This is a genomic window from Deltaproteobacteria bacterium (assembly GCA_016178705.1).
Taxonomy (GTDB): domain Bacteria; phylum Desulfobacterota; class Binatia; order HRBIN30; family JACQVA1; genus JACOST01.
Genome location: JACOST010000028.1, coordinates 1 through 57,671 on the forward strand (window position 1 = coordinate 1; position 57,671 = coordinate 57,671).

At 64.6% G+C, this 57,671-nt stretch carries 50 protein-coding genes (1 of these 50 running past the window's edge); 25 read left to right on the forward strand and 25 right to left on the reverse strand.

Annotated features, from left to right (window positions below):
• Positions 1–25 precede the first annotated feature (25 nt).
• The gene (locus HYR72_17050) at positions 26–1,732 is read left to right on the forward strand and encodes a hypothetical protein (protein ID MBI1816688.1); all 1,707 of its coding nucleotides are present in this window, start codon (positions 26–28) and stop codon (positions 1,730–1,732) included.
• A 492-nt stretch (positions 1,733–2,224) separates the two neighbouring features.
• Here the strand turns inward: HYR72_17050 and HYR72_17055 are convergent, their stop codons facing one another.
• The 13 genes from HYR72_17055 to HYR72_17115 all read right to left on the reverse strand — a co-directional run bounded on the left by HYR72_17055 (position 2,225) and on the right by HYR72_17115 (position 15,385).
• Positions 2,225–2,602, reverse strand: a complete 378-nt coding sequence (locus HYR72_17055) for a DUF559 domain-containing protein (protein MBI1816689.1) — start codon at positions 2,600–2,602, stop codon at positions 2,225–2,227.
• A 196-nt stretch (positions 2,603–2,798) separates the two neighbouring features.
• The gene (locus tag HYR72_17060; GenBank protein ID MBI1816690.1) at positions 2,799–3,098 is read right to left on the reverse strand and encodes a cytochrome C oxidase subunit IV family protein; all 300 of its coding nucleotides are present in this window, start codon (positions 3,096–3,098) and stop codon (positions 2,799–2,801) included.
• 7 nt (positions 3,099–3,105) lie between these two features.
• The gene (locus HYR72_17065) at positions 3,106–3,684 is read right to left on the reverse strand and encodes a cytochrome c oxidase subunit 3 family protein (protein MBI1816691.1); all 579 of its coding nucleotides are present in this window, start codon (positions 3,682–3,684) and stop codon (positions 3,106–3,108) included.
• 73 nt (positions 3,685–3,757) lie between these two features.
• A complete protein-coding gene (ctaD, locus tag HYR72_17070; protein MBI1816692.1) occupies positions 3,758–5,377 on the reverse strand; it encodes a cytochrome c oxidase subunit I in 1,620 nt (539 codons plus the stop codon).
• Positions 5,378–5,507: 130 nt separating this feature from the next.
• Positions 5,508–6,470, reverse strand: a complete 963-nt coding sequence (coxB, locus tag HYR72_17075; GenBank protein ID MBI1816693.1) for a cytochrome c oxidase subunit II — start codon at positions 6,468–6,470, stop codon at positions 5,508–5,510.
• A gap of 5 nt (positions 6,471–6,475) precedes the next feature.
• Complete coding sequence (locus HYR72_17080) at positions 6,476–7,396, reverse strand: SCO family protein (GenBank protein ID MBI1816694.1); 921 nt, start codon at positions 7,394–7,396, stop codon at positions 6,476–6,478.
• Positions 7,397–7,506: 110 nt separating this feature from the next.
• Positions 7,507–7,899, reverse strand: coding sequence for a hypothetical protein (locus tag HYR72_17085; protein ID MBI1816695.1), 393 nt, complete (start codon positions 7,897–7,899; stop codon positions 7,507–7,509).
• Between the two features lie 11 nt (positions 7,900–7,910).
• Complete coding sequence (locus HYR72_17090) at positions 7,911–9,101, reverse strand: hypothetical protein (GenBank protein ID MBI1816696.1); 1,191 nt, start codon at positions 9,099–9,101, stop codon at positions 7,911–7,913.
• Positions 9,094–9,702 (reverse strand): cytochrome c, encoded by a 609-nt coding sequence (locus HYR72_17095; protein ID MBI1816697.1) that lies wholly within the window; start codon positions 9,700–9,702, stop codon positions 9,094–9,096. The genes HYR72_17090 and HYR72_17095 overlap by 8 nt, the downstream gene beginning before the upstream one ends.
• A 62-nt stretch (positions 9,703–9,764) precedes the next feature.
• Positions 9,765–10,274 (reverse strand): DUF3341 domain-containing protein, encoded by a 510-nt coding sequence (locus HYR72_17100; protein ID MBI1816698.1) that lies wholly within the window; start codon positions 10,272–10,274, stop codon positions 9,765–9,767.
• Positions 10,275–10,297: 23 nt separating this feature from the next.
• Positions 10,298–11,674, reverse strand: a complete 1,377-nt coding sequence (gene nrfD / locus HYR72_17105; protein ID MBI1816699.1) for a polysulfide reductase NrfD — start codon at positions 11,672–11,674, stop codon at positions 10,298–10,300.
• Entirely contained in the window at positions 11,671–14,667 is a 2,997-nt protein-coding gene (locus HYR72_17110) for a TAT-variant-translocated molybdopterin oxidoreductase (GenBank protein MBI1816700.1), read from the reverse strand. Before HYR72_17110 ends, nrfD begins: the two co-directional genes overlap by 4 nt.
• A 61-nt stretch (positions 14,668–14,728) precedes the next feature.
• Complete coding sequence (locus HYR72_17115) at positions 14,729–15,385, reverse strand: cytochrome c3 family protein (GenBank protein ID MBI1816701.1); 657 nt, start codon at positions 15,383–15,385, stop codon at positions 14,729–14,731.
• A 348-nt stretch (positions 15,386–15,733) separates the two neighbouring features.
• Between HYR72_17115 and HYR72_17120 the strand changes: the two genes are divergently transcribed.
• Positions 15,734–16,993 (forward strand): patatin-like phospholipase family protein, encoded by a 1,260-nt coding sequence (locus tag HYR72_17120; protein MBI1816702.1) that lies wholly within the window; start codon positions 15,734–15,736, stop codon positions 16,991–16,993.
• Between the two features lie 18 nt (positions 16,994–17,011).
• On the opposite strand, the gene HYR72_17125 is transcribed toward HYR72_17120, so the two are convergent.
• Complete coding sequence (locus HYR72_17125) at positions 17,012–17,368, reverse strand: VOC family protein (protein ID MBI1816703.1); 357 nt, start codon at positions 17,366–17,368, stop codon at positions 17,012–17,014.
• A gap of 116 nt (positions 17,369–17,484) precedes the next feature.
• Here HYR72_17125 and HYR72_17130 point away from each other — a divergent pair, with 116 nt between their 5' ends.
• From HYR72_17130 to HYR72_17155, 6 genes are all read left to right on the forward strand, one after another.
• On the forward strand, positions 17,485–18,633 hold the full coding sequence (locus tag HYR72_17130) for an acyl-CoA dehydrogenase family protein (protein ID MBI1816704.1): 1,149 nt from the start codon (positions 17,485–17,487) through the stop codon (positions 18,631–18,633).
• A 103-nt stretch (positions 18,634–18,736) separates the two neighbouring features.
• Entirely contained in the window at positions 18,737–19,504 is a 768-nt protein-coding gene (xth, locus tag HYR72_17135) for an exodeoxyribonuclease III (protein ID MBI1816705.1), read from the forward strand.
• 116 nt (positions 19,505–19,620) lie between these two features.
• On the forward strand, positions 19,621–20,058 hold the full coding sequence (locus tag HYR72_17140; GenBank protein ID MBI1816706.1) for a nitroreductase family deazaflavin-dependent oxidoreductase: 438 nt from the start codon (positions 19,621–19,623) through the stop codon (positions 20,056–20,058).
• Positions 20,055–20,633 carry a DNA-3-methyladenine glycosylase I gene (locus HYR72_17145; GenBank protein MBI1816707.1) on the forward strand — a complete coding sequence of 193 codons (579 nt, stop codon included), beginning with the start codon at positions 20,055–20,057 and terminating at the stop codon, positions 20,631–20,633. Before HYR72_17140 ends, HYR72_17145 begins: the two co-directional genes overlap by 4 nt.
• Positions 20,634–20,925: 292 nt before the next feature.
• Positions 20,926–22,176, forward strand: coding sequence for a CoA transferase (locus HYR72_17150; protein MBI1816708.1), 1,251 nt, complete (start codon positions 20,926–20,928; stop codon positions 22,174–22,176).
• A gap of 23 nt (positions 22,177–22,199) precedes the next feature.
• The gene (locus tag HYR72_17155) at positions 22,200–22,673 is read left to right on the forward strand and encodes a GNAT family N-acetyltransferase (GenBank protein ID MBI1816709.1); all 474 of its coding nucleotides are present in this window, start codon (positions 22,200–22,202) and stop codon (positions 22,671–22,673) included.
• Positions 22,674–22,694: 21 nt separating this feature from the next.
• Here HYR72_17155 and HYR72_17160 read toward each other — a convergent pair whose 3' ends face one another.
• From HYR72_17160 to HYR72_17175, 4 genes are all read right to left on the reverse strand, one after another.
• Positions 22,695–24,254, reverse strand: coding sequence for a PD40 domain-containing protein (locus HYR72_17160; GenBank protein MBI1816710.1), 1,560 nt, complete (start codon positions 24,252–24,254; stop codon positions 22,695–22,697).
• A 109-nt stretch (positions 24,255–24,363) separates the two neighbouring features.
• Positions 24,364–27,807, reverse strand: coding sequence for an AAA family ATPase (locus tag HYR72_17165; protein MBI1816711.1), 3,444 nt, complete (start codon positions 27,805–27,807; stop codon positions 24,364–24,366).
• A gap of 199 nt (positions 27,808–28,006) precedes the next feature.
• Positions 28,007–29,110 (reverse strand): hypothetical protein, encoded by a 1,104-nt coding sequence (locus HYR72_17170; GenBank protein MBI1816712.1) that lies wholly within the window; start codon positions 29,108–29,110, stop codon positions 28,007–28,009.
• 274 nt (positions 29,111–29,384) lie between these two features.
• Complete coding sequence (locus tag HYR72_17175; GenBank protein MBI1816713.1) at positions 29,385–32,984, reverse strand: AAA family ATPase; 3,600 nt, start codon at positions 32,982–32,984, stop codon at positions 29,385–29,387.
• Positions 32,985–33,109: 125 nt separating this feature from the next.
• Here HYR72_17175 and HYR72_17180 point away from each other — a divergent pair, with 125 nt between their 5' ends.
• The 3 genes from HYR72_17180 to HYR72_17190 all read left to right on the forward strand — a co-directional run bounded on the left by HYR72_17180 (position 33,110) and on the right by HYR72_17190 (position 36,134).
• Positions 33,110–34,114, forward strand: a complete 1,005-nt coding sequence (locus HYR72_17180) for a glycosyltransferase (GenBank protein MBI1816714.1) — start codon at positions 33,110–33,112, stop codon at positions 34,112–34,114.
• A 63-nt stretch (positions 34,115–34,177) separates the two neighbouring features.
• The gene (locus HYR72_17185) at positions 34,178–35,401 is read left to right on the forward strand and encodes an aspartate aminotransferase family protein (protein ID MBI1816715.1); all 1,224 of its coding nucleotides are present in this window, start codon (positions 34,178–34,180) and stop codon (positions 35,399–35,401) included.
• A 196-nt stretch (positions 35,402–35,597) separates the two neighbouring features.
• Positions 35,598–36,134: a nuclear transport factor 2 family protein gene (locus HYR72_17190; GenBank protein MBI1816716.1), complete on the forward strand. Its 537-nt coding sequence runs from the start codon at positions 35,598–35,600 to the stop codon at positions 36,132–36,134.
• 47 nt (positions 36,135–36,181) lie between these two features.
• Here HYR72_17190 and HYR72_17195 read toward each other — a convergent pair whose 3' ends face one another.
• Complete coding sequence (locus HYR72_17195; protein ID MBI1816717.1) at positions 36,182–37,519, reverse strand: MFS transporter; 1,338 nt, start codon at positions 37,517–37,519, stop codon at positions 36,182–36,184.
• A gap of 166 nt (positions 37,520–37,685) precedes the next feature.
• Here HYR72_17195 and HYR72_17200 point away from each other — a divergent pair, with 166 nt between their 5' ends.
• The 8 genes from HYR72_17200 (at position 37,686) to HYR72_17235 (ending at position 42,054) form a co-directional block, all read left to right on the forward strand.
• Entirely contained in the window at positions 37,686–38,336 is a 651-nt protein-coding gene (locus HYR72_17200) for a nitroreductase family protein (GenBank protein ID MBI1816718.1), read from the forward strand.
• 22 nt (positions 38,337–38,358) lie between these two features.
• Positions 38,359–39,078, forward strand: coding sequence for a cyclase family protein (locus HYR72_17205; GenBank protein MBI1816719.1), 720 nt, complete (start codon positions 38,359–38,361; stop codon positions 39,076–39,078).
• A gap of 77 nt (positions 39,079–39,155) precedes the next feature.
• Positions 39,156–39,665 carry a periplasmic heavy metal sensor gene (locus HYR72_17210; GenBank protein ID MBI1816720.1) on the forward strand — a complete coding sequence of 170 codons (510 nt, stop codon included), beginning with the start codon at positions 39,156–39,158 and terminating at the stop codon, positions 39,663–39,665.
• Between the two features lie 71 nt (positions 39,666–39,736).
• A complete protein-coding gene (locus tag HYR72_17215) occupies positions 39,737–40,285 on the forward strand; it encodes a sigma-70 family RNA polymerase sigma factor (protein ID MBI1816721.1) in 549 nt (182 codons plus the stop codon).
• Positions 40,282–40,782 carry a hypothetical protein gene (locus HYR72_17220; GenBank protein ID MBI1816722.1) on the forward strand — a complete coding sequence of 167 codons (501 nt, stop codon included), beginning with the start codon at positions 40,282–40,284 and terminating at the stop codon, positions 40,780–40,782. The genes HYR72_17215 and HYR72_17220 overlap by 4 nt, the downstream gene beginning before the upstream one ends.
• A gap of 28 nt (positions 40,783–40,810) precedes the next feature.
• Positions 40,811–41,308: a periplasmic heavy metal sensor gene (locus HYR72_17225; GenBank protein MBI1816723.1), complete on the forward strand. Its 498-nt coding sequence runs from the start codon at positions 40,811–40,813 to the stop codon at positions 41,306–41,308.
• Positions 41,309–41,353: 45 nt separating this feature from the next.
• Positions 41,354–41,506 (forward strand): hypothetical protein, encoded by a 153-nt coding sequence (locus tag HYR72_17230; GenBank protein MBI1816724.1) that lies wholly within the window; start codon positions 41,354–41,356, stop codon positions 41,504–41,506.
• Between the two features lie 167 nt (positions 41,507–41,673).
• On the forward strand, positions 41,674–42,054 hold the full coding sequence (locus HYR72_17235; protein ID MBI1816725.1) for a nuclear transport factor 2 family protein: 381 nt from the start codon (positions 41,674–41,676) through the stop codon (positions 42,052–42,054).
• Positions 42,055–42,083: 29 nt separating this feature from the next.
• Here the strand turns inward: HYR72_17235 and HYR72_17240 are convergent, their stop codons facing one another.
• Positions 42,084–42,872: an enoyl-CoA hydratase gene (locus HYR72_17240; protein MBI1816726.1), complete on the reverse strand. Its 789-nt coding sequence runs from the start codon at positions 42,870–42,872 to the stop codon at positions 42,084–42,086.
• 725 nt (positions 42,873–43,597) lie between these two features.
• On the opposite strand from HYR72_17240, the gene HYR72_17245 reads away from it, so the two are divergent.
• The 6 genes from HYR72_17245 (at position 43,598) to HYR72_17270 (ending at position 49,588) form a co-directional block, all read left to right on the forward strand.
• Positions 43,598–44,875, forward strand: a complete 1,278-nt coding sequence (locus HYR72_17245; GenBank protein MBI1816727.1) for a Rieske 2Fe-2S domain-containing protein — start codon at positions 43,598–43,600, stop codon at positions 44,873–44,875.
• A 33-nt stretch (positions 44,876–44,908) separates the two neighbouring features.
• Entirely contained in the window at positions 44,909–45,382 is a 474-nt protein-coding gene (locus tag HYR72_17250) for an aromatic-ring-hydroxylating dioxygenase subunit beta (protein ID MBI1816728.1), read from the forward strand.
• A 131-nt stretch (positions 45,383–45,513) separates the two neighbouring features.
• Complete coding sequence (locus HYR72_17255; GenBank protein ID MBI1816729.1) at positions 45,514–46,794, forward strand: LLM class flavin-dependent oxidoreductase; 1,281 nt, start codon at positions 45,514–45,516, stop codon at positions 46,792–46,794.
• A complete protein-coding gene (locus tag HYR72_17260) occupies positions 46,791–47,618 on the forward strand; it encodes an alpha/beta fold hydrolase (protein MBI1816730.1) in 828 nt (275 codons plus the stop codon). Before HYR72_17255 ends, HYR72_17260 begins: the two co-directional genes overlap by 4 nt.
• A 123-nt stretch (positions 47,619–47,741) precedes the next feature.
• A complete protein-coding gene (locus tag HYR72_17265) occupies positions 47,742–48,902 on the forward strand; it encodes a beta-lactamase family protein (protein ID MBI1816731.1) in 1,161 nt (386 codons plus the stop codon).
• Between the two features lie 212 nt (positions 48,903–49,114).
• Positions 49,115–49,588, forward strand: coding sequence for an SgcJ/EcaC family oxidoreductase (locus tag HYR72_17270; GenBank protein MBI1816732.1), 474 nt, complete (start codon positions 49,115–49,117; stop codon positions 49,586–49,588).
• 27 nt (positions 49,589–49,615) lie between these two features.
• Here HYR72_17270 and HYR72_17275 read toward each other — a convergent pair whose 3' ends face one another.
• The 5 genes from HYR72_17275 to HYR72_17295 form a co-directional block, all read right to left on the reverse strand.
• Positions 49,616–54,097, reverse strand: coding sequence for a protein kinase (locus tag HYR72_17275; protein MBI1816733.1), 4,482 nt, complete (start codon positions 54,095–54,097; stop codon positions 49,616–49,618).
• 86 nt (positions 54,098–54,183) lie between these two features.
• On the reverse strand, positions 54,184–54,573 hold the full coding sequence (locus tag HYR72_17280; GenBank protein MBI1816734.1) for a PIN domain nuclease: 390 nt from the start codon (positions 54,571–54,573) through the stop codon (positions 54,184–54,186).
• A complete protein-coding gene (locus HYR72_17285) occupies positions 54,570–54,770 on the reverse strand; it encodes a type II toxin-antitoxin system VapB family antitoxin (protein ID MBI1816735.1) in 201 nt (66 codons plus the stop codon). The genes HYR72_17280 and HYR72_17285 overlap by 4 nt, the downstream gene beginning before the upstream one ends.
• 195 nt (positions 54,771–54,965) lie before the next feature.
• Positions 54,966–55,988: an OmpA family protein gene (locus HYR72_17290; GenBank protein ID MBI1816736.1), complete on the reverse strand. Its 1,023-nt coding sequence runs from the start codon at positions 55,986–55,988 to the stop codon at positions 54,966–54,968.
• Positions 55,989–56,202: 214 nt separating this feature from the next.
• Positions 56,203–57,671, reverse strand: partial view of a DUF748 domain-containing protein gene (locus tag HYR72_17295; protein ID MBI1816737.1) — the 3' portion only. 1,804 nt of this gene lie beyond the right edge of the window; 1,469 of the gene's 3,273 nt are visible here — the last part of the coding sequence; its start codon lies off the right edge, out of view; its stop codon occupies positions 56,203–56,205.

The window sequence follows — 57,671 nt, forward strand, 5'->3', positions numbered from 1 at the left end:
CGGGGTGCCGCTGTTCGTAGAAGAATTGACCCGCGCGGTGCTGGAGGCGGAAGGCGCCGCCCTGATGACGCGGGAGATTCCCGTGACCTTGCAGGACACGCTCATGGCGCGGCTCGACCGGCTCGGACCGGCGAAGGAGACTGCGCAGATCGCGTCGGTGATCGGACGCGAGTTTTCGTATGCGCTGCTGCGCGCAGTCAGCGGGCTCGCCGACGAGCCGTTGCAGGCGGCGCTCGCGCAGCTCGCCGACGCCGAGCTGGTGTATGTGCGCGGACTGCCGCCCGAGGCGACGTACACCTTCAAGCACGCGCTGATCCAGGACACGGCGTACGAATCGCTGCTCAAGAGTCGGCGGCGGGAGCTGCACCGCGCGGCGGCGGAGGCGTTGACGGGGCGCTTCGCCGCCCTGGCCGAGGCGCAGCCGGAGATCGTGGCGCAGCACTGGGAGGCGGCGGGCGAAGCGGAGCGTGCGATGAGCGCGTGGCAGGAGGCGGGTGACCGTGCCAAGGAGCGCAGCGCCATGGTCGAAGCCGAGCGGCAGTACCGCCGTGCGCTGGCGGTGCTGGCGACGCAGCCGGACACGCCCGCGCGTGCTTCGCAGGAGTTGACGCTGCAAATCGCGCTTGATGGCGTCGTGGGCGTCTCCCGCGGTCTTGGGTCGGCGGAAAGAGAGCCGATGAGGGAGCGGGTGCGCGAGCTGAGCGCGCAAACCGGCGATACCCGACAATTCGTATTCTCCCTGATCGTGGCATGGGCGTTGCCGATCGCGCGGGGCGAACCGCGGGCAGCCCTGGTGTTCGCTGAACAGGCACTCACGGCGGCCCGCAGCGACGGCTCCAACTTCGCGCTCGCCTGGGCACATATGGCGGTCGGGCAGACGCAATTCCATCTCGGTGATCTCGACTCCGCAGACGAGCACGCCGCGGCCGCGCTGCGGTTTTACCGTGAAGGAGACCATCGCGACTTCCCGACCGAGCCCGGAGCGCCTGCGCAAGGTTTTCTAGCGTGCGTCTTGGCGCACAGGGGCTTCCCCAAACAGGCCCAGCGCGAGATTGAGAAGCTGCTCGATCGTGCTCAGCGGCTTGCACTCGCATCGCAGCAGTGTCTCGCCTACGCGTGTGCAGCTGGCGCGCACGCGCAGCTCCGCGAGGTGCCTGCCGTCGCGGCGCTCGCGGAGCGAAGCCTGTCTCTCTCGGTGGAAAACGACCTGCCGCCATTCACCGGATGGAGCCACGTCTTCCACGGTTGGGCACTTGCCCTTCAGGGTGGAACGGTAGATGGGATAGCCGAGCTGCGCGAGGGGCTTGCTGGGCTCGCCGCCGTGGGGACTCGCACGAATGCGGGACAGTACCTCGGCTGGCTCGCCGAGGCGCAGCTCCTGGCCGGGCAGGTGAGCGACGGCCTGACCACCATTGAGGAAGCGCTGACCGCGGTTCCCGAAGAGCGCCTCTTCATCCCGGAGCTGCTGCGCCTGCGCGGCGAGCTGCGCGCCGCGGCCGGCGCCGATGCCGCCACCGTCGAGGCGAGCTTCAACGAAGCGATCGCCCTCGCCCGCGAGATCGGCACCAAGCTCGTCGAGCTACGTGCCACCACCAGCCTCGCGCGCTTCCTCGCCCGTCACGGCCGCAGCGCCGAGGCCCGCGCCCTCCTCGCCCCGCTCTACGCCTGGTTCACCGAGGGCTTTGACACCCCCGACCTGCAAGACGCCAATACGCTGCTGTCGGAGCTGTAGGCGCATCGTCTGCGACACAAAAGCCAGCGGCCCCTGGTCTGCGGCGTTCCCTCCTCTGCGGCATCACCAGCCGCGGAGGAGGGCTAGGGTGGAGGCCTCCGTTCTGGGGGAGTGCCTCCGCATCGAAGCGGATCGGAAGGCCTCCACCCTAACCCTCCTCCGTTCGCGGAATTGCTCACGGAGGAGGGGACCGGACGGCGGCTTGGCGAATCAACGCGACGATCAGTTCAGTACGCAGTGCGCACAACGGTTCCCTCCTCTGCGGCATCACCCGCCGCGGAGGAGGGCTAGGGAGGAGGCCTCCGTTCTGGGAGAGTGCCTCCGCATCGAAGCGGATCGGAAGGGCCTCCACCCTAACCCTCCTCCGTTCGCGGAAGTGCTCACGGAGGAGGGGACCGGACGGCGGCTTGGCGAATCAACGCGACGATCAGTTCAGTACGCAGTGCGCACAACGGTTCCCTCCTCTGCGGCATTACCCGCCGCGGAGGAGGGTTAGGGAGGAGGCCTCTTCAGCGCCGCCGCAATTGCGCCGAGGACCGCATCGAGATTACGATTGATCTCTTCATTGGTGAACCGGATCACCCGAGAGTGATGTTCCGAATCGAGCCACTGCGTTCGCGCCTCGTCGTACTCAGCTCGTTCGGCATGCGTGTCACCGTCGACTTCGATGATCAGTCTGGAGGACGGGCAGTAGAAGTCGACGATGAAGCGACCCATCGGATACTGACGGCGAAACTCGAAGCCGTCGATCTGCCCGCCGCGCAACTGGCGCCACAGCCGCTGCTCGGCGGGCGTGAGTGCGCGACGAAGCTGGCGCGCGCGTTCTTGAATCGCAGGCGACGAGCGCCAGCGCCGGCGGGGTTCAGACATGCCACAATTCTACACCGGACCGATCTGAATGGCCTCCACCCTAACCCTCCTCCGTTCGCGGAAGTGCTCACGGAGGAGGGGACCGGATATGGTGGCCGCGTGAAGGCGTTCCCTCCTCTGCGGCATCACCAGCCGCGGAGGAGGGCCAGGGTGGAGGCCTCCGACTCACTGCTCACGCGTCACGACTCACCGCCGCCTACGGCCGCGCCACCATCAGCCAGCCGCGGGTGAGCGGATCGACGAGGATGATGGTGATCATGATGGCGAGCCAAACGAAGCCGACGGACACGACCAGCCACGTCAGTCGCGGGCTGTAGCGGAGGTGCATGAAGTAGAGCAGCACCAAGGTTGCCTTTACCACCGCGATGGCGAGCGCGATGACAATGTTGAGGCGGCCGAGATCGATCGTCGCGGCGCTCACAGTCAGGCCGGTGAGCACCAGCAGCGCCAGAAAGATCGCGAAATAGACTCGGAGGGACACGGTGTGCGCCGACATGATGCGCCTACGCCCCCCCGTGCCGCGCGATGAGGTACAGCAGCGGGAAGAGGAAGATCCACACGATATCCACGAAGTGCCAGTAGAGGCCGGTCAGCTCGACCGGCGTCGAGTACGCCGGCCCAAACCGTCCGGCGCGCGCTTGCGCGACCAGCACGGCGAGAATGCCGAGGCCGATGATCATGTGGAGCGCGTGCAGGCCAGTCATCGCGAAGTACAGCGAGAAGAACAACTGCGCCTGCGGTGCGTCGGGACCGTGATAGGTGAAGTACGGCCCCGGCACGAGTCCATGATGAAATTTTTCTGCGTACTCGACGACCTTCACGCCGAGAAACACCGAGCCGAGAAGCATCGTCAGCAGCAGGAACAGCACTTGCGCCCCGCGCTTGCCCACTTGCGCGGCGTGCACGGCGAGCGCCATGGTCAGGCTGCTGCCGATCAGCACCACTGTGTTGAACGCGCCCATTGTGAGATCGAGATGATTGCTCGCGTCGCCGAAGGCGTGCGAGTAGAGCGTGCGGTACATCACGTAAGCGGTGAACAGCCCGCCGAAGAACATGATCTCGGTGACCAGGAACACCCACATCCCCAGCGCGGAGGCTTCATACTGCTGCGCGGCGTCGTCGAACTGATGCTGATGCGCGAACGTGGCGGCATGGTCAGACAACGGGAACCTCCTGCGCGGCTTCGAAGGCGAAGGATTCGTAGTCGTAGGCTTCGTGCGTCACCACCGGGGTCGTCGCGAAATTCTCGGTCGGCGGCGGCGATGGCGTCTGCCACTCGAGGCCGACCGCTTGCCACGGGTTGGCGGTCGCTATCGCGCCGTAGCGCAGCGACCACAGGAAGTAGAGCATCGGTAGCAGATAGCCGATGCCTAAGATCGACGCGCCCGCGGTCGACATCACGTTGAGCACTTGGAACTCCGCCGGGTAGGCGTAGTAGCGGCGCGGCATGCCGAGATAGCCCAGTACGAACTGCGGGAAGAACGTCAGGTTGAAGCCGATGAACAGAATCACCGCGGCGATCTTGGCGAGGGTTTCGGGATACAGGCGGCCGCTGATCTTGGGCCACCAGAAGTGCAGGCCGCCGAGATACGCCATGATCGCGCCGCCGACCATGATGTAGTGGAAGTGCGCGACCACGAAGTAGGTGTCGGTGACGTGCACATCGACGCCGATCGATGCCAGGAACAATCCCGTCAGTCCACCAATCGTGAACAACCCGATGAAGCCGAGCGCGTACAACATCGGCGCCTCGAACGAGACCGAACCTTTGTAGAGCGTCGCGGTCCAATTGAAGACCTTCACCGCCGACGGGATCGCAACCGCGAAGCTGAGGAACGAGAAGATCAACGCGGCATACACCGACATGCCGGTGACGAACATGTGATGCGCCCACACGAGAAAGCCGAGCAGCGCAATCGCCAAGCTGGAGATCGCCACGAAGCCGTAACCGAACACGCGCTTGCGCGAGAAGCAGGCGATCAGCTCGCTGATCACGCCCATCCCCGGCAGGATCATGATGTAGACGGCCGGATGCGAGTAGAACCAGAACAGGTGCTGGAACAAAATTGGATCGCCGCCGAGCGCCGGATCGAAGATGCCAAGATGGAACGCGCGCTCGATGCCGACCAGCAACACCGTGATCGCAATCACCGGCGTGCCGAGAATCATGATGATGCTGGTGGCGTAGTGAGCCCAGATGAACAGCGGCAGGCGAAACCAAGTCAGCCCCGGCGCGCGCATGCGGTGGATGGTGACGATGAAGTTGAGGCCGGTGAGGATTGACGAGAAGCCGGTGATGAAGACGCCGAGCGCGGTGGGGATGACGTTGGTGTTCGACGCGGTCGTGCTGAAAGGCGTGTAGAAGGTCCACCCGGTATCGACGCCGCCGGTGACCATAGCGAACAACGTGAACAGCGCGCCGACGACGTAGATGTACCAACTCAGCAGGTTGAGCCGCGGGAACGCGAGGTCGCGGGCGCCGATCATGATGGGAATGAGAAAATTACCCAGTACGGCGGGAATCGACGGCACCAGGAAGAAGAAGATCATCACGATGCCGTGCATGGTGAACAGCTTGTTGTAAGTGTCCGCCGTCACCAGGTCGCCCGCGGGGGTGAGCAATTCGAGGCGGATCAGCAACGCGAACACGCCGCCGAGAAAGAACATCAGCGTGATCGATGCCAGATAGAGCAAGGCGATCCGCTTGTGGTCCACGGTCAGCAGCCACGACCGGATGCCGTAGTCGGCGTTGAGATAGTGTGTGCGGGGTTCCATAGGATTGGGGGTCAGACGATAATCGCAAGACGCGGGCGGGCCGCCCGCGCTACCGGGATGCTCTTGGATCCGGTAGGGCGGGCCGCCCGCCCGCCTCCCTTCATTCTTGGAAGGCTCTTGATGGGGTGACTCACGAGTGTGACTCCTGTCTGACCGGCCCCTGATCCCCAACCCCCAGCCCCTTGAGATACGCGATCAACTGCAGCAGGCCCTCTTCGCTTACCAGGCCTTTGAACGTCGGCATGATCGGTTGATAGCCGGCGACGATCTTCGCTTGCGGGTTGAGGATCGAATCACGCACGTAGGCTTCGTCGACGACGATGGTGTCGCCGCTCTGCATCTGGACCTTCTTGCCGAAGAGGCCATCGAGCGCCGGACCGCGCGCGCCCGACTCGCCGCTGTGGCAGGTCACGCAGCCGAGTTGCTGGAAGAGCGTTTCGCCCGCCGACACCAGCGACTGCTTGACCCCGCCGCTGAGCCACCCCTCGTAATCAGCCGGTTCCATCACGATCACCGATCCGATCATGCCGGAGTGCTGCGTGCCGCAGTACTCGGCGCAAAAGAGATGATACGTGCCGGGCTTGGTGGCCTCGAACCACGTCGCGGTGTAGCGGCCGGGAATCGCGTCTTGCTTGATGCGAAACGCCGGCACGTAAAAGCTGTGGATCACGTCTTCCGACGTCATCGTCACTTTCACCGGGCGACCGACCGGCACATGCAGCTCGTTGATCTCGCGCTGCCCCTCGATGTGTTGCAGCTTCCACATCCACTGCTTGCCGACGGCGAAGACTTGCAGCGCGTTGTCGGGCGGCCGTTGCAGTCGCACGAATACGCTCGCGCCCCACACGAACATGACCATCGCGATGCCGAACGGAATGATCGTCCACACCAACTCTAACGCAAGCGCCCCTTCGATGGCGTGCGGCCGATCGGTAGCCGAGCGACGCCGATAGCGGACTGCAAACACGACCAGCAGCACCGCGATCAGCGCAGCGAAGAACGCGCTCACCGCACACAGGAAAAAGAACAGCGCGTCCACGTCCTTCGCGACGGTGGAGGCTTGCTCCGGAAACAGTGGCAGGTGCGACAGCATGAGACTTATATTCTCCCTCTCCCACTGGGAGAGGGCTGGGGTGAGGGCGGAGCAACGACGGGCTTTCGCTCCCCAACAGAGGCGAGAGCAATGTCTCGGCGGCGCTGCGCGCGCTCGCGGCGCAGCATAACGATCATGAAGGTAGCGATGCTGAGCACGGTGATGACGCCGCCGAGCCGGACCATGTTCAAGGCGACGGCGCCGTAGCGGCCGGTCGCCGGATCGTAGTGGAAGCAGTACAGCAGCAACTGATCGATCGGCGAGCCGATGCGATTCTCCGCGGCTTCGACCAGTCCGAGTCGCAGATCGCGGGGCGCGTACTCGACACCGAAGAAGTAGCGCGCGATGCGTCCCGCCGGTGTCAGCAGCGTGATGCCGGCGGCGTGGGCGTACTGCTTTTGCTCGGGGACGTAGGTGTAGCGAAAGCCGATCGCAGCGGCCAAGGCCGTGATCGCCGGCTCGTCGCCGGTTAAGAAGTGCCAGCCGCGTTCCGCACCCGGGCGCTTGTAGCGTTCGAGGTAGGTCTGCTTCTTCGCCGCGGCGAGTGCCGGCGTTTCGCGCGGGTTGAAACTGACGGTGACCACTTCGAATTGTTCGCCTACGTTGAAGCTGAGGACCGCAAGGGCGCTGGCGAGGCCGTTGAGCGTGAGGGTGCAGAGCATCGGGCATTCGTAGTAGACCAGCGCGAGGATGACGGGCTTGCTTCCAAAATATTGCCCGAGCTGAACCGCCGCACCGGTTTCGTCGCGGAACATCAAATCCAACGGCACCTGCTGATCGAGGTGCTGGTCGATACCGACCTCGCGAAGTACGGCGGGCTGCGCGGTGTCTTCCGCGCGTGCGACGGTGGCGAACGCGAGGAGCAGCAGTGCGACAGCGAGTAGTGGGCGCCAGCCGCCGACCTCCGAACCGTAGGGGCGACGCATGCGTCGCCCTCCGGCGTGACGGCGCGGGGATAGGAAGGCGATGTGTGCGATGACACCGAATCGGAGGGCGACGCATGCGTCGCCCCTACAAGGACGGGCGGTGGTGCGTATCATCGCGCCACCTTCGTCGGCGCCTGCCGCTGCGCCAGCAATTCCATTGCGCGCTCGATCGGAATGCGGGTCACGCCGGCCTTGCGATCGACCCAGCCGTAGGTTTGCAGCACCGCGTCTTCTTCGACGCGCATTTGTAGGAGATCCTTGCGCGGATCGGTTTGCAGACGCGGCTCGGGCGGCACCTGCCGTCCGAAGCTGTGCGCCAACGGATTCGGCCGCGGGCTCTCTCTCGCCTCGTTTGTTGCCAGATGCGCGAGCAGTCCCCAGGTCAGCAGCAGCGATCCGCAGAGGAGCACGACCAGTCCGATGAGTCCGCCGACCACCGGCCGCAGGTAGACGTCGCGCGTCTCGTGGCCGACGTTGGTGCTGTGGGGATCGGAATGCGCCATGCCCTCAGTGCTCACGCGGCCTGCGGCAGCGAGGGATCGTGAATCGCCACCAGCGACCGACCCTTGAGTTGCCAGATGAAGAACCACAGCCAAATCCCGCCGACAGCAACGACGCAGGCGAGATCGAGCCAATGCACGCTGAACTCCGCCGGATGAAAGGCCGGCGTGACGAGCCAGAACAAATCGACGAAGCGAATCACGATGACGCCGAAGGCTACCGCGGCCAGCTTGCGAGCATCCCGCTTCACGTCGCGCGAGAGCAGGATGATGAACGGCAGCACGAAGTGGCCGAGGATCAACGCAATGCCGATCCACTGCCATCCGCCGCGCAGGCGACTGAGGTACCAGGGAATCTCTTCGGGCAAATTGGCCGACCAGATGATGAGGAACTGCGACAGCGAGAAGTACGTCCACAACATCACGAACGCCAGCAGCAGTTTGCCGAGGTCATGGAATTGCTCGATCTCGATCACATTGGCGAGCGGACCGCCGTCGGCCGCCAACAATGCCGCGAGCGGAATCACGAACGCCATAGCCGCCAGCACCTGGCCGCCCATGATGAGGATGCCGTAGATGGTCGAGGCCCAGTGCGGCTCGAGCGACATGATCCAGTCGATCGACGCGAAGGTCACGGTGAGGCCGATCAACAGGAGACCGCCGCGGCTGAGTTGCTCCAGCCAGTTGCCCGGCCCGGGATCGGTGGTGCGATCCTGCTCCAGCGACCAGCGGTTGAGGAAGTGCATCACCGTGAGCCAGGCACTGAAGTACAATACGGCTCGGGCAAGAAAGAACGGTACGTTGAGATACGCGCTCTTGTGCAACAGCGCCGCGTCGTGCGCGACGTGCTCGGGCTGCGCCCACGTGTACAGATGGTCGACGCCGAGCGCGATCGGCACGAACAGCACCGCCAGCAACGGTAGCGTGCGGGTACCGCATTCGAGCAAGCGGCGGATCACCGCGCCCCACGCCCCGCCGGCGATGTGGTGGATCATCAGGATCGCCATGCTGCCCAGGGCGATGCCGAACCAGAACAGGTAGGCGATCAGATACGAGCGGAAGAATTGTGTCGGACTAGTCATCGCGCCGGCGCTGCACAGACCGATGCCGAGCACGCCGACCGCCAGCGCGAGTCGCTGCACGCGATTGAGCGCGTGGTCCGGGCTCAGCCGGATGTCGTCGAAGGCGTGAGCGCGGCTAGTCATGACTCTGTGCCAGTGTCGCCCGTTCAGCCGGCGGGACATCCGACAGCGCGGCGTGCTGACTGAGCTGGAGCGCTCGTATGTAGGCGACGATCGCCCAGCGATCGGTGACGGGAATTTGCGACGTGTAGTCGGGCATCGCGCCGAAGCCACGGCTGATGACATCGAAAACGTAGCCCGGCGCGGTAGCGCGCAGCCGGTCGATGTGCAGCGACGGCGGACGGCGATAGCCGCGGCGCACGATCATGCCCTCGCCGTTGCCGAGGCGGTCATGGCAGGGCGAGCAATAGATGTCGTAGCGTTCCTGTCCGCGATCGAGTACCTCGCGCGTGATCGGGAGCGGGAAGGTGGCCACGAAGTCCGCACCTGACTTGCCGGTGTGCAGCGCGTCGTCATCGTCGAGATGGCCGCGCGCGACCGTGTCGGGCACCAGCGGCCGTGACGCACGGCCGTCGTCGAAGAACGGACTCGATTTGAGCGGCTTGTACTTCGGCTGATCGTGCATGTCCTGCCGACAGCCGGCGAGTAGCAACAGGGCGAAAAGGCAGATAGCAGATGGCTGATGGCGAATCGCTCCCTTTAGCCGATCTGCGGCGTGCGACATGCGACGAGTGACCACGCGCGTCTTCAGACAATCCGCAATCCCCAATCCGCAATCCGCAATCATCAATGCTCCACCTCGCTGATTGAACGCGGCACCTGCCGCTCGAGAAAGCGGCGCGTCGTGTCGCGATCGAACAGCGGATCGGTGCCTTCGATGCACAGGAAGAAGCGGTCGCGCGTCGCCAACGCGAAGCGCGGCACGTTGAACACCGGGTGATACGGCATCGGCAGCCCATTGAGCGCGAGCATCCCGAGCACCGCCGTCAGCGCCGCGACCAGCACGGTGCACTCGAACGTGATCGGGATGAACGACACCCAGCTATGGAACGGCCGGCCGCCGACGTTGATGGGATACTCGATCACCGATGCCCAGTACTGCAACCCGTACCCGCCGAGCCCGCCGAGGATGCCGCCGATGAGCACGAGCAGCGGCAGGCGATTGTGATGGAAGCCGAGCGCCTCCGACACTTCTTCGATCGGATACGGCGTGTACGCATCGAGCTGGCGGTAGCCCGCCTCGCGGGCGCGGCGCACCGCGGCGATCAATTCGTTCGGTTCGCTGAACTCGGCCATCAGGCCATGGATCGGCGGTCGCTTCACAGCACGCCCTCCTTGACCTCAGCCTCGGGAACGAGCGTGCGCATTTCGAAGATCGAGATCATTGGCAAGAAGCGCAGGAACAAAAACAGCAAGCTGAGGAACAGTCCGATCGTACCGATGAACGTCGTCCAATCCCAGATCGTGCCGTGGTACATGCCCCACGACGACGGCAGGAAGTCGCGGTGCAAGCTGGTGACGACGATGATGAAGCGCTCGAGCCACATGCCGACATTGACGAACAGGCAGATGACGAAGAGCAGCGGAACAGTGGCGCGCACTTTCCGGAACCACAGCAACTGCGGCACGACCACGTTGCACACCAGCAGCGACCAGTACATCTGCGCGTACGGACCGAAGAAGCGATTGGTGATCATGAACTGCTCGTAGGGGTTGGCGCTGTACCACGCCATGAAGGCTTCCATCATGTAGCCGTAGGCCACGATGAGGCCGGTGGCGAGCATGACCCTTCCCATGTAGTCGAGATGGCGTGCGGTGATGAAGTCTTCGAGGCCGTAGGCTTTGCGCAACGGGATCGCCAAGGTCATCACCATCGCGAAACCCGCGTAGATCGCACCGGCGACGAAGTACGGCGGGAAAATCGTCGCGTGCCACCCCGGAGTCACACCGACGGCGAAGTCGAAGCTGACTATCGTGTGCACCGACACCACCAGTGGCGTCGACAGGCCGGCGAGCAGCAGGTACGCCGTCTCGTAGCGATGCCAATGCGTCGCCGATCCGCGCCATCCCATCGCCAGCATGCCGTAAATGAAGCGACCGGCGCGATTCGGCGACCGATCGCGCAACGTGGCGAGGTCGGGAATCAGACCAACGAACCAGAACATCAACGACACGATCGCGTACGTTGACACCGCGAACACGTCCCAAATCAGCGGGCTGCGAAACTGCGGCCACACGCCCATCGTGTTGGGGTAGGGGAGCAGCCAGTAGAACAACCACGGCCGGCCGAGGTGGAGCAGCGGGAACATGCCGGCGCATGCAACCGCGAACAACGTCATCGCTTCCGCGAAGCGGTTGATCGAGGTGCGCCACTCCTGACGCAGCAACAGTAGGATCGCCGAAATCAGTGTGCCGGCGTGGCCGATGCCGATCCACCACACGAAGTTGATGATGTCGAAGCCCCAGCCGACGGGGATGTTGACGCCCCAGATTCCGATGCCCTCGGTGAGCAGATAGGCCACCGAGTAAAGGAACAGCATCAGCAGGCTGAACGAGATGGCGAAGCCGACGAACCACCAACGCGGCGTCTTCCCGGTCAACACCACCGCGCTGATCTTGTCGGTGACCGAGCCGAACGTATGCCCCGGCCCGATGATCGGGGCCGTCCGAGATTCGGGCCGCGAGTCTTGGCTCATCCTCGATCCTCATCGCCGAGTTCCGGATTGGGATTGCGCAGGCGCGCCAAGTAGGTCGTGCGCGGGCGCGTGTTCAGCTCGCCGAGCAGCGAGTAGTTGCGCGCCTCGGCCTTGAGTTTGGCGACGCGGCTCTGCGGATCGTTGATGTTGCCGAACACGATGGCCTCGGCCGGGCAGACTTGCTGGCAGGCGGTGACGATTTCGCCGTCGCGGATGCTGCGGTCCTCTTTCTGCGCTTCGATGCGCGCAAAATTAATCCGCTGCACGCAATACGTACACTTCTCCATCACGCCACGGGTGCGCACGGTGACATCCGGGTTTTCCGCCATCTTGAGGCTCTCGACAGTTTGGTTCGAGTACAAGAACCAGTTGAAGCGGCGCACTTTGTAGGGACAGTTGTTCGAGCAATACTTAGTCCCGACGCAGCGGTTGTAGACCATGTCATTGAGGCCTTCGCTGCTGTGCGTGGTGGCGCCGACCGGGCAGACGACTTCGCACGGCGCGTTCTCGCAATGCATGCACGGGACCGGTTGATGATAGGTCGTCGGGTTGTCGAGGTTGCCGGCGTAGTAGCGATCGACGCGTATCCAATGCATCTCGTGCCCGCGCGCAACCTCGGTTTTGCCGACGATCGGAATGTTGTTCTCCGCCTGACACGCAATGGCGCAGGCGTTGCATCCGGTACACGAGTTCAGATCGATCGCCATGCCCCACGCGTAGCTGTCGTACGGATGATCGTTCGGGTACAGCGTCATGTCCGCCGGCGGCGGCTCGGCTAATTCCCGGATGAAGTCGGGATGCGAGCGATACTCCTCGATGGCGCCGGCCAGAGCGAGGTGGCGGCCTTCCATGCTGTGGTGGTGCTGCGTGCAGGCGAGCGGATACGTCTCGCCGGTTTTGCGCAGCGTAGCGCCGCTCGCCGACCACGGGGCGTTGGCCGTACGAATCGTGTAAGCGTTGAAGCCGCTGCCGTTGCCGACCCGCCCGGCGCGGGTGCGGCCGTGTCCAAAATGAATCGTGATGGCATCGGCGACGTGGCCGGGCATGATCCAGATCGGCGCTCGCACGCTGCGGCCGGCGTAGCGCACTTCGACGAGATCTTCGCTGGCGAGCGCAAGCCGCTCGGCGGTGGCCGGCGCGATCAACGCGGCGTTGTCCCACGTCATGCGCGTCAGCGACTTGGGCAGTTCCTGCAACCAGCCGTTGTTGGCGAAGCGTCCGTCGAAGATGGTCGCGTCCGGCCGGAAGATGATTTCCAACGTGTCGTCCTTGGGATTGCGTTCGACGCGGTCGCGCGCCTTGTCCCAGTCGGGTCGCAGCGACACGGACTTCGCGGGCAACGCGCTGCCGGCCACAACGCCGTTGTGCAGCGACTCGCGCCAGAAGCGCTCGAAGTCGAGCGCCGGGTGTTGGGTCTTCCAATGGTCGCGCACGATGTCGTGGCTGGTGCGATCAGGGTGGTCCGACATCGCGGCCAGCACTTCGTGCGCGGTCTTGCCGCCGTAGAGCGGGGCGATCAGCGGCTGCATGATCGTGATCGTGCCGTCATAGGCGCGCGCGTCGCTCCAAGATTCGAGGCAGTGCGCCTCGGGGATGTGCCAATGGCACAGCTCCGACGTCTCGTCGTTGTAGAGGCTGAGGTGAACGCTCAGCGGAACCTTGCTCAGCGCGGCGCCGAAGGCGATGTCGGCCGGCGCGTTGAACACCGGGTTGCCGCCGAGGATCATCAATGCCGCGACCTTGCCGGCATCCATGTCGGTCACCAATTCGCGCAGCGAATCGGTTTGCGGGACCACGGAGGCCGAGACCGGATCGGTATGAATCACCGTCTGTCCGTGGTTGCCGAGTGCGTGATTGACGACGTGCACGAGCGTGTGCACGATCGGCGGCTGCTCATCGCCGGCGATGACAATGCTGGTGCCGCGATGACGTTGCAGGTCGGCCACGATCGTCGCGGTCCAGCGTGGGTGAGCGCCGAGCCCGCCCGGTGTCTGCACTGGCACGCCCAAAGCCGCCGCGATCGAGCGTGCGAAGTCTTCGATCTCGCCCGGCCGTAGGGCAAGTCGATGATCCGCCATCGCGCCGGTGTTCGACGGTGTGCTCTCGACCACGTAGAGCCGATTCATTTCGCTGCGCGGGTTTTGCACGCGGCGTTTGCCGCTGAAGTCGCGTACGTAGCGCACGTGCGCGGGACCGCATGAGAGGAAGTCCGCGTCGAGCGCGAGCACAACCTCCGCCTTGTCGAAGCGATACTGCGTCTCGACGTTCTCGCCGAAGGCGCGCCGGGCGCCGGCATACACCTGATCGCGGTTCGCGGGTTCGTACTGGTGCCACTTTGCGAGTGGAAACTCGGTGAGCAGCGCGCGAATCTGGCTGGCGAGCGTCGGCGAGGTGATCGTCTCAGTGAGCAGCCGCAACCCCGCGCCGCGTTGCTCACGCTGCGCTTCCAACGCGGTGCGCAGGCTGGCGAGCAGCGCACTCCACGGCCGAATGTCGCCGACGGTGGTAATCACTTGCGAACGATCGGGATCGTAGAGCGTCAACACCGCGGCCTGCGCGAAGGAGTCGGTGGCACCGAGGCTGGCGGGATGATCCGGGTTGCCCTCGACCTTGGTCGGGCGCCCCATGTGGCTTTCGACCAGCACGCCCGACGCGATGCCGCCGAGGGGAATCGCGGTGGCGAAGAAGAGCGGTCGACCCGGAACGATCTGCTCGGGCTGTCGGACGTACGGCACGATCTTCTCTTCCGGCTGGCGCGTGCACGCGTTCAAGCCGGCAAGCGCGAGCGACGCGCCCATCAGTTTCAAAAAGTCGCGCCGCTCGATCCCGTTGCCGCTCTCGCCGAAGGCAGCGCTGTGGCGCGGGAACTCGTTGTGCAGGAACCACTCGAAGTCGTCGGTCTCGGCCAGCTCTTCGAGGCTGCGCCAGTATTGCTTCCCGGTGGCGTTGGCGAGCTTGCGCCGGATGGCGGCGAGATCGACACGCTTCTTCATCGGTTCGCTGTCGCGCAGTCGTTCCGGTTGTGTGGTCAACTTCTCGTCCATTGAGTGTCGCTCAGCGATGACACGTCGAGCAATTGGTCAGATGCGCGACTTCGATGTTGTAGGTCTTGAGCAACGCGAGCCCCTGCGTGATCTGGTCACTCGGCGGCTGCCAGTTCATGTCAAACACGTGCTCGCGCGGTCGCAGGTATTGTTCCGGATGGCGATGGCAGTCGAGGCACCACTCCATCTGCAGCGAGGTGGCTTGCCAGGTGAGGTTCATGCGATCGATGCGCCCGTGGCACGAGCCACAGCCGATGCCCTTCTGCACGTGAATGCTGTGATTGAAGTAGACGAAGTCGGGCAGGTCGTAGACCTTGGTCCACTGGATCGACCGGTCGGTGCGAAAACTCGCGCGCACCGGTTCGAGCATCGGGCTGTCGACCCAGATTTGGGCGTGGCAGTTCATGCAGGTTTTCGTCGGCGGCACGCCGGCGTACGCGGTTCGTTCGACGGCGGTGTGGCAGTAACGGCAATCGATCCCGAGCTCGCCGGCATGATGGCGATGGCTGAACGGAATCGGTTGCTCGCGCGCGACCCCCGCCCGGGTGACGTAGCCCGAACGATTGATGAGCGCCAAGCCCCACAAACCACCGGCGATGACGAAGGCCGCCCCGAAGATGCTCAACCGCGAGAAGGTATTCGTACTCGGATGGAAGACCTGCGGCATCCTGCCACCGTTGTGTTCGTGGAAAAGTGTTCGCCAAAAACTGCGGCAGCTCTATCAGGGTGCCGGGTCACCTGCCAAGCAGACGCGCGACTAAATCGCCTAACGACACTTGCAAGGGTGCCTTATCTGCTTCGTGTCGTGTCTCGCCAACGTCAGCAGCGTGCGATCTTCTTCGAGGCGTAGGGGCGATGCATGCATCGCCCTCCGTGTGTCTTTGCGACGGTCACGTCCATTCGCGGGCGACGCATGCGTCGCCCCTACAGGGAACCGGGATCGCTTCGTCGCGATGCTCGCCTCGCTGTCGGCTTGACTTCGGCGCGCACCGTAGCGCACAGCATGCCGATGGCAATGCAGCCGAGACCAGAGGCGGCGCCGCGTCATGTGGCGCTGGTGATGTCGGGCGGCGGGGCGCGCGGCGCATACGAAGCGGGGGTGCTCTCGTACTTGTTCGGCGATCTCGCGGCGCGACTCGGTCGGCCGATTCACTTCGACATCGTGACCGGCACAAGCGTGGGCGCCGTCCACGCCTGCTACGTCGCGGCGACGCAACAAGAGCCCGACGCGGGTACACGCCTGACGGAGATCTGGCGCTCGCTGTCGTTCGAACGCATTTTCGAAATCGGTGCCACCGACGTGTTCCGCGTGCCGTGGCGGCTATTGGGCTTCGGAGGGCTCGGCGACTGGCTGCCCGCAAGCGACGAGAGTGCGCCGAAGCGCTTGCCGGGCCTGTTTGACACCGAGTCGCTGGAAGCGCTGGTGCTCGGACGCATCGACTGGGCGCAGCTGCGCCGCAACATCGACGAGGGTGCGCTCGAAGCGTTGGCGATCGCCGCGACCGAGGTGGCGACTGGACGCTCGGTGGTGTTTGTCGACAACCAGAGCCAGACCGTGCCGCGTTGGGCGCGCGATCCGTTCGTGATCGCCCGCGCGGCGCGCATCGACGCCGACTATGCGCTGGCATCGGCGGCGATCCCGCTGGTGTTCCCCGCCGTGCGCATCGACCGCACGTATTACTGCGACGGTGGGCTGCGCCTCAACACGCCCCTGTCGCCCGCGTTGCGCTTGGGTGCCGACCGCGTGTTGGTGATCGGCCTGCGCTACCCGCGCTCGCCCGCCGAGGAGGATCGCATCGCGCGGCGGCGCGCGGCGAACTATGCCAGCCCGACGTATCTGGTCGGCAAAGCGCTCAACGCGCTGCTGCTCGATCGCATCGAGTACGATGTCGACCGCCTGCGCTTGTTCAACGCGATTCTCGACAGCGGTGTGCGCAGCTATGGCGCCGACTTTCTCGTCCGCATCAACGAGCCGATCATCGCGCAGCGCAACACGCCGTACCGCATCGTGCGCGATCTATTTCTGCGGCCGTCGAAAGACCTGGGCGCGATCGCCGGCGAGTGTCTGCGCCATCAGCCGCGTAGCCACGGCCTGCGCGATTGGCTCAGCCGCAACGTCGCCCGCTACGCCGCCCGCGGCGCGATGGCTGAAGCGGATCTGCTCTCGTACCTGTTCTTCGATCGCTGCTACGCCGAGCACCTGATCGATCTCGGGCGTCACGACGCCGAGCAGGCAGCGGATGAGTTGATCGAGTTTCTTTCGATTGCGGATTGAGGATTGCGGATTGCGGAATCAGGTCGCGCGCTGGAATAGGACGAGGAAGGCACCGTTGGGATCGGTGACCCCAGCCGTCCGGCCGTGCGTGCCCATGTCGCGGATAGCGGTGGTGCGGTGGCCGCTGGCACTCAGCTCGGCGAGCGCGGTGTCGAGATCGGCGACCTCAAACACCGGTGTCGGTACGTTGAGCGGCGCGCCCATGCCTTCCTCGGCGCACGCAATGGCGAGCGAGACATCACCGGCCTGAAATTGAATCCAGCGATCGCCATCACGGAACTGGAGCGGCAGGCCCAAGGTCTCGGCATAGAAGCGCGCCTGCGCCGCTGGGTCGGTGGTGGCGATGAACACCTGCCGCAGCTTCTTGATCTGCATGCGGCGTCCTTACCACGCCGCGAGCGAGATGGCACCGGGGGCCGTGCCCTCTTGAACGGAGCGCGTCCAACCAGTACGGAGCGGCTTGCGCCGGCGGGTATCAGGAGGACAGCAGCATGCGACGGGACATCTTCAGCGCGGAGCACGAGTTGTTTCGCGATCAGTTCAAGCGCTTCGCCGAGAAGGAGATCGCGCCGAAAATCGAAGGCTGGAATGCGCGCGGCATGAGCGACCGCGAAACCTGGCGGCGCGCGGGCGTCGCAGGGTTTCTCGGCGCCAACGCGCCGGTCGAGTACGGCGGCGCCGGCGGCGACTTTCTCTACGATGCGATCGTGATGGAGGAGCTGGCGTGGCTGCGCGCGCACGCGATGATGATCTCGCTGCATTCGGACATCTGCATGCCGTACATTGCGACCTACGGTTCGGAAGCGCAGAAGCGCAAGTACCTTCCCGGTGCGATCAGCGGTGATCTCCTGCTCGGCATCGCGATGACCGAACCCGGCACCGGCTCCGATCTCGCCAACGTGCAGACCAAAGCCATCCACCACGGCGATCACTACGTGCTCAACGGGTCGAAGACGTTCATCTCGAACGGCCAGATCGGCGACCTGTTCATCGTCGTGGCGAAAACCGATCCCGACGCCAAGCCCGCGCACAAGGGCATCAGCCTGCTGCTCGTCGAGGCCGACCGCCCGGGCTTCGTGCGCGGCCGCAAACTCGACAAGCTCGGCCTGCGCGGACAAGACACCAGTGAGTTGGCGTTCGAAGACTGCACCGTGCCGGCCGAGAACCTGCTCGGCAAAGCTGGGCAGGGCTTCAAGATGCTGATGGAGAAACTGCAGCAGGAACGGCTGTCGATCGCGGTGGCGTCGATCGTGTCGTGCCGCCGCGCGCTCGCCGACACCATCGACTACGTGAAACAACGGCGGGCCTTCGGCCGCGCGATCGCCTCGTTCCAGAACACGCAGTTCAAGCTCGCCGAGCTGGCAACCGAAGTCGAAATCGGCCAAGCCTTCGTCGACAAGTTGTTGGTAGCGCACGTGCGCGGCGAGGAGATCGTCACCGAAGTGAGCATGGCGAAGTGGTGGACCACGGATTTGCAGAAGCGCCTCACCAGCGAGTGCGTCCAGTTGCACGGCGGCTACGGCTTCATGCACGAATATCCGATCGCCACCGACTACGCCGATGCAGCAGTGCAAACGATCTATGCCGGCACCAACGAAATCATGAAGGTGATCATCGCGCGGCGAATGGGGCTCGAATAGTAGGCAGTAGGCAGAAGGCAGAGGGCAGTAAGAAGGTGAAGGACGGACCAGCGGGGCAGGGCGGGGACTGCATACTGCCTACCGCCTACTGCCTACTACGCGCATGAAGATCGCGACCTGGAACGTTAACTCACTGCGCGTGCGGCTGCCGCTGCTGATCGAGTGGCTCGCCACGGTGCAACCCGACGTGGTGGCTCTGCAGGAGACCAAACTCGTCGACGATGATTTCCCGGTCGCCGAAATCGAGGCGGCGGGCTATGACGCGGCGTTCGCGGGGCAGAAGACCTACAACGGCGTCGCGGTGCTCAGCCGCGGTGCGATCACCGACGTCGAACGCGATGTGCCCGGGCTCGACGACGTGCAGCGCCGCTTGCTGGCCGCGACCACCGGCGGCGTGCGGGTGATCAACGTGTACGTGCCGAACGGTGAGCACATCGGCTCAGACAAGTACGCCTACAAACTCGACTGGCTCGACAATCTGACGGCGTACGCCGCGGCGCAGCTTGGCGCTCATCCGCGTCTGGTGTTGCTCGGCGACTTCAACATCGCTCCGGAGGAGCGTGACGTGTACGATCCGAAAGAATTTCAGGGGCAGGTGCTGTTCAGCGAGCCCGAGCGCGCGGCTTTTCGCCGGCTCCTGGCGAGTGGACTCACCGACACGTTCCGCTTGTTCGAGCAGGCCGATCGCAGCTTCAGTTGGTGGGACTATCGAATGAACGCGTTCAAGCGCAATCGCGGGTTGCGCATCGACCACGTCCTCGCCAGCTCGGCGCTGCGCGCCGCCTGTGTCGCCTGCCGCATCGACATCGAACCGCGCCGCCGCGAGCGGCCTTCGGATCATACGCCGGTGATGGCGGAGTTCGAAGGATGAGCCGTCGAGCAGGAGTTGCTTACAACGGATTGAACGGATTCAACGGATTCCGCTACGCATGAAATCGACAGGGAGGCCTTGGGCGTATGAGCCAACATCCTCGACACTTTGACCGAATGACGGCGGCTGATCGTATCTTCAATCGTCTCTTCGGGGCACTTGTCGGACTCGGAGTCGGCCTGTCGCATAACTACTTACTGGAAGTACGTGGCCGGAAAACCGGGACCCTCTATTCAACCCCGATCGATCTCTTGCGTCGAGAGAACCGACTCTTCTTGGTTGCGCCACGCGGATTCACGCAATGGGTCCGCAACGCGCTGGCGGCGGGCCGCGTGACGCTCAAGAAAGGTAGACAGCGGAACGAGTATCGTTTGCAGAATGTTGACGACGCGCAGAAACCGGAACTGCTCAAGGCGTATCTCGATCGCTTCAAACTGACCGTCCAGCGTTTCTTCCTCGTCCCAGCGGGCTCGCCGGTGGCGGGCTTCGTCCCCCTCATCGATCGCTACCCGGTATTCGAACTGGTGCGATCCGACGACACGCCGGGCCGATGAAGACCGATCTCGCGAAACCGCGCTGCGGTTGGGCCACCCGCGATCCGCTCTACATCCGTTATCACGACGACGAGTGGGGCGTACCGGCGCACGATGATCGGCGCTTGTTCGAATTTCTCATCCTCGAAGGCGCGCAGGCGGGATTGAGCTGGCTGACGATTCTCAAGAAGCGCGAGAACTATCGTCGCGCGCTGGCGCGCTTCGACGTAAAACGAGTGGCGACGTTCGGCGCAGCAGACGTGAAGCGTTTGCTCGCCGATGACGGCATCGTGCGCAACCGCCTGAAGATCGCAGCGACCATCGACAACGCGCGCGCGTTTCTCGCCGTGCGGAAGGAATATGGCAGCTTCGATCGCTTCGTGTGGTCGTTCACAGGCGGCCAGACGATTCAGAATCGCTGGCCGAGTCTGGCGCAAGTCCCCGCGCAGACCCCCGAGGCCGAGGCACTCAGCCGTGAGTTGAAGCGCCGCGGCTTTCGCTTCGTCGGTCCGACGATCATGTACGCCTTCATGCAAGCGGTCGGGATGGTCAACGATCATGTCACGACGTGCTTCCGGCATCGGGAGTTGAGGTAGGTAGTGTCCTGTCTCACGAGCGTCAGTAGCATGCGATCTTCTCTGAAGCGTAGGGGCGATGCATGCATCGCCCTCCGGCTTCTCCGCAGTGGACACGTCAATTCGCGGGCGACGCATGCGTCGCCCCTACGGGGAAGGGGCAATCCGATGGAAACATCATCGCAACCACGTTCATCGACAATCTGCACAGGGACAGGGAGCCAGCAATTCACCACTAACCGCTAACTCGGGCCATAGCGCTATGAGCGAGACGCACCACTAGAGAAGAGAGCAATCAGACTCGGGTGAGGGAATGAAGAGCACTCCAAACAGCACCGGCGCACTCCTCTCTGGCGTGCGCATCATCGAAAGCTCGTTGCTCGGGCCCGCCGCAGTCGGGATGAACCTCGCCGATCTCGGCGCGGACGTGATCAAAGTCGAGAACCCCGGCGGCGACTACGTTCGCAAGATGGCGTTCCCGACCATCGACGAGGTGTCGCTGCTGCATTGGCACCTCAACCGCGGAAAGCGCAGCATCGTGCTCGACCTGCGCAAGCCGGAAGCCGTCGAGGCATATCTCGATCTCGTGCGCGATGCCGACGCGGTGATCGAAGCGATGCGGCCGGGAGCGCTGGCGCGCCGCGGACTCACGTTTGAGCGGTTGCAGGCCGTCAATCCGAAGATCGTCTTCTGTTCGATCTCGGGGTACGGCATGACCGGGCCGTACAAGGACATGCCGAGTCACGGCATCGCTTACGACGCGTGGGCCGGTGTCGCGCGGCCGACCGTCGACGCGAACGGCTTCCCGACGATCCCGAGTTACACCGCCGTCGGCATCAATGCCGGGCCGCTCTATGCCGCACTCGGCATTCTCGCGGCGATCATTCGCGCGCGTGCGACGGGTCGTGGTTGTCGCTTCGAAGTGGCGCAGAGCGACGCCGCGGCCGCGTTCAATTGGAACGGAATCGAAGGCAACAAGGCGTACGAGCGACCCGAAGACGAAGTGACCGGCAACGACGGCGACGGCAAGGGGCCGCGCCGCCCCGTTGGTGACAACAGCATGACCGAGTCGGTGCGCTATCAGTACTATCGTTCGAAGGACGGCATGGTTCTCTTCATGGCCTCGGAACGCGAGTTTTGGAAAAACTTCTGCGAGGGCATCGGACGACCCGAACTGTTCGCGCACAACCCCGGCTCGAAGTATGCCGACCACGCGCGCGGCAATGTCGCGCTGCGGCGCGAGCTAGCCACGATTTTCGCCACCAAGACCACGGCCGAGTGGCTCGCATTCGGGCTCAAGGTGAACACGCCGGTAGCCCCGGTGAACGATGTGAAGTCGATCACGCGCGATCCGCAGTTCGTCGCGCGCCTGCCGTTTCGCCCGCATCAGCAGCACGGCACCGAGCTGATGCCGTCACCGATCAAGTTGCTCGACGAAGAGCTGCCGGTCCCGTCCAAGGCCGCGGCGGTGCCGGGACATGACACCGCCGCGGTCCTGGCCGATGTGCTCGGCTACGATGCCGCGCGCATCGCCGCGCTGCGCCGCGCCGGCGCGCTTGGCTGACCGCGGCGCCGCAGGCGATGACGATGAGCGTGGGGATCTGCATCGCCAGCGACGCCGATCTTGCCGCACTGGTGCGGCTCGCCTCCGCTTTTCGCGATCACCTCGGACGCTCGACGCCGACGGAGGCTGAGTTTCGAGCGTCGATCGCGCAGCTACTACGCGATCGACAGAGTGAGTTCTTCCTCGCCCGCGATGGTGGAGGTGCCGACCTTGGCTATGTGCAAGCTCGCTACCGCCACTCCGCATGGACTTCGGGGCTCGATATGGAGATCGAGGACGTCTTCGTGCTCAGCGGCGCGCGTGGCGGCGGGTGCGGACGACAACTGGTTGAGTTCGCGATCGCCCGCGCCGTCGAGAAGCGGTGTCGCCTGATCGGGCTCAACACCAACGAACGCAACGCCGGTGCGCTCGCACTGTATCGATCACTGGGATTTGCTGCCGAGCGCGCGTTGTGGAACGGCGCTCGGCAGCTCTGGCTGGAAAAGTCTCTGGGCTGAATCGCGGGCGTTGACGGCTCATCAGTTCAGGTCGAAGTCTGTCAGGCCATTGGTTCCCGGCACACCGGCGGGCGACGACGCATCCGCTTTGGCGATGATGATCCCGCCGAAGAAACCCTGAAAGGGGAGCGCTCCATAGTACGCGAGTTGCTGGCCGTCGTGGCTGTACGCCGCCATGCTGTTGGGCAGGATGATGGTGCCCGGCTGCGGGGTCTCGCCCGATCCATTGGGGTTGATGAACCAGATAAGCTGTCCCGTCGGCCGAGTGGACTGGAACGCGATGCGCTGACCGTCCGCGCGCAACACCGGGAACTCATCGCGGAAGCTGTTGTTGGTCACGCGGGTGATGTTGGTTCCGTCGGGATTCATCAGATAGATCTCCAGGTCCTCGGCCTTTGAGTCGTGCGCGATGTGGAGGGTCGAGGCGAACACGATGCGATTGCCAACCCAATGCGGCGAGTTAAATCGCTCGCCCGCGTCCGGCAGGATCGTCGTCGAGCCCGACCCGTCGGCGTTGATGACCTTGATCCGACCACGCCCCACGCCGTCGACAAAGACGATGCGATTGCCGTCAGGACTCCACGACGGCTGTCCCACGTCGGACTCGTCCGGCGTCAGGTCGGCGCGTCCGGAGCCATCGGCGTTCATGGCAGAGATATGGTAGCGCAAGCCGCCGTTTTGGTCGCGCACACTTGCCGACCAGACGATGCGCATCCCGTTGGGACTCCATTCCGGATCGCGGTCGAACGCATCGGTGGTGTTGGTGAGATTGACCTTCCCCGATCCGTCGGTGTTGAGCAGCACGATATCGTTGACCAAGCCCGCATCGGGAGCGGCGCACACGAGGCGCTGGCCGCCCACAGTGCCGGTGGTCGGGGTGCGAGTTGGCGACGGTGTCGGCGTTGGGCTGGAATTGCTCACCGGTGTCGTAGGCGTGGCAGTGGCAGGCAGACGGGAATGCGTCGGCGTCGGCGTGCTGCCGTCCCCGGCCGCCACGGTTCCAGAAAAGGGCTGGCCGTTGATCGATATCATCAAGCTGCCACCACCCCCACCCAGGCCTGGCAATGTGCCGCTGATGCTCACGTCGATGGTCCCGCCGTTGCCGTCGGGAATACTGCCGGTGACCGTGAAGACGCCGGTGTCCAAGTTGACGTCGCCGGTGATCGGACCGGAGGCGATCACGGCCGACGCGCCGCCGAAGAAACCGGCCGCTGCCGCGTCGCGAATAGCGAACGTCCCGGTGACGCCTCCCGTACCGCCCACAGTCAGCGTCGCGGTGGCGCGGCGCCCATCGTTGAGCATTGCGGCGCCGAAGAACTGGCCAGTGAACGGACAGCTGTTTAGGGCGTTGTTCACGGCGACAATCAGCTCTTCAACAGTCACTTCATTGTCGTGACCGGCATCGAACGACGGACACTGCTGCAGCGCCGTTGTGCCGAGCGCGATGTTGACGCCCAGCACCAACTCCTCGACGGTGACCGCTCCATCGCTGCTGCAGTCGCCGTCGCATGCGCCCGAGGCCCAGGCACTCGGCTGCGCCAACGACATCGCCAGTATCACCGCAACAATCAGCTTCAACATCGCTGTTCCTCCTCCGCCCGTATCGGTCAGATCAATGGCTTCCGATGCAGAAGGCGTTCAAAGCGACTGAACAGTGTTCAGTGGCGGGTGAACAGATGCCGTTTGGTCGTCAGAACTGCCAGCGGATCGGCAACCGCGGATCGGGGCGGTAGCTGCAGTAGGTCCCGGTCTTGATGGTGGTGGCGAGGTAGCGCCCAAGGTGGGCATCGCCGTCGCTGATGCGCTTGATCGTGGTCTTGATGGCGCGGGTCACGTTCACCCGCGCACGTTCGGCATCGGCGGCGCGTGCGGAGCCGCGGTTACCCAAGCCTGCGCCGGCCGCCAGTTGGTCGGCGAACATCTCGATCTCTTCGCGCAGTTTGCTCGCGCGCCCGAGGTCGTTAAATCGAGTCGCCTCGTCCAATTGGTCGCGCAGGTCTTCGATGCGCTGCTTGTCGGTGGTGCGTGCGCGCCCTTCGATTGCTGTCGCTGATGCCGTCGCCGGCGCCGCTAAATCAGTGGCGTGGAACTCGCGGCCGGGATGCTGCAGCAGTTGGCTGAGACAGCGCAGCCCCTTGGAATCCTTGAGGCGCAACAGAGTCGCGCCGCTACCGACGCTCCAGTACTGTCCCTCGAAGTGAAAGAGGCCGCGCACGCTGTCGAGTTGGTTGTCCTTCGCAGGTGACTGCTGGTGGTCAGAACCCGCGTGCGGCTCGGGTTGCCTGCGTTTGCTCTGCGGGCTGATCGTCCGAGCGGAACGCACGAGCCGGAGGCCTCCGCTCGCCGCCGCAACCGGGATCGGCTCTTCCAGTTCAGCGACAGCATGATCGCCCTCGGTGCGTACATCCAAGGTGCGCAGCTGCATCGCGAGGCTGACCATGCCGAGCGCTTCCGCTGTCGCGAGTGCGTGCGCCGCCAGGTCGCGCGCGCGCAGATGATCGCCGACGCGGCCGCGCGTCAACAGCGCGCAAGTGTAGGCGTACTGCGTGCGAGCGAGCCATGGTGGGCCGTCCATGCGGGCGTTGCGCGCCAATGCATCCTCGAAGTGCCGCGCCGCATCGTCCCATCGTGCCATCGTCGCCGCGAGGATGCCGAGATAGTGAGTCGCGGCACCGAAGCTGACGCTGGCCGCGTAGGCAATGGTGCTATCGACGTAGGGGAGCAACAGATCGTACAAGATGGCCGCGCGTCGATTATCGCGCAGGTATGCGCAGACTTCGGACAAGTACGGCAACACGCCCAGACGGCGTTCGCGCTGGAGATCGGCAAACTCGTGGTGCGCGACCTGTTCGAACTCGTAGCGGGCTTCCGCCTCCTGGTCCAACTCGCGGTGGACAAGTGCGAGAAATGTGCGCGGCACAGGGCTGAAGGGATAGCGTTCGACGAACACGTGGAGCATCGGCAACTGTCCTTCCAGTTGGCGGAGCTCGCGCTGTGCCACGAATGCTTGCACGAGGGGGTTGAGCCGAATCTCGGCGCGCTCGGCGAGCGGCGTGGCTTCCTGCGCGAGGGCGATGGCCTCGGTCCACTGTCCGCGCCACAGCGCTCGCATTGCGCGCAGGTTCGCGCCCATCCAGCGGTAGCGCGAACGACCCAACGCGGCGGCGAGCGGAGGATAGGTTGCCAGCTCGGCGTCCAAACGATCGCCGTCACCGCCGTTCATCAGATCGATCAGGCGCCACATGCGCCCTTGGATCGCCAGCTCGCGGTCGCCGAGGCGATCGCCGAGTTGCGTAATCTCGTCGGCGATGGTGAGCCGGTCGGCGAGGTAGTCCGACCGCCACAGCACGAAGTGCTGCGCACTCAGCACGTGCGCCAGCGTCACCGGGTCGGCAAGCTCGCGCGCCATCGCCAGCGCGTGTCCAACCAAGGTGATGCCGCGCTCTCGATCGGAGACCGCCAGTTCCGCTGCCAAGCGCGCCAGCAAGCGGGCGCGCACAGCGGTCGGATCGCTGCCGAGGCCGGCGAGCGCTTCTTCGATCAGGGCCGCGACGGTGGGATCGGCGATGGATTGCGGCGCGCCGACCCCGCGGTCGGCGAAGCCGAGGGCGGCGCGCGCGAGCAGCGCCGGCGCCGCTAGGCGTCGAGCGATGGTGGCGGCGTGCGCAAACGTCGCGCGCGCGTCTTGATCGCGCCCACTGCCGAGTTGCGCTTCGCCGAGTCCGAGGAGCACCTCGCACCCCGCGGCATCCGTTTGGGTGTCGGTGAGGGCGAGCGCTTCGAGGGCGCGCTCGAACTGAATGGCGGCCTCTTCGTACGCGAACAGCGCGGCGGCGCGCTCCCCGGCGCGCACCGCGTAGCTGATGGCCTGGTGCGGATCGCCGAGCGGTGTCGCGTGGAGAAAATGGTGCGCGATCTCGGCGTAGTGGGGTGCGAGATCGGCTGCGTCGAGTCGCTCCAAAATCTCCGCGACCTGTTGATGCATGCGGGCACGTTCACTCGGCGACAGATCACTGTACAACGTCTCGCGGATCAGCGTGTGCTGGAAGCTGTACCGCGACGATGCTCCGGGGAGCGTGGTGACGATGGCATTCGTGGACGCCTCGCCCAACAGATCGAGGAGCTGCGCCGCCGGTCGTTCGCACATCGCTAGCAGTGGTGCGAAGTCGAACTCTCGCCCGAGTACTGCGGCGATGTTGAGAACACGACGGCAGGCCGGTGAGAGTGGGCGCAAGCGCTGGCGGATCGCGTCGCCGACACCGTGCGGAATGGGCAATCCATCGGGCGGGATCTCGGACAACCGAGCGGCGTGTTGCACGACCAATGTGCGCACCACTTCGTCGATGAAGAGCGGATTGCCTTCCGTTGTCTGATGCACGGCTGCGACCACCGCGCGCGATGGCGCCAGCGCGAAGCCAGCCGTAATGAAGCGCGCGACATCATCGGCCGACAAGCCGCCGAGCGGCACGCGATGTCCTTCGCGGGCAATCGCCGCCAGCGTCTGCGCACACTCCGGGCGCGACGGCATCTCGATGTCGCGATACGTCCCGGCGATCAGCAGGTGCGCATCGCGCAGCTCGCGGGCGATGAACTGGAGCAGCAGGAGCGACGGTTGATCGGACGCGTGGAGGTCGTCGAGGATGAGCACAAGTGGACGCGCCGCGCCCGCACGCTTGAGCAGCCCACCGACGGCGCCGAACTGAGCGAAGCGCGCGTGTTCGGACGATAGCGCGGGTGGTGTCGGCGCCGGAAGATCCGGTTGCCACTCGATCAACTCGGGCACCAATTGCGCGATCAGCCCGGCCGTATCGCCGAGCAATTCGGTGCGCGCGGCGGGACCACGATCCCGCAGCACAGCGCGAATGATCTGCACCCACGGCCAGTATGCGGGCGCTCCGCCACCTTCCCAACAGCGGCCCCAGAGAACCTGCGCGCCGCGCCGGGCGGCTTCGGCGGTCAGTTCCTCCGCGAGTCGCGTCTTGCCGATGCCGGGCTCGCCGGCGATGAGGAACACCCGCCCGCGCCCTGCCGCGGCATCGGCCAGTCCGGAGTAGAGTTCAGTGAGTTCGCGCTCGCGGCCAACAAACGATCGCGCCGTGAGCCGATGGAGCGCCTGGTTTGATTCGTTTTCCACCGGTTGTCCCGCGGCGTGCACTACTCTCGCCGCGGTCGCCTGTGTAGGTGCGGCGGCCGGGTTGGTCAAGAGACGCGAGTAGCAACAAGGAAGCGGGCAGGCGTAAACGAGAAGAGTCGGCCCGCCTTGCGGCGGGCCGACCGGTTCGCGGCTCGGCGCACTTCGGGAGAGCGCGCCGAGCCGTGAATAGGAAGATTCGTCAGTCCTTCGTCAAAGCGATCGCGAGCGCCAGCGGATGAAAGGGATCGCTGAACGAAACCTTTGAATACTGGCCGGCCAGACCGCCGGGGAAGAGCGAGTTCATAGTGAGGTTCTCGTTCGAGCTCCCGCCCGTCTTGTTGTAGAAAAATGCCCGCGGGCTCGCCACGGTTGCAATCACCGATGCGGTCGAAAGGAGATTCTTCTTGAGATCGGTGATCTTCAACTGCCCGCTGACCACTTCAACTTTGATCTGCACTTGCCGATGATCGTTGGTCAGGTCGTTGTCGGCGTGACCGCTCCACGTACCGATCAAGTCGGCCGCGATACCGGGCGGATTGATGAGGCCGGTGGTCGGCGTCGCCGTCTGCGTCGGCAGATTGGTGTGCGTCGGGACCGGAGTGTTGGTCGGTATCAGTGACGTTGGCGTGATGGTCGGCGTCGGTGTTTGCGTCGCCGTCGGCGGGTGTGTTCGCGTCGGCGTAGGAGTGCTGCCGTCGCCGGTGACGATCGAACCCGTGAACACGGTACCGTCCAGGTTGACGCTGAGTGACCCGCCGCCGTGGAGACCGGGGAACGTACCGCCGAGATGGACGTTGTGAGTGCCGTCGCCGTCGGTGAAGCTGCCGTCGATGCTAAACGTGCCATTGTCGAGGTCGACCGAGCCGCTCAGCGACACGATCGCGATCACTGCGGCCGCGTTGCCCTGATCGAAGAGCGACGCCGACGCGGCTGAACGGATCGTCATGGTGCCGGTGACTTGGCCGTTGCCTTGTGCGACCAGATTGATGATGCCGGTCTGGCCATTGGCGAGCGCGACGGTACCGTAGAACTGGCCGGTGAACGGACACGTCCCCAAGGCGTTGTTGACGGCGAGCACTAGCTCTTCAACTGTGACAGACTGGTCGTTGTTACTGTCGAATTGGTTGCACTGGGTGACCAAGATGCTGCCGAGAGCGATGTTGACGCCCTGCACCAGCTCTTCGACCGTGACGACTCCGTCACTGTTGCAATCCCCATCGCATCCGGCGGCCAGCGCGCGTGGGCCGGTTGCTGCCAGTCCCAGCGCGGCCAATACGATCAACGTCCCGAATCGCTTGATCATGATGATCCTCCCCAGTCGGGGGGGCGTAACAAATCGTTGAACAGTGTTCAATTCGGTTGAACGAATGAAAATTTTGGCTTGTAGGTGTGCAATCATCGCTCGCCATCTCGTGGCTTGCACAAGAAGAATTGAGCGATCTCCCCGCTCGTCATTCCGGCGAAAGCCGGAATCCAGGCACGGACCCCACGCGTCGCCTGGATACCGGCCTTCGCCGGTATGACGACCCACTGTGAAAGCGCGTTGAGCAGGGACAAACGCGCCCAAACAATTCCAGCTACAAGCGCCAGCTCTTCGGCCAACGTGGATCGGGTGTGTAGGAACAGAACGTGCCGGTCTTGATGGTGGTGCTGAGATGCCGGCCCAACGCTGAATCGCCGTCGGCAATTCGTTTCAGCACCGCTTTGATGGCGCGGGTGACGTTGACGCGAGCGCGTTCGGTTGCCGATGGCCCGCTGCGTGTACGACCGTGCAGACCAACCGCCCGCGCGAGTTCGCGCGTCAGAAACTCGATCTCGTTTTGTGTGCTGGTAATCCGCCCGAGGTCGTTGAAGCGGGTGGCTTCTTCCAACTCTGCGCGAAGACTTTGCAACTGGCGCTTGTATGCCGCCCGTGCTTGCGGGTCCAGCAGTGCCCCAAGGTCGCCGAGATTGCCGGCGCGCAACCCGAGTTGTTGCCGTTGCTCGTCGCTGAGTTGGTCGATCTGCGCCGCGGCGGGAGTCACACTGTCGGGCTTGTGAGCGATCAAGTCGAGCGCATGAAATTCCCGGCTTGGGTGGCGCAAGAGATGTGCGATGTAGCGCAGACCCTTGGTGTCCTTGAGGCGGAGTGGGGCCATCCCTTCGCCGACGGTCCAGAACTCCCCTTCCAGACGAAAGCTGCACTCGGCAGTCGTAGCGCCGGTGGTCGCCGGGGAATGCTGCGGTGGAGCCGCGGTGATGGCTCGCCCGCGGTGTTTCGCCGGGAAACTCAGCACGCGGCCGCGAGTGGAAGCGCCCGACGGCTCCGCATCGTGCAGCGCGGAGGCATCGCCGCTGGCGAGCGCGCGGGTGATCGGTTCGCGCTGCTGCGCCGATGACGGCTCCAGACGCGCTACGTCGGCCAATGCTTGCGCGCGCTCGGCGAGCGGCGTCATCCCCAACTCGCGCGCGGTGTCGTGGGCGTGCTGCAACAGATCGCGCGCGTGTTCGCGGGAATTCGCGGCACGGAGCGCGGGCCCCGCATCCACTAGCATGCGAGCGTAGGCGTACTCGGTGGCGGCCACCGCCGGCCGGCCTCCGGCGGCTAGACTGCGCGCGCGCGCATCTTCGAAGTGTTTCGCGGCCTCATCCCATCTCTCCAAGGTTGTGGCCAGGAGACCGAGGGCGTGGAAGCCCGGGCCGAAGCAGTGCCGCGGACCGAACGAGATGAAGCGCGAACCAAACCGGAACAGTCGCTCATACAGCAGGGCCGCCGCGTGGCGATCGCCGAAGTGCGCGCACAGCTCCGCCAACCACGGCAGCATCGGTAGGAGCGCGTTGGTGCGCACGAGATCGACGAAGTCGTCGGCCGCCAGGCGACCGTACTCGGCCCGGGCCTCGGCGTCGTGTCCCTGGTCGATCTGTATCAACGCCAGCGCGCAGCGGATGATCGGCACGTGCGGCATCTGTTCGACCCCGCGCCGCGCGATCATTTCCGCGACCTCGTACTGGCCGAGCGCCCGCTTCGCCACGTAGGCCTGAAAGCCGACGCTGCCCAGCGCAGTGTCGTCGCGCACCCGCTCGGCGAGTGCGCCAATCTCTTGGCCAAGCGCGTCGCTTTCGGCGAAGCGCCCGAGCCACAGGGCACGCATCGCTCGCAGCATGATGGTGTTGCTGAGGTAGCGGGGTTGGCGCAGCTCGTCGGCGAGTCGACTGCACGCGTCGAGTTCGCGTTCCCACTCGCCGCCACCCACTCCCATCTCAATGACGTCGAGCAACCGCCAGGTGTGCGCTTGCAGTGCAAGCTCACGATCGTCGGCACTCTCGGCGAGCTGAATGCCCTCGTTGGCGAGGCTGAGCCGCTCGTCGACGTCGGGCGAATCCCACAGCGCGAAATGGCGCGCATTGACGGCGTAGGCCAAAGCCGCCGACTGGCCGCAGCGGCGCGCCATCTCGACCGCTTGCCGGCTCAGTGCGGCGCGCCGCTCCTCGGCGTCCGAGAAGTACAGTTCGGCCGCCAGCCGCGCCAGTATCCGTGCGCGCAGAGGATGGTCGTGCTCGGCCAACCGCACCAGCGCTTCTTCGAGCGCGGCCACCAGAACCGGGTCGACGACTCCACCGCGCGGCAGTCCGTGACCGATGCCGCCGAGCGCGAGCACCGCCCGCGCGAACGAGTCGGACGCATTCGCGTACCGTGCGCGCTCTGCCGCACGCAGAAACGTCTCCCGCGCCTCGCTGGTGTGCCAGGCGCGCGCCTGCGCGTTGCCCAACGCCAGCAGCAGCTCGAACTCCCGCTGGGGGTCTGGGGCCCCGAGGACGAGGGCGTCGAGAGTGCGTGTGTAGTGCGCTGCCGCGTCTTCGTACGCCAACAAGTCCGCCGCGCGGCGCCCGGCGCGCTCACCGTAGGTGATGGCCTTGGTCAGGTCGCCGGCGGGCGCGGCCTGGAGAAAATGATGGGCGAGCTCGGCGACATGGGCGTCGGGGTCGGTGGCCGACAGCGTCTCCAACACCTCGCCGATGCGTTGGTGCAAACTCAAACGTTGTGCCGCCGGCAGATCGTCGTACACGGTCTGCCGAATCAGCATGTGCGTAAAACTGTACCGAGTGGTGATCCCCGGTAGCTTGGTGACGATGCCCGCGGTGATCGCTTCGCTGAGGATGTCGAGGACGTCGGGTGCGGGCAGCTCGGACACCCGTTGCAGCGTCAGCAGATCGAAGTCGCGACCGATCACCGCGGCTATGCTCACCACGCGCTGACAGGTCGCCGACAGCGGTCGCAGCCGCTCGTGCGTGACTTCACGAATCCCGGCTGGAATCCTCAGGCGCTCCGCGGTCGCATCAGCGAGTGTCAGGTCGCGTCCTTCTGCCAGCAGCCAGCGCACGACTTCATCGACGAAAAATGGATTGCCGTCAGTGGTGCGGTGCAGGGTCGTGATGACCGCGGGCGGTGGCGCGATCACAAACGTGCGTTGAATAAAATGAGCGACGTCGGGTTCGGGCCAGCCGCTGAGTGGTAGGCGGTGGCCGTTGCGGGCCACGTCGCTCAGCAGGCGCGCGCACTCAGGTTGACGTCGCACCTCGACCTCACGGTAGGTGCCGATCAGCAGCACTCGCGCGCTGCGCAGTTCCCGTGCGGCGAACTGCAGCAACAACAGCGACGGGTCATCGGCCGCGTGCAGATCGTCGAGCAGGATCACGAGCGGCTGGTCCACTGCCACCCGCTGCAGGAACGTGGTCGTCGCATCGAACAACGGAAAGCGGGCCTGTTCGGACTCGATCGTCGACGCCTGCGATCCGGCCGGAATGCCGGCCACGCGCTGTCGCAGGTCGGGCACCAGGGACGCGATGCACGACGCCCCGCCGCCGAGATGGTGCGCAAGTGCGTGTGGATCACGGTCGCGGATCAACGCGCGCAGGATCTGGATCCACGGCCAAAAGGCCGGCGCGCCGCCGCCTTCCCAACACCGGCCCCACAGCACCTGCGCGCCACCGGCGCTCGCCGTTGCGGCGAGTTCTTCCGCCAGCCGCGTCTTGCCGATGCCCGGCTCGCCGACGATGAGGAAGACGCGGCCGCGCCCGTTCAGCGCGTCGTCGAGTCCGGTGCGTAGCTCTGTCAGCTCGCGGTCGCGGCCGACGAAGGCGCGCGTGCCCGGGCGATCGGGGTCGGCGCTGGTGGTTGTCTGCCGAGGGTCACTCACGTGGGGTTGGTTAGTACGTGATCGGACGCATACGTCAAGAGACGAATGCCCGAGTCGCCGACAATCGCGGACGCGCTGTCCGTGGTTTCGCTTTCGGCGGGCTCGCGCTAGGGATGCGAGCCACAGTGCCACCGCTGATCTCGATCCTGCTGCCCGCTTTGAACGCGGCCGCGACCTTGCCCGCGTGCGTGCGCAGTGTCTGGCGACAAACCGAGACGCGATGGCAATGCGTCATCGTCGACGATGGCTCGACTGACCATACGGCCGCGTATGTGCGCCAGGTCAGCGAACGCGACGCGCGCTTCACCATCGTCACGACGCCGCACCGCGGCTTGGTCGCGGCACTCAATACGGGTCTGGCGCACTGCCGCGGTCAGTTCATCGCGCGCATGGACGCGGACGATCTGATGCACCGTGATCGCTTGGCGCTGCAAGTGCGTGCGCTGAACCAGGCGCCGGCGTTGGCAGCGGTGGGCTGTCACGTGCGGCTATTTCCGCGCGCGCACTTACGCGACGGGCGCCGCGAGTATGAGCGTTGGCTGAATCACATCGATTCGCCCCGGCGGGTGCGCGAAGATGCCTTCGTTGAATGTCCGATCGCACATCCAACTTTACTGATCCGTCGCGACGTGCTGGCGGCCTTTGGGTATCGTGACGCCGGCTGGCCCGAGGACTACGATTTGGTGTTGCGCCTGCTCGTGTCCGGCCACGAAATCGGCGTGGTGCCGCGCCGCCTGCTGGCGTGGCGTGATGGTCCGGCGCGCCTGTCGCGCACGCACGCGATGTATGACTTGGCGCGTTTCGCCCCGTGCAAGGCGGCGTTTCTGGCGACGCACTTTTTGCGCGCGGCGGACACCTACGTGTTGTGGGGCTATGGCGAAACCGCGCGGGCGCTGCGACGGGCCTTGTTGGTGCACGGGAAGCGACCGGCCTATGTTGTCGAAGTGCATCGCGGCCGAGTCGGCAACACAATTCACGGTGCGCCGGTGATCGGACCGTCGGAGTTGCCGCGCATCCCGCGGTTGCCGCTAGTCGCATCGGTGGCCGGCGAAACACCACGCCAGCAGATCCGCGCCGCCATGGCCGCGATGGGGTTCGTCGAGTTGCGCGACTTCATCTGCGCGGCCTGATCGGGCGGCGCTCGCGTGCGCGTCGGCGCATCTGGTATGGTCCGCGCCGATAGGAGTCTCACGATGAAGCTGCCTCAGAACGGAATCTCCAGCGATGCGCTGTTCGCGACCATGCGCGAACGCAAGGCGGCAGACGCCGATTGGCGCGGTGGGCGCACGTGGAGCCTCGTCTATCCTGCCGGTGAGGATGTCGATGCGGTCCTGCGCGAGGCGAACAACCTGTACCTGTTCGAGAACGCGCTCAATCCGTTCCGCTTTCCGAGCCTGCGCAAGATGCAGGCCGAGGTGGTCGCCATGACGGCGGATCTTCTCCACGGCGGCGACGACGCGAGCGGGACGATGACCTCCGGCGGGACCGAGAGCATTCTGATGGCGGTGGAGACGGCGCGCGAGCGCGGCCGCGAGGAGAAGGGAATCACCAAACCGGAAATGGTCGTGCCGCACTCGGCGCACCCGGCGTTTGCCAAGGCGGCGAAGTATCTCTGCGTCGAGATGAGACAGGTGCCGTTGCGCGCGGATCTGCGCGCCGATGTCGCCGCCGCCGCGCAGTTGATCAGCGACAATACCGTGCTGCTGGTGGGATCGGCGCCGAGCTATCCGCACGGGGTCATCGATCCGATTACCGAACTGGCGGCACTCGCCGCGGCGCGTAACATCACGTTTCATACGGACGCGTGTGTCGGCGGCTTCCTCTTGCCGTTTCTCGAACGACTCGGTCATCCGGTGCCGCCGTGGGATTTTCGCGTGCCGGGCGTGACGACGATTTCCGCGGACGTGCACAAGTACGGCTATTGCACCAAGGGCGCATCGGTGATCGCGCATCGCTCGCAGGCGACGATGCAATACCAGATCTTCATGTACGACGCGTGGCCAGGCGGATTGTACGGCTCGACCGCGATGGCCGGCACGCGTCCCGCCGCGCCGATCGCGGCCGCATGGGCGGTGATGAACTATCTCGGCGAAGCCGGCTATCTGCGTCTACAGCGGATCGTGATCGAGACGGCGCAGCAACTGCGCGCGGGGATCGCCGCGATTCCGGGGTTGCACATCTGGGGCGAGCCCGACGCCAGTTTGCTGGCATTCGGCTCCGAGTCGTTTGACATCGCCGCGGTCGGTGATGCGATGGACGACAAGGGTTGGCACCTCGATCGCCAAAACAATCCCGCCGCGCTGCATCTCATGGTGACGCCGAATCACGCCAAGATCGTCGCGCAGTTTCTCACCGATCTGCGCGATGCGGCCGCGCTCCACGGCACGTCACGCGGTGTGCAAGCGCGCTACAGCTAACCTTGATGTGACATGAACGGATTCACCGCAGAGCGCGCCGAGAACGCCGAGCCGTGGAGTGGGAGACGACGAAGGAGCCAACGAGTGTCCATTGCCAATGAGGTCAACGAAGATTGCTCGAATACCCTGGTGGCGGCTCTCTCTGCGACCTTCGTCTCCTGGGCGGTGAGTGTTCTGTCGCATCAGGGTTGATCGGATGAGCGCCGACGATCTGCGAATCGCACTGCGCCGCCTCGAGGATCGCGAAGCGATTCGCGAGTTGCACAACCAGTACTGTTTCATCCAGGACCGCGGCCATACGAGCCATGCCGAGGCCGACGTGCGGGCGTTCCTCGCGCTGTGCGCTCCTGATGTTGTGTGGGACAACAGCTCGGATGGCTCACGCGCGCACCGCGGGCATGCGGCGGTGGCGGCATATCTGCGGCAACTGTGGGCCCGTTTCGAAGACTGCATGCACTTCGTTCACAACCTGTCGATCACGTTCGACTCGGATGATCGCGCACGCGGCCGCTCCAGCTTCGATGCGGTCGGCGACGTCAATGGCGAGGCGTTCGTTGCCGCAGGCTATTACGAAGACGAGTACATTCGCACCGAGGCGGGCTGGCGCTTCCGATTGCATCGCGAAGTGCCGTTCTTCTTTGTGAAGACGACGGAGAACTGGGCCGGCCCTAAGCCCCGCATCATGAAGGAATGGGCGGTTGCGGGCAGTCGAAAGTCAAAAGCAGAAAGTTGAAAGCCAAACGGGTCCGCATCTGGCTTTCAGTGTTTCACTTTGAACTTTCAGCTAGGTCTCTCCGGCGCAATCTCTTCCAACTCCCGGGCGGCAGTTTCGGGTAGCGTCAGGGCGATGATGAGCGGCGCGATCGGCACAACGATCAACATAAGAGTGAGCGCGGCGGCGTGGCTGCCGACGACGCCGTAGAGCTGTCCTTCGACCCACAGGCCGAGCGCGGCACCGAGCGTGTAGACGACGGCGCGCACACCCGACGCGGTCGAGCGATAGGAGGTCGGGAACAGTTCGCCGCCGAGTGCCGCAAACAACACCAGCACCATGGTCAACGTCATGACCATGAGCCCCCACGTCAACGGAACCCAGAAGCCAGCGACGTGATAGAAACCGGCGATTGCGCCGGCGTTCACCAGCGACCCCGCGATCATGATGCGCTTGCGGCCGAAGCGGTCGCCGAGTGAACCGGCCACCACGTTGCCGATCGGTGCGAGGACGCCGATGGTGAGATACATCACCGCCACGTTGGCGGGCGAGTAGTGATGGACCTCTTGGAGAAACTTGGAGGCGAAGAGCAGACTGGTCTCGAACACGAAGGCGACCGGAAGGAGGGCCGCGCAGAGGGCGACAATGCGGCCGGGATACATGCGGACGAGATCGCGGAAGGGCTGCAGCGCCGCGTGCAGGCCGGATGCCGTCGCGCGCGTGGTCCGATGATATTCGAAGCGGGGCGTTTCGCTCAGCGTACGGCGGAACCACGCGATCAGCAGCAACGGGGCAACCCCGACCACGTAGAGCGCACGCCAGCCGAACGGGAGCAAGTTCACCACCGAAAAGATGATGGCGGCGAGTCCATGCCCGAGCGATCCGAGCGCGCCCATCATGCCGATGCCCCAGCCGCGGACGTTGGCGTCGAATTCTTCGATGATCACGACCACGGCCAACATGCCCTGACCGGCGATGAACACCCGGGCGAGAAACTGCAGCGCGGCGAACTCCGCCGCGGAGCGAACGAAGGCGGTCAGAAAGGTGCAGACGGTGAAGCCGAGAATCGTCGCCAGCAGTAGCCGGCGTCGTCCAGTGCGATCGGCGAGCACGGTGAGGAGGAGCGCCGGAATCACGCCGAGGCGGACCACCGCGATGAGTGCACCGACATCGGCTTCGGCCACGCCGAGTCCGGTTTGGATTTGCGGCAGCGCCAAGCCCAGCACCCCGAGATCGTAGTTGTCGATCAAGGCGGCGGCGCCCAACACACCGAGCACGTTCCACTGCCGGCTGGTCAACGCCGGCGGCTGTCCAAGCCACGGCATCGCCCGCAGCCACCACGGGCGCGCAGCCGAGCGTTCGGGGTCGGCGGTTGGTGATGGCGTTGTGATGATGGCGTGGCTCACGCGCGCGACAGTAGTCGAGGTGCGGGGCCGTTGCCAGGGGCGACGTACGATAGGCACTGGGACGGCGACGCATGCGTCGCCCCAACACTCGCGTCCACGATGCGCGGCCTTCTCTCTGAGCCCGTTCTCGGCCATAAGAGGGCAACGCTGCGACTCCGGAGATGCAATGACCGACACACGCACCACGATCGACATCGACTCCATCGGCGAGGACGTTCCCCTACTCGCCGGCATTCGTACCACTCGCGCGATTCGGCGGCTCAAGCCTGATCCGGTGCCTCTCGAGTTGATCCGCAAGGTGTGCGAGGCGGGCACGTTCGCGCCTAGCGGCGGCAATCGTCAGCCGTGGATCTTCATTGCCGTGACCGAGCCGGAGCGCCGCGCATGGATCGCCGAGCGCTATCGCCGCGTGTTCCTCGCTTACATTCAGCCGGCCATCGAAGCGGCGCGCGATGCAAACTACCCGGCCGCGAAGCGGCGCAACATGGAGTCGGCGATCCATCTCGCCGAGCACTTGCACGAAGTACCCGTGCTGCTGTTCGTCGCCGGCTGGACACGGCGTGGCGCGCCGCAGACACAGGCGCTGTTTCCGGCGATTCAGAATGTTCTGCTCGCCTGCCGCGCGGTCGGGCTGGGTGCCTCGCTCACCAACGTCCACACCGCCTTCGGGAAGGAGATCGACGCGTGGCTCGACCTGCCGGAGAATTGCCCGACGTGCGCCATGCTGCCGATCGGTTGGCCGCAGATTCCGTATCGCCGTCCATTGCGGCGATCGATCGATACGTGTCTGTTCTTCGAGCGGTTCGAGAAGCAGTGACCATCACGGTATGGAGAGTGGAATGAACACGCGATGGCAAGGCTGGCGTAACGCTTCGCGGAACGCTGCAGCGACCGGCTGGATCGAACTCTCGCACCGTTTGCACGCTGATCTGGCGCGGATTCCTCTGTTCGACAAGCCGGACATTCGCCGGCGCATGAGCATGCCGCAGGATCCGTTCAATCTCACCGAGATTCACATGGCCTGTCACTTCGGCACGCATGTCGATGCGCCGATTCACTTCATTCCCGACGGTCCGGCGATGCACGAGATTGCGCCCGATCGCTTGTGCGGAACCGGCGTCGTCTGGCGGATCGAGTGCGAGCAGTACGGCGTGATCGACGCCGACGCGTTCGAGTGCGCGCGCCCGGTCGTGCAAGCGGGCGACATCGTGCTGCTCGACACCGGCTGGGCGCAACACGTCGAGTCGGACCGTTACGGTGAGCACCCGTGCCTCAGCGTTACCGCCGCGCAGTGGCTGGTGGATCACGACGTCAAACTCCTCGGCGTCGACGTGATGACTCCCGATCTCGCCGTCAACCGGCGACCGCCGGGCTTCGATTGGCCGGTCCATCACGTCTTGCTGAGCCAGGGCGTGTTGATTGCGGAGAATCTGATGAACCTCACGTCGTTGGTGGGCCAGCGAATCGAAGTCATGTTTCTGGCGCTCAACATCGAAGGCGCCGACGGCGCTCCGGCCCGGGTGGTCGCGCGGCGTGCGACTGCTGCGACCGCGGAGTGACAAGGGAAAGAAAATCGCACTCACAGGTCAACCAAAGGCACGGCTCGTTCGTCAGTGTAGGCAACGGAGGTAGCGACATGACGAAACGCAAGATGCTAATGATTGGCCTGGTAGCTGTTGGTATCTACGCAGCGGCCGCCGACGCGCAGCCGATCCCACCGGGGCCACCGATGGAACACCATCATGAGGGACCCCATTGTGGGCACATGAAGGGTGGAGGTCCGGGACGGCTCATCCACTTGCTGCTGCGGTCCACTGATCTGACGGCGGACCAAGAGACTCAAGCGCATCAGATTCTCGACGCGGGTCGCGTTGCTGTGCAGGACCTTTTCACCCAGTTGCATCAAGCCGATAACGATCTGGCGAATCTGCTACTCGGTGCGCAAGATGTGCTACCCGCTGCGTTGACGGCACAACAAGCGCTCATCACCCAGTTACAACAGCAGTTGGCACAACACGAAGCCGCCACCGTCTTGGCGATCCGCGCCATTTTGACGCCGGAACAGTTGGCCCAAGCGAGCGCCGCGTTGAGTGACATGGAGGCCCGGCACGCCGACGAATCGCGCCGCTTCGGAAATGGCGGTTGACCTGCACGCGTGTCGCAAGCGACGACGAGCGGCATTCAATTCCGTGTGCGGAGGACGGAACGGACGAGAGCGTGAAAGCGGCGGCAGCGAAAGATCAGTCAGACTACGACGCGCTCTTCCGGACGCACCATGCGCGCGTCGTGCGCTTGTGCCGACTCTTGCTCTCCGATCCAGACGAGGCTGATGACGTGACGCAGGAGGTTTTTCTCAAATTGTTCCAAGCCTGCGAAAAATTGTCTCAAGCCTACGAACTGGGCGATCGTGAGATTGCCTGGGGAGCGTGGCTCACCCGGGTTGCCGTCAACGGGTGCCGGGATCGGCGACGCTCGGGCTGGTGGAAGTGGTGGCGCGAACGGCACGAGGAGTTTGCGGAAGCCAACCTACCGTCGGCGACACTCAACCCCGAGCAGCAGACGCTGAGTAACGAAGCCCGGCGCGGAATCTGGCGATGCTTCCGACAGTTGTCGGCGCGGCAGCAAGAAGTGTTCGCCTTGCGCCAATTGGAAGGCTGGTCGACCGAAGAGGTAGCGCAAACGCTCGGGCTGAGCCCAGGCAGCGTCAAGCGTCATCTCTATCGAGCGGTCCATCACATGCGCACCGGGCTGGGAGGTTACCGATGAATCGATGCCTCGACGAGCGCGCGCTGCTGCGGATGTACACGCACGACGGTAGCGCCGCCGAACAATCCCATTTGCGACTGTGTACGGAGTGTACTGAACACTACGACCAACTGGTTGGCGATCTTGAAACGATCGGCCACGCGCTCGCAACACCGCCACCGGCCGCCGTCAGCCGTCGCGCGTTGCCCGCTCGGATGTCTTGGGTGCCTGCCGGAATCGCGGGTGCGGCGCTCGCGGTCGTGATGCTAAATTTCGCCTGGGTTCGGCATTCATCGCCAGTACAGGTGGCGACTCGCCTTCACAACGTCTCGGCGTTCGCCGGGGACTTGTCCGATGCGCTGTTTGCGACGTCCGACGCGAGCGCCTTTGTGCCGCTAGCTGAGGAGGCTCCATATCTCGAGGCCGCGCTCAACGCCGGCCAACCCTGCACGCAGGATCAATTTTTCCGTGGCGCGTGCACTGATCAATTCTCCGCTCTCATGATTGAAGACGAGTAAGGACGAACAAGATGGAGGAGATTGTCACATGTTGAAGTCCAAACTGCTGTTCACCGGGTTGGTGTTGGCCAGCCTGACCTCGGCTCCGCTGCACGCGCAACCGATGGGCGGACCTCCGATGGGCGGACCGCCGATGGGCCGCATGATGCACGGAGACGATCCGGCGATGATGCTCCACATGGTCCTCAAACAGGCCAATCTCACAGCCGACCAGCAGGATCAGGTGCGGAAAATCATGGACGCCGATCATCAGAATTTGCGCGCGCTGTTTTCGAAATTGGAGGCGGCCAACCGTCAGTTGGCCGATAAGCTGTTTGGCCCGGGAACGGTCCAGCCGGCCGACTTGACGCCGCAGGTGCAGCAGATCACCCAGCTCCGACAACAGTTGATGGAGCAAGGCGTGAAGACCGCCTTAGCCGTGCGGGCCGTGCTCAGCCCGCAACAACTGGCCAAGGTTGCGCAGACCAAAGATCAACTCGAGAAGCTGCAAACGCAGATGCGCAATATTATCGAGGGCAGCGACTAAGTCGACCAGAGGCGCTCGAATGGCAAAGTACAGCGGAGGTGCACGATGAAGCGAATTGCGATGCTGATAGTTCTGAGCTTAGGGCTGGCGATCCTCGGCAGGTTTTCCCCGACTGCCGCCAATTGTGGGCAAGCGATCGCTGCCGACGACGACGGCGGAGATGACGGCGACGGGGATGACGACGACTCCGGTGCCTAGCGTCGAGGTCGGCGCTCTGGGCCACACCCCAGAACGCCTGGTCGTCTCGACCATCCCACACTTGGCTTCGGTTGTGGTGACCGCGCGCGCTTGATTTGGGCGCCGAGCTGGATTCGGGACGCGTCTCCGTCTATCTACGCGGCACGCGCAACGAAGGGAGATGCGACATGAGTAGCGACCCCCATTTGCAGCTGGCTGAACGCCTAATGGCCGCGATCATGGCGGGCAACGTCGACGAGGTGCGCCACATCTACGCGCCGAACGCCGTGATCTGGCACAACAACGACAACCTCGAGCAATCGGTCGATGAGAATCTCGCGGTGCTCGGGTGGGTGGTGAAGCACGTCTCGAATCTGCGCTACGAGATCATCCGGCGACAACGCATGGACAGCGGCTTCGTGCAGCAACACGTCCTGCGCGGCACCGCTCCGAACGGCAAGCCGCTCGAAGTGCCGGCGTGCTTGGTGTGCACGGTGCAGGACGGCCGCATCACGCGGCTCGACGAGTACCTCGACACCGCGCATCTCGCGCCGCTGGTACAACAGTAGGCAGTAGGCAGTTGCGAGCCAAGGGGAGATTACTTGCCCGATTGCTGGCGACCTCTTGCCTGGATGCCGGCGCGGCGGGTGGCGATCTGCTCGGGGGTTAATTCGCGCGCATGCTCGGTAGACGCCTTGGTCTCGAGGCGCAGGCCCTCGCCCAAGGTAGTGGCGTAGCCCTCATCGATTACGCGTTTGTACGCGCGCATCGTCTCGGGCACACAGGAGAGAATGTCCGTTGCGAGTCGGCGACAAGTCGGCAGAAGGTCCTCTGGGTTGACGACACGATTCACCAAGCCCCACGCCTCGGCCAGCTCTGCGGAAAGATAGTTGCCGCTGAGGGACAGCTCCTTGGCGCGATAGATCCCGATCACTCGCGATAGTTTCTGACTCAATCCCCAGCCGGGCACGAGACCGACACGAGCATGGGTGTCGGCGAAGCGCGCGTTGGTCGACGCGATCAGAATGTCGCACGCGAGCGCGAGTTCGAAGCCACCGGTGATGGCGAAGCCGTTGATCGCGCCAATGATCGGCCGATTGAACGATGTTAGCGCGCGCACGACATCGGCGCCGGCGATGGCGGATTCGTTATCGCTCGGTGGCTCGCTCTCGCCGCTGAGTTCTTTGAGGTCTAACCCCGCGCAGAAGGCTTTGCCCGCGCCGGTGAGAATGACGACGCCGGTCCCCGCGTCGTTCTGGAGTTCAGCGAACGCTTGCACGATCGCCGCGCGTAAGGCGCGTGACAAGGCGTTCATCGCCTTGGGGCGGTTCAAGGTAAGCGTGGCGATGCCGTCGCTCTTTTCAATGAGGAGAAGTGGTTCGGACATTTGATCCCCCTTCGTGTCTTCGCTCAGTTCGTATCCAGCAACGGCGCCGTCGGTGCAAGTCCGAGGCGTCGCTTGCGGGACTTCCGCCTCCGTAGACCGTTGAATCGCGGCGTGTGTCCAAGTTGAAGGCGGGCTGCGCCGCGCGCGGATGTGAGAGAAAACCGACGGCGCGGTTTTCTCTCACGCTCTCTTTCGCGTCCGCTGCGCTCGGCGGAGCCTGCCCTGAGTAGCGAAGCGTATCGAAGGGGGCCGCTGCTCCCTGAGTCGGCCTCACGCGAACGCCGCGCGACGACGGCGCCGTGCTGCGATACCAATGCTGGGCTGCTCAACGCCGAGGGTAGCCTCTGGGCTTCTGTGATCCGAGCGTCCCGCGCTCTCGCGAAGAGGTTCCGATGGCTTCTCTTCTTCTCTTGCCGGGCATCCGACTCCAACTGTGAAGGGAGTACGTGGCCTTCTTGAATCCCCGCAGAGGCCGTCGCTCGCGTGCAGCACTCGACCATTGGCGTGAACGCGGGGGTCGTCACTCGCCAATCTTTGCGCGAGGCCGTCGCTCAGTGACGCGCCCCATTTGCCCGGCTCTGAGGCGGGAAAGGAGAGCACGAGAGGAAAACCGGCCGCGGTTTTCCTCTCGTAGGGGCGCGGGGGCGCAAGCCCCGCTTCTAATGATTCCAGAGCGGCCGTGGCCCTGCTTGCGTCGCTGCCCGGCGGCGCGGTAGCGTCGCTCCATGCCGCGAGTTCGGACGCGGGCGGGGACGCCCGCGCTACCAAGAAGAAAGACGACGGGACGATCGCGGCAGTGGCCGGCTGAAGGCAACTGCCGTATCCCGTTCTGGGTCTATTCCGATCCCGCGATCTACGCGCGTGAGCAGGAACACATCTTTGGCGGCGCGAGCTGGTCGTACGTCGGGCTGACGGCTGAGATTCCCAAGGCGGGCGACTTCAAGCGTACCTTCATTGGCGATCAGCCGGTGGTGGCCGTGCGCGATGGTGAGGGCGGCATCAATGTCGTCGTCAATCGCTGCGCGCACCGCGGCGTGCAATTCTGCCGCGTCAATTTGGGCAACGCCAGCGAGTTCATGTGCCCCTATCATCAGTGGACCTACGATCTGCGCGGCAACTTGATCGGCGTGCCGTTCCGCAAGGGGCTGCGACGGCAGGGCGGCATGCCGGACGACTTCACGTTGGCAGATCATTCGCTGCAGCAGTTGCGCGTTGCCGAGCGCCACGGCGTCATCTTCGCCTCGTTTGCCGCGGCGATGCCGTCGCTCGAAGACTACCTCGGCGCCGCGATGCTCGCGTACCTCGACCGCGTCTTCGATGGCCGCGCGCTGCGCGTGCTCGGCTACATGCGGCAAGTGATTCCAAGCAATTGGAAGCTGATGTTCGAGAACATCAAGGACCCGTACCACGCCAGCCTGCTGCACGTGTTTCTCGTCACCTTCGGATTGTTTCGTGCGGATCAACCGTCGGCGGTGCAGATGGATGACAGCGGCCGCCACGCCGCGCTGATCTCGCGCCGCGGTGAGCAGCCGCCGTCGGCGGGGACGGCGGAGATGAAATCGTTTCTCGCTGACTTCAAGCTGAACGATCCGACGCTGCTCACGCCGGTGAAGGAATTCCCCGGTGACGCGACCGTCGTGATGCAAACGATTTGGCCGAACCTGATTGTCCAACAACAATCCAACACCCTCGCCACGCGCCAGTTGGTCACTCGCGGACCGGACGCGTTCGAGTTGGTGTGGACCTTCTTCGGCTACGAGAGCGACAGCGCGGAGATGACGCAGATCCGGTTGCGCCAGGCGAATCTGATGGGACCGGCCGGCCTGGTGTCGATCGACGATAGCGAGATGATGGAGTTCTCGCAGGCCGGAGTGTCGTCCGCGGACGCCGGCGCCGCTGTGATCGAACTCGGCGGGCGCGACGCCGCCAACACCGACCACATGATCACCGAGACCGCGATCCGCGGCTTCTATCGCTACTACCGCGAGGTGATGGGCTTGTGAGTAGTAGGCAGACGGCAGTGGGAGGAAGGGCCGATGGATCGCTACGCGCTGCGCATCGAGATCGATGAACTCTACGCCGACTACGTCGCCTGTCTCGATGACGACGAATTGGAGCGCTGGCCGGAGTTTTTCACCGATTCGTGTCTCTACAAGATCGTCCCGCGCGAGAACTACGAGCGCGACCTGCCGCTCGCGCTGATGATGTGCGAGAGCCAGGGGATGTTGCGTGATCGCGTCGCGGCGGTGCGCAAGACCAGCGTATTCGCCCCGCGCGCTCTGCGCCATCTGGTCGGCAGCATCCGTATCAACGAAGAGCCCGACGGAGGCCTGCGCGTGCGCGCGAACTTTGTGCTGATGCAGAGCACGATCGACCAGGGAGTGGCGGTGTTCAACGCCGGTCAGTATCTCGATCGCCTCGTGCGTCTGGATGGACGACTCAAATTCCAAGAGAAACTGTGCATCCTCGACGGCAGCCTGATTGCCGGTTCGCTCATCTATCCCATCTGAGCCCATCGCAATGTGTGGGTAAATTTGCGGGCAAATTTGCCGGCAAAATTTGCGGGCAAAATTTGCGGGATTGATTCGCGCGACGGGGTGCGGTTATGCTCCGGCTCGCACGGCCGAAGGGAGACCCAGCGATGAAGTTTACGTGGTTCCATCTGATGCCCTATCGTTGGCTGCCGACTGACTTTCGCGAGCGCTATCACGGGGTGTGGGTCGACGTGCCCAATCGACTCTACGATCCCGAACGCGGACACGCGCTCTACAACGAATACCTCGACATGCTCGAATTCGCCGACCAGTGCGGCTTCGATGCGGTCGGCGTCAACGAGCATCATCAGAACGCGTACGGGATGATGCCATCGCCCAACCTGATGGCCGCGGCGCTCACCCGCCGCACCACCAACGCCATGATCCTGGTGCTCGGCAATTCGATCGCGCTCTACAATCCGCCGGTGCGCGTGGCAGAAGAGTTCGCGATGCTCGACGTGATATCCGGCGGGCGCCTGATCGCCGGCTTTCCGGTCGGTACCTCGATGGACATCAACTATTGCTACGGCCAGAACCCGGCGACCGTTCGCGACAAGTATCGCGAGGGGCACGACCTCATCATCAAGGCGTGGTGCGAGCGCGAGCCGTTTGCGTGGAACGGCAAGTACACCAAACTGCGCTACGTGAACTTGTGGCCGCGGCCGATCCAGCAGCCGTATCCGCCGATCTGGATTCCCGGCCTTGGCTCGATCGAGACCTGGGACTTCTGCCTCGATCACGACTACAACTACAGCTACCTTTCGTTCAGCGGCTACAAGCGCGCGCTCAACATGATGAACGGTTACTGGGAGCATTGCGCGAAGAAGGGCAAGGAGACCAATCCGTATCGCGGCGCGTTCTTCCAGCAAGTGTGCATCAGCGATACCGATGCGGCGTGCGAACGCGAGTGGTGGCCGCACGTGGACTATTTCTTCAACAAGTGCTTGCACCTCTATCCCGGGATGGCGGGCGCCCCCGGTTACATGTCGGAAGCGTCAATGCGGGCGGGCGTGGTCTCCCAGGTCGGCAATACCAAGGGCAACATGGGGATGGACAAAACGTGGAAGGAACTCGTCGATCAGCGCTACATCGTCGCGGGTTCGCCTGAGACCGTGCGGCAGCAACTGGAAGACCTGACGAAGTCGCTTCGCATCGGGCACTTGATCCTCGGCATGCAGATCGGCTCGGCACCGATCGATCTGGTGAATCGCTCGACGGAGGTATTCGCGCAGCAAGTGATGCCGAAATTGCGCCCGATCTGGAATGAGTTCGAAGATCACTGGTGGCCGAAGGCGCTGCCGAGCGCGCGGCGCGTGGCACCCGGCAGCACCAACGAGCCCACCGCGCGCGCGGCGCTGGTGGCCAGCGGACTGGAGGCGCGGTCGTGAGCGCGGATACGGCGAAGTCTCGTATACTGGCGCTCGGCGCCGAGCGCCCGACGATTGAAGTGCTCGAAGCTGGCAGCGGCGCGCCGTTGCTGTTCCTGCACGGCGCCGGCGGCGTCGCGGCGTGGGCGGGGGTGCTGCCGCTGCTGGCGCGCGAGTTTCATGTCTATGCACCGCTATTGCCGGGATTCGGTCAGTCCACCGGTCTCGACTATCTCGACGATCAGTTTGATTTGTTTCTGCACGGCTTCGACGTGATGGATGCGCTCGGCTTGAACCAGCCGTACGTCGTCGGTGAGTCGATGGGCGGCTGGATGGCGGCGGAGATGGCCGCGCTGCGTCCCGACAAGATCGGCCGGCTCGCGTTGGCGGCGCCGATCGGGTTGTGGCGCGACGAAGCACCGGTTGCCGACATGTTCGGCATGATGAACCACGAGATGGTGCCGTTGCTGTTTCACGACGTCACGTGTCCGGCGGCGCAGGCGATGCTCGGACTGAATGCGCTCATCAGCGACAAGGACGATCGCACCGCCGCGCAGGTCGAGACGCTGATCGCGTTAGCGCGCGGCGCGCGCACCGCGGCGAAGTTTCTGTTCCCGGTACCGGAGAACGGACTCGAGCGGCGGCTATGGCGCATTCAAGCCGAGACACTGATCGTCTGGGGCGCCAATGATCGCTTCATCGCGCCGTCGTATGCTGACATCTTCAAGCAGAAGATCCGCAACGCCCAGGTGTTGCAGATCCCCAATGCCGGCCATCTGCTCGCGCTCGAAGCGTCGGCTGCCCTCGGCAAGGCCTTGTGCGACTGGGGCAAGCGCGAACGTTAGTCCAAACAAGAGTGGTCCGCACAGCGGACCGTACGGAGATCTCGTAGGGGCGACGCATGCGTCGCCCGCGAAGTGACGCGAACCGCCGCCACCAAAGGCGGCGAAAGAAAGAGAGGATGCTCTGTGACCCCAACGATCCACGGAACTTGTGATGCGCGCTTCGCGCCGTTGCGCGACACCTTCGTGCGCAACTTCTCCACCTTCGGCGAGACCGGCGCTGCGCTGTCGATCACGATCGACAACAAGCCCGTCGTCGATCTGTGGGCTGGCCACGCCGATGCCGCGCGCACCAAGGAGTGGCGGGCCGACACCATCGTCAACGTCTACTCGACCACCAAAGGGATGGCGGCGATCTGCGCGCACCGCTTGGCGGATCAAGGGCGACTCGACTTCGACGCGCCGGTGACGAAGTACTGGCCTGAGTTCGCGCAAGCGGGCAAGAGCGACCTGCCGGTGCGCTATCTGCTCAGCCACCAAGCGGGGTTGCCGGCGGTGAAGCGCGCGATGGAACCGCACGCGATGTACGAGCCGCTGAAGATGGCGACGGCGCTGGCGGCGCAGGAACCGTGGTGGCAGCCCGGTACCAAACACGGCTATCACGCGGTGACGTATGGCTGGCTCGTTGGCGAAGTGGTGAGGCGGATCACCGGCAAGACGCTCGGCACGTTCTTCCGCGACGAAGTGGCGCAGCCGCTCGGCGTCGATTTCCACATTGGCTTGCCGGTGGAACATGAGCCCCGCGTCGCACCGCTAATTCTCCCGCCACCGCCGACGGCGGAGCAGGCCGACCTGTTTGCCGAGATCCTCAAGGACCCGGAGTCGATGCTCGCCAAGGCGTTCATCAATCCGCCAGTGCCACTCGACGCGGTCAACTCGCGCGAATGGCGCGCCGCGGAAATTCCCGCGGCCAACGGGCACACCAACGCCCGTGCGCTGGCGCGCGTGTACGGTGTGCTCGCGAGTGGTGGTGCGCTCAACGGGACGCGCTTGCTGAGCCAAGCGGCGATTGATGGCGCGCTGATCCAGCAAGCGGACGGACCCGACGCGGTGCTGCCGCTCCACACGCGTTTCGGCCTCGGCTTCATGCTGTCGACCCCGAAGGAAAAGATGGGTCCGAACCCGCGCACCTTCGGCCACGGCGGCATGGGTGGCTCGATGGCATTTGCAGACCCCGACGCGCGTCTGGGGTTCGGCTACGTGATGAACGAAATGCACAGCGGCCTGTGGCTGATCGACCCGCGCCCGGTGGCGTTGATCGAGGCGCTCTACGCGTCACTGGCGTGAGCACCGATGCGTTTCGATCAAAGCTTTGCGCAAGACGGCCCTCGATACGATCGCTTCGCGATCTACTCGGGCAAACGGATATTTGGAGAGATCGTGAAAACAAACCGCTTCCCCGAGTAGTCGCACTGAGTAGAAGCCGAAGGCTTCGTATCGAAGGGCGGCGCATCGAGGGGCTACTTTATGCAGCGCTCGCTCAGAAGGAGGGACAACCAATGACGCTAGTTACCAAGTCGCTGTGCACTGCGACGATCACTCTCATTGCGCTCGCCGTCGCCGCCGGCGCGTCGGCCAAAGGACACGGCTCGAAGACCCGCGCGGCAATCGAGGCCGCCAACCAACGCTTCATGGTGGCGGCTGCTCGGGGTGATGCGACCGCTATAGCGGCGCTCTACACCGCGACGGGAGAAGTGTTGCCTCCCAACGGCGAAACTCGCAGCGGCACCCAAGCCCTGGAGGCATTCTGGAAAGCCGCGTTGGATGCGGGCGTCAAGCAGGCCAAGCTCGACACTGTCGAGGTGGAAGACTGCGGCGACACGGCCTACGAGGTCGGGCGGTACAGCATGAGCGGCGCCGATGGGCAGGCGATCGACACGGGAAAGTACATCGTGGTGTGGAAACGGCAGAGGGGTCAGTGGAAGTTGCACCGCGATATCTGGAACAGCAACCGCGCGGTGGGCGCGAAGTAGGCCGCGGCGAATCAAGCGCGATTCATTTCAGTCCGCATCCCACGCGACCGCGTGGATTCGCTGCGGTTCGGTGATGCCCTTGAGCGCTACCTCGCGAGGCGCGCCGAAGCGCGCTGCCGTGTCGCCGGTGGCCGCCTGCAACGCCGCCGACACCAGGATCTCACCGCCTTGCGCCGTGCCGGCGATGCGCGCGGCGAGCACGACGTTCTTGCCGAAGAAGTCGTCGGCCTCGCGAATCACTTCGCCGGCGTGCAAACCGATGCGGACGCGCAACGGCTCGTCCGCATGCCGTTGATTGTAGGCGGTGAACCCTCGTTGCATGGCGATGGCGCAGTGCAGGGCGCGCCGCGCACTCTGGAAGACGATCATGAAACCATCGCCTTGCGATTTCACTTCGACGCCGTTGTGGGCTGCGACGTGCTCGCGCACGATCGCGTTATGGGCGCGCAACACGTCGAGCCATTTTCGGTCGCCGAGACGCTCGTTGATCACGGTCGAACCCTCGATGTCGCTGAACATGAGCGTGACCGAGCCGTCGCTCGCCGCAACCGAACGCAGATCGGGGCGGTGGCGTTGCACGTCCGCGGCGACGACCTCGATCGAGGTGGTCATCGTGCCCGACTCCACGCCTTGCGCGCGCAGCTTGAGTGCCAGCGCCATGTCGAGCCAGCCCTTGAGCCCGAGTTCCTGCGACGTGGCGAGCGCCGCGCCGAGAAGGACGCGCGCCTGCTCACGATCGCCCGGCCCGTCGCGGTCGAGCCGCATGCGAGCGTAGTCGATCTGCGTGCGCGCTTCCCACGCGCGCGCGCCGAGCCGGCGATCCATCGCCAGCGCGTCTTCGAAGTGCCGCGCCGCGCCCTCGTAGTAGCGCATGACGCCCGCTAGGTTACCGAGGGCGCGCGTGGCTGCGCCGTAGGTGGTGGCGTGGGCAAAGTGTAGATACAGTTGTTCGTACGGCAACAGAGTCCGGTACAGCTCTTTCGCACACTCGGAGTCTCGCAGCAGCGTGCAGGTGTCGGCGAGGAGCGCAAGATTCATCAAGTAGTTGCTGTCACGTAAAGTTGCGAAGCCGGCCTGCGCGATGCGATCGAACTCCGCCCGCGCTTCCGCGTCGCGAGCGAGCTCGGCTAGGTAGCAGGCGAGATGGATGGAGTAGCCCTCGACATTCGGGTACAGATCCCGGCCGCGGCGGGTGCCGCGTTCGACCTCGGTCAACCGACCTTGGAAGCGCCGCAGCGCGCCGACCTGCGTAACGAAGACCTGAAATGCTGCTTCGGGCGCATGCTCTCGTCGCCCCAATGCGGCCTGAATGCACCGTTCCGCTTCATCGAGATGGCCTCGCCACAGAGCGCGGTCAGCCAACGTCTGATCCACAATGCGGACGAAGTCCCGTTGTCTGAGCTCGACCGCCAGACGCTGCAAATGAACAAGCTCACGATCCACGCCTTCGCCGTCTCCGCTCCGAATGCACTCGCGGAGGATGTTGGTCCGCGTGCGGAACTCCTGCTCGCGGTCACCGGTCTCGACAGCCAAACGCAGCGACTCGGTCAACAAGCCCCGCCGCTCGTCGCTCCGTACCGACAAGCCGAGGAAGAACACGCTGGCTTGCAAATGAATGGCAACCCGGAGCGACTCAGGGTCGTCAATCGAGCGCGCCAGGTCGATCGCATGCCAGAGTCGAGCATCCCGGTCGTCATTCGTTTCGACCCAACCGCGGACCACCGTGAGCGCGTACAGTATCCGCACGCGCAGCAGGGTGGGGGCATCTCCGAGTCGCTCCATCGCCTCGTTGAGAGCCTGGCTGCGCTCATCGATCGCGGACATGCTGAAAGGCGTCCCCACATTAATGGCCAGCCCGAGCGCGGCCCGCGCGAAGAGTTCCGCGTCATCCAGTTCGCGTGCGAGTGCGAGTGCACGCCGATCAGCCTCGTCCGCCTTCGGCACCGAGCCGGAGCAGATTTCCGCCGTCGCGAGCGCGAGCAGGATCTCGCACCGGCGCCGGCCGTCGACGGTCGTGCCGACCTCAAGAGTCTGCAACGCCCGCTCGTAGTGGTTGGCGGCTTCCTCGAAGGCGAGCAGGGCGCTCGCGCGCTCGGCGGCGCGCACCGCGTAGTCGACGGCCTTGCCGACGTCGCCGCCGGGCGCGGCCTCGCAGAAGTGATGCGCCAGCTCGGCGAGATGCGGCTCGGGCTTGGTGCCGTAGAGCGCTTCGAGCACCTCGGCGGCGCGGCGATGTGAGCGAATGCGCTGGGCAGTGCGCAGCTCGCCGTAGAGCGTCTCGCGGATCAACGCGTGCGAGAAGCGGTAACGGCCGGCAACCGGCGGCAGCGGGGCGATGATGCGTGCGGCTTCGGCTTCATCGAGCGCTTCGGCAACTGCGTCGACGGACAATTCACTGACGCCGGGGAGCACGCGCAGCTCGAACTCACGACCGAGTACCGCCGCGATCGTCAGCACCTGGTTGCAGCGTTCGGAGAGCGTGCTGAGTCGCCGGCCAATCACTTGCCGGACGCCTTGCGGAATCTCGACGCTCCACGATGCCACGGTGTCGGCTCGATCGAGACGCCCGTCCGACTGTAAGAGGCGCACGACCTCGGTGATGAAGAAGGGATTGCCTTCGGTCTCGCGGTACACCGCCTCTACGAGTGCAGGTGGTGGTGTACGGCCGGCGGTCAACTCGATGAAGCGCGCCACGTCGTCGCCGCTCAAACCGCGCAACAGCACACGTTCGCCGCGCTGATTGCGTACCAATTCGGCGAGCGTCTGTTCCAGCGGATGCTGGCGGCCGAGCTCGACGTCGCGATAGGTCCCCATCAGCAGCAGACGGGCGTCGCCGATTTCCCGCGCCAGGAATTCGAGCAACAGTAACGACGGCTTGTCCGCCCAATGGAGATCGTCGAGCACGACGACCAGCGGTTTGGCGCGCGATGCGTTCCTGAGAAACGTGGTGACGCTTTCGAACAGGCGGAACCGCGCTTGTTCCGGTTCGAGCCGGGGAGCGACCGGCAAGCCCGGTAATCGGTCCCGCACCTCGGAGACCACTTCGGCGATGTCGGCCGCGCCCGGACCCATCTCCGCGGCGAGCAGTTTCGGTTCGCGCGTGTGCACATAGGCGCGGATCGCGTTGACCCACGGCCAATACGCCGGCGCGCCCTCGCCTTCGTGGCAACGCCCCCACAGCACTTGCGCGCCACGCATCTGCGCGTAGGTGGCGAGTTCTTCCGCGGTGCGGGTCTTGCCGATACCAGGTTCGCCGACGAGGAGAAGAATCCGGCCGCGGCCGGAGAGTGCGTCATCGAAGGCGGCGCGCAGTTGCTGGGTTTCCTTGTCGCGCCCCACGAAAATGCCGCTGGCGAGGCGATCCAGTGGATTCACCGCCGGGCTTGACGCTGGTATCACTCCGGCGACGGCGCTCGGAGCGTTGGCGATTTGCGCGAGTCGCTCGCCAACGATCGCCGCGCTGGCGGGGCGCTGCGCTGGACTCTTCGCGAGCAATTGCAAGGTGAGCGCTTCCAGCTCGCGCGTGATGGCTGGATTGTGCCACGAGGGCGCGACCGGCGGTGTGTTGATGTGTTGGCTGATCACCGCGACCACATCGTCACCGAGAAAGGGTGGCCGGCCGGTCAGCAATTCGTACAGCAGTGCGCCGAGCGCGTAGAGGTCGACGCTGGCAGTCACCTCGCCGGACAGGGCCTGTTCAGGTGCCATGTAGGCGGCAGTGCCGACCATCGTCCCCATCTGCGTCAGGCGCGTCTGATCAATGTCGAGCGCGAGACCGAAGTCCCCGAGCTTGGCGCTGCCGTCAGCGGCGAGCCACACGTTGCCGGGCTTGAGGTCGCGATGGATGACGCCTCGTGCGTGCGCGTGATCGAGCGCGAGGCAGATTTGCTGGGCGATGCGCAGGGCGTCGGTGATGGATAGGGGTGCACGGCTATGCGCCGCTACAGACTCTTCGCTGCCTACTGCTCTCTGCCTACCGCCTACTGATTCACGCAGCAGATCATCCACGCTGCCGCCAGCCATGTACTGACTGACGATGTAGGCTTGTCCGTCCTCCTCGCCGATGTCGAAAACGGTGACGATGTGGGGATGATCGCCAAGCCGCGCCATCGCTTGCGCCTCGCGCTGAACGCGCGCGCGGCCCGCGTCGTCGAGCCCTTCGGTTTTGATCAACCCGAGCGCGACGTCGCGATCGAGCCGATGGTCGCGGGCGAGGTAGACGCGCTTGCGCGCGCCTTCGCCGAGGAGGCGCTGCACCCGATAACGTCCGGAGGCGAAGGCAGCAGGCAGGTTGTTCGTGGTTAGGTTGTTGGTTGTTTGTGGAGGAGGGGCACTACCGATTGCGGTCGGCGTACCGGCTCCCAGTGAGGCACCACATTCGCCGCAGAACTTCTCTCCCGACTCGTTGAATGCTTGGCACTGTGGGCAGCGCAGCGCGAGCAGCGCGCCGCAGTCCGAGCAGAACATCCGACCTTCACGATTGTCGCGACCGCACGTTGCGCAACGCATCCCCTACTCCTGGGTGACGCGGGATAGGACGGTGGTGTTCAACGACACGGGTCTCCGCGCCCCTCACGACGCCACATCGCGGGAACTCACGCTGTCTTCAGGCCCAAATGGTCGACCATCGGATCGAAGTCGCGATCGGAGTAGAGCAGCGGCAATTTCCGCTCAATGCAGTAGGTGCCGATCATCACGTCGACCGTCTTTCGCACCGTCACGCCGGCGGCGCGCAGCGCGCGGTAGTTGCGTGCGGCGCGAACGGCCAGGGTAGGACCGAACATGCTGACCACGGGGAACACTCTGAGCAGGCGGTATGCACGGCCAAACGCCTGCTCGCTCCGGAAACCTTGTAACACCTCGGTCAGCACGAGATCACCAATCACGATGGGTTGCTCTCCGAGCGCTTCGTGGAGTCGGTCGGTTTGCGGTGTCGCGCGACCGTTGAAGTAATCGATCCACACCGACGAATCGACGGCGATCATGCACGGCCATCGGCTCGCATGGCGTCCAGATCACCCTCCCAGCGCAGCTTGCCGCGCCACGCCTTGAGCGCGCGCTGGCGTTGCAAGCGCACGAGCACGCGGAGCCCTTCCTCCACAACGGCTCGCTTGGTCCGGATGCCGGTGGCTCGCTGCGCTGCGGCGATCAGCTTCTCATCAATCACGATGTTGGTTCGCATGCATCTCCCCTCGATGTGTATGAGCGAGCATACGTATACACACTCTTGGTGCGAGCGACAACGATTTCGTTCTATGCAGGATGGCGGCGAGAAACGTGCGGCGACGCCGAATCGCCGCACCGCGAGGATGCGCTCGGAGGCGTGATCGAGGCGGGCGATGCCAGAACGACATCGCCCGCCCGTGTGTGCGGATGCTTACTGGGTGTTGAGTTCGACGCGACGGTTCTGCTGCATCCCGTCGGCCGTCTTGTTGGTCGCCACCGGGTTTGCCTCGCCGAAGCCGACGATCTTGACTAAGCGGCTCTTCGGAACGCCACCCTTCTCCAGGTACTCGGCCACCGAGTTCGCGCGCTGCTCGGAGAGGTGTTGGTTGTACGCGTCGCCGCCGCGGCTGTCGGTGTGACCTTCGACCGACACGTTCACGTCACCGTTCTCCTTGAGCGTCGAGATCGCCTCGTCGAGAATCGGCTTCGCATCAGCTCGGATATTCCACTTGGCGGTGTCGAAGTGGACGCCGCGGAGCACGATCTTCTTCTTCATCGGCGCGGGCGGTGGCGGGGCTGGTGCTTCCGCCACGACGGGGGCAGGCTTCGGTGCCGGCGGTGGCGCATTGAAGGAGTACTTCATCGAGATGCCACCGGTCAGCCACTGCGCGTCCGATGGACCCTGTTGGTCGGGTTGTTGACCGATCAGTTGGTCCGGCTTCGGCGACATGTAGGCACGGTTCCATCGCCCCGACACGCCGACTGCGACTTGCGGCGTGAGGTTGTAGTCGAGGCCGCCGCCGACCGAGAAGCCGGGCGCTGAGTGTGTAAGGCTGCCGCTGACGCCGGCAAAGTATCCACCTTGCGCCGTCGCGTAGAACTCGAAAAGGTCGCCGAGCGGCAGTGACAAGCGCGGACCGACCGCGCCGCCGAGCACCGTGGTCATTTGGTTCTGGTTGTCGAGTCGGTGAGCGATGTTGGGGCGACTATCGTTGTCAGGCTCCAACGTGGTGGCGAGAAGCTGCGCTTGCACGCCGAGGTACTTGTTGAACATATATCCGGCGAACGGATTGCCGGCGACGCCTTCCTCTGCGTGCGCGAGGAAGGCATCGTTCGTCGGTTTTGCATAGCCAATGTCGACGCCGATATACGGGCCCTCGGCGGCACGTACGGACGACGCGACGGCCAATAGGCCTATCGACAGCGACGCAAGAAGCGTTCGTGAACGTTTCATATGCACCCTCCTTAACGCTATTGGCAGACGGAACAACTGCGACTGTTGGGCTCCGCTCATCGTACCCATCCTCAACCTACCCGCTTCGGCAACTAGAGGACTTCGAGCAAGAAGTCAAGTGCAGAAGCTGCTGTAAGTAGGTAAACAGTCGTGTCTATCTAGTCTTGAAGCTCGGCCGTGCAATGCCCGGCGCCGGCGGTGGACATGACCGTCGTCAGGAACCGGCGGTGCCGATTTGGACTGTCACTGAGGGCGTGGCATCGAGGATGTCTGCCGCGGGTTCGTGACGGGTAATGCGCTGAGCGTCGATGCCGTGCAATTCGCGCAGCGCCTGTTCGACGTACGCAAGGCGTCCGTTCGCCAACGCGCGCAATTCCTCAGGGGCGATCGCGGGGCGCTCAGCTAACCAGCTATCGAGCGTGGCGGCGTCGTCCGGCGACAACTCGCCGGGCTCGTCATTCGCCCGCGCATCGAGGGCGTGTTGGATGATCTCACGAGTGCCGCGCTGCGGCAGCCCGCGCAGCTTGCTCAGCAAGCCCTGCTTGCCCCACTCGGCGCGCAGCGCTTGCTCGCGCAGCCAACGCACGTCGGCGGTGGTGACGGCGGTTTCGAGGGTGACGCCGATGGCGGGCCGGCCGGCGACGAAGCCCGCCAAACGCGTGAGCTGCTCCTCGCCTTCGCTGGCGAGTGCGCTGCGCCCAGGGCGAAAGGCGATCGTGGGCGGCGCGCTGGTGGCGACCTTGCCGTCGCTGAACACACCGCCGACGAGTTTGAGCGGCGAGGTGAGCGCACCGACGATGGCGCTCTGCAGCGCACTGCGCACGACAGTGCCGAGACCGACCTGCATGCCCTCTGCGTCGGCGGTGACCGGAATGCCCAGCGCGATGTCCCCCTGCGGATCGCGCATCAATGCAAGCGCGAACGACAGTGGAATGCCGAATTGCTGCTGGAACAGCGAGTCACCGCTCGCCCCCTGCACATCAAGGCCGTGGAGAGTCAGCCAGTTGTCCGCATCGTAGCGTCCGTTGCCAACGCTGACCTTGGACGTCAAGGAGACCGCACCATCCCCGATGCTATAGCTCGAATAGTGCGCTGCATACGGATTGAATGGCAGCAGCAAGAGGTGGTCGGCATTCACCTCGATCCAGCCCGCACCGTCGCGCGCGAGCGCACCGAAGATGCTGAGCTTGCCTTCCGTGGCGCTGGTGGCGTCGATTCGCAAATCACTCACGGTCGGATCGGGCCAGCGCAGATCGCGCGCCGAAATGTTGAGGGGGGCGAGGCCGCCGTTGAAAAATGGCTTCACCGCGCGATCGTCCACCGCGATTCGCCCGTTCGCCAGCCTGAACGAAGCGAGCGTTACTTCGAAGGGTCGCGGCGGTGTGGCGGACTCCGGCGGTGTGGGCGGTGTCGCCGGCGCCGCGGCATCACCCGAGAATTTCGGCAGCACGAGACCCTCGGGCACTCGGGTCAGTTGGACGGTGGGATCGGTGAGGCGAAGGTCGCCGAGTGCGACCCGTAACGGACGCGCCGGCACATTCTGCTCGGTGGCAGGCACGATGAGTTCGGTGATCGGCAGATCGAGCGACCGAGTCGCCACGTTGAAAGTCTTCGGATCGGCGCCAACCAGCCGCAGATCGCTGAGCGTGAGGCGCCCGCGAGTGCGCAGATCGGCAGGCTGCG

Excerpts from the sequence above, each read along its gene's own strand:
- HYR72_17055 (MBI1816689.1), bottom strand. The coding sequence starts at position 2,602 with ATGTCTGAACCCCGCCGGCGCTGGCGCTCGTCGCCTGCGATTCAAGAA.
- HYR72_17060 (MBI1816690.1), bottom strand. The coding sequence starts at position 3,098 with ATGTCGGCGCACACCGTGTCCCTCCGAGTCTATTTCGCGATCTTTCTG.
- HYR72_17065 (MBI1816691.1), bottom strand. The coding sequence starts at position 3,684 with ATGTGGGTGTTCCTGGTCACCGAGATCATGTTCTTCGGCGGGCTGTTC.
- ctaD (MBI1816692.1), bottom strand. The coding sequence starts at position 5,377 with ATGGAACCCCGCACACACTATCTCAACGCCGACTACGGCATCCGGTCG.
- coxB (MBI1816693.1), bottom strand. The coding sequence starts at position 6,470 with ATGCTGTCGCACCTGCCACTGTTTCCGGAGCAAGCCTCCACCGTCGCG.
- HYR72_17080 (MBI1816694.1), bottom strand. The coding sequence starts at position 7,396 with ATGCGTCGCCCCTACGGTTCGGAGGTCGGCGGCTGGCGCCCACTACTC.
- HYR72_17085 (MBI1816695.1), bottom strand. The coding sequence starts at position 7,899 with ATGGCGCATTCCGATCCCCACAGCACCAACGTCGGCCACGAGACGCGC.
- HYR72_17090 (MBI1816696.1), bottom strand. The coding sequence starts at position 9,101 with ATGACTAGCCGCGCTCACGCCTTCGACGACATCCGGCTGAGCCCGGAC.
- HYR72_17095 (MBI1816697.1), bottom strand. The coding sequence starts at position 9,702 with ATGTCGCACGCCGCAGATCGGCTAAAGGGAGCGATTCGCCATCAGCCA.
- HYR72_17100 (MBI1816698.1), bottom strand. The coding sequence starts at position 10,274 with ATGGCCGAGTTCAGCGAACCGAACGAATTGATCGCCGCGGTGCGCCGC.
- nrfD (MBI1816699.1), bottom strand. The coding sequence starts at position 11,674 with ATGAGCCAAGACTCGCGGCCCGAATCTCGGACGGCCCCGATCATCGGG.
- HYR72_17110 (MBI1816700.1), bottom strand. The coding sequence starts at position 14,667 with ATGAAGAAGCGTGTCGATCTCGCCGCCATCCGGCGCAAGCTCGCCAAC.
- HYR72_17115 (MBI1816701.1), bottom strand. The coding sequence starts at position 15,385 with ATGCCGCAGGTCTTCCATCCGAGTACGAATACCTTCTCGCGGTTGAGC.
- HYR72_17120 (MBI1816702.1), top strand. The coding sequence starts at position 15,734 with ATGCAGCCGAGACCAGAGGCGGCGCCGCGTCATGTGGCGCTGGTGATG.
- HYR72_17125 (MBI1816703.1), bottom strand. The coding sequence starts at position 17,368 with ATGCAGATCAAGAAGCTGCGGCAGGTGTTCATCGCCACCACCGACCCA.
- HYR72_17130 (MBI1816704.1), top strand. The coding sequence starts at position 17,485 with ATGCGACGGGACATCTTCAGCGCGGAGCACGAGTTGTTTCGCGATCAG.
- xth (MBI1816705.1), top strand. The coding sequence starts at position 18,737 with ATGAAGATCGCGACCTGGAACGTTAACTCACTGCGCGTGCGGCTGCCG.
- HYR72_17140 (MBI1816706.1), top strand. The coding sequence starts at position 19,621 with ATGACGGCGGCTGATCGTATCTTCAATCGTCTCTTCGGGGCACTTGTC.
- HYR72_17145 (MBI1816707.1), top strand. The coding sequence starts at position 20,055 with ATGAAGACCGATCTCGCGAAACCGCGCTGCGGTTGGGCCACCCGCGAT.
- HYR72_17150 (MBI1816708.1), top strand. The coding sequence starts at position 20,926 with ATGAAGAGCACTCCAAACAGCACCGGCGCACTCCTCTCTGGCGTGCGC.
- HYR72_17155 (MBI1816709.1), top strand. The coding sequence starts at position 22,200 with ATGAGCGTGGGGATCTGCATCGCCAGCGACGCCGATCTTGCCGCACTG.
- HYR72_17160 (MBI1816710.1), bottom strand. The coding sequence starts at position 24,254 with ATGTTGAAGCTGATTGTTGCGGTGATACTGGCGATGTCGTTGGCGCAG.
- HYR72_17170 (MBI1816712.1), bottom strand. The coding sequence starts at position 29,110 with ATGATCAAGCGATTCGGGACGTTGATCGTATTGGCCGCGCTGGGACTG.
- HYR72_17185 (MBI1816715.1), top strand. The coding sequence starts at position 34,178 with ATGAAGCTGCCTCAGAACGGAATCTCCAGCGATGCGCTGTTCGCGACC.
- HYR72_17190 (MBI1816716.1), top strand. The coding sequence starts at position 35,598 with ATGAGCGCCGACGATCTGCGAATCGCACTGCGCCGCCTCGAGGATCGC.
- HYR72_17200 (MBI1816718.1), top strand. The coding sequence starts at position 37,686 with ATGACCGACACACGCACCACGATCGACATCGACTCCATCGGCGAGGAC.
- HYR72_17205 (MBI1816719.1), top strand. The coding sequence starts at position 38,359 with ATGAACACGCGATGGCAAGGCTGGCGTAACGCTTCGCGGAACGCTGCA.
- HYR72_17210 (MBI1816720.1), top strand. The coding sequence starts at position 39,156 with ATGACGAAACGCAAGATGCTAATGATTGGCCTGGTAGCTGTTGGTATC.
- HYR72_17220 (MBI1816722.1), top strand. The coding sequence starts at position 40,282 with ATGAATCGATGCCTCGACGAGCGCGCGCTGCTGCGGATGTACACGCAC.
- HYR72_17225 (MBI1816723.1), top strand. The coding sequence starts at position 40,811 with ATGTTGAAGTCCAAACTGCTGTTCACCGGGTTGGTGTTGGCCAGCCTG.
- HYR72_17230 (MBI1816724.1), top strand. The coding sequence starts at position 41,354 with ATGAAGCGAATTGCGATGCTGATAGTTCTGAGCTTAGGGCTGGCGATC.
- HYR72_17235 (MBI1816725.1), top strand. The coding sequence starts at position 41,674 with ATGAGTAGCGACCCCCATTTGCAGCTGGCTGAACGCCTAATGGCCGCG.
- HYR72_17240 (MBI1816726.1), bottom strand. The coding sequence starts at position 42,872 with ATGTCCGAACCACTTCTCCTCATTGAAAAGAGCGACGGCATCGCCACG.
- HYR72_17245 (MBI1816727.1), top strand. The coding sequence starts at position 43,598 with ATGCCGCGAGTTCGGACGCGGGCGGGGACGCCCGCGCTACCAAGAAGA.
- HYR72_17250 (MBI1816728.1), top strand. The coding sequence starts at position 44,909 with ATGGATCGCTACGCGCTGCGCATCGAGATCGATGAACTCTACGCCGAC.
- HYR72_17255 (MBI1816729.1), top strand. The coding sequence starts at position 45,514 with ATGAAGTTTACGTGGTTCCATCTGATGCCCTATCGTTGGCTGCCGACT.
- HYR72_17270 (MBI1816732.1), top strand. The coding sequence starts at position 49,115 with ATGACGCTAGTTACCAAGTCGCTGTGCACTGCGACGATCACTCTCATT.
- HYR72_17275 (MBI1816733.1), bottom strand. The coding sequence starts at position 54,097 with ATGCGTTGCGCAACGTGCGGTCGCGACAATCGTGAAGGTCGGATGTTC.
- HYR72_17280 (MBI1816734.1), bottom strand. The coding sequence starts at position 54,573 with ATGATCGCCGTCGATTCGTCGGTGTGGATCGATTACTTCAACGGTCGC.
- HYR72_17285 (MBI1816735.1), bottom strand. The coding sequence starts at position 54,770 with ATGCGAACCAACATCGTGATTGATGAGAAGCTGATCGCCGCAGCGCAG.
- HYR72_17290 (MBI1816736.1), bottom strand. The coding sequence starts at position 55,988 with ATGAAACGTTCACGAACGCTTCTTGCGTCGCTGTCGATAGGCCTATTG.